This window comes from Bacteroides sp. D2 (assembly GCF_025147085.1).
Lineage (GTDB): Bacteria > Bacteroidota > Bacteroidia > Bacteroidales > Bacteroidaceae > Bacteroides.
On sequence record NZ_CP102261.1, the window covers coordinates 2,018,504 to 2,076,174 of the forward strand.

At 50.0% G+C, this 57,671-nt stretch carries 42 protein-coding genes and 1 pseudogene (1 of these 43 cut by a window edge); 17 read left to right on the forward strand and 26 right to left on the reverse strand.

Going from position 1 to position 57,671, the window contains the following annotated elements:
• Positions 1 to 3: 3 nt before the first annotated feature.
• From NQ505_RS06785 to NQ505_RS06830, 10 genes and pseudogenes are all read left to right on the forward strand, one after another.
• Positions 4 to 3,330, forward strand: a complete 3,327-nt coding sequence (locus tag NQ505_RS06785) for a SusC/RagA family TonB-linked outer membrane protein (RefSeq protein WP_009001036.1) — start codon at positions 4 to 6, stop codon at positions 3,328 to 3,330.
• A gap of 11 nt (positions 3,331 to 3,341) precedes the next feature.
• Positions 3,342 to 4,958 (forward strand): RagB/SusD family nutrient uptake outer membrane protein, encoded by a 1,617-nt coding sequence (locus tag NQ505_RS06790; protein WP_032854006.1) that lies wholly within the window; start codon positions 3,342 to 3,344, stop codon positions 4,956 to 4,958.
• Positions 4,959 to 4,982: 24 nt separating this feature from the next.
• The gene (locus tag NQ505_RS06795; RefSeq protein ID WP_157179104.1) at positions 4,983 to 6,782 is read left to right on the forward strand and encodes a fasciclin domain-containing protein; all 1,800 of its coding nucleotides are present in this window, start codon (positions 4,983 to 4,985) and stop codon (positions 6,780 to 6,782) included.
• 44 nt (positions 6,783 to 6,826) lie between these two features.
• Positions 6,827 to 8,509 (forward strand): fasciclin domain-containing protein, encoded by a 1,683-nt coding sequence (locus tag NQ505_RS06800; RefSeq protein WP_009001033.1) that lies wholly within the window; start codon positions 6,827 to 6,829, stop codon positions 8,507 to 8,509.
• A 46-nt stretch (positions 8,510 to 8,555) separates the two neighbouring features.
• Positions 8,556 to 11,720 (forward strand): SusC/RagA family TonB-linked outer membrane protein, encoded by a 3,165-nt coding sequence (locus NQ505_RS06805; RefSeq protein WP_157179103.1) that lies wholly within the window; start codon positions 8,556 to 8,558, stop codon positions 11,718 to 11,720.
• A gap of 15 nt (positions 11,721 to 11,735) precedes the next feature.
• The gene (locus tag NQ505_RS06810; protein ID WP_009001031.1) at positions 11,736 to 13,466 is read left to right on the forward strand and encodes a RagB/SusD family nutrient uptake outer membrane protein; all 1,731 of its coding nucleotides are present in this window, start codon (positions 11,736 to 11,738) and stop codon (positions 13,464 to 13,466) included.
• Between the two features lie 14 nt (positions 13,467 to 13,480).
• The gene (locus NQ505_RS06815) at positions 13,481 to 15,187 is read left to right on the forward strand and encodes a sialate O-acetylesterase (protein ID WP_009001030.1); all 1,707 of its coding nucleotides are present in this window, start codon (positions 13,481 to 13,483) and stop codon (positions 15,185 to 15,187) included.
• 217 nt (positions 15,188 to 15,404) lie between these two features.
• On the forward strand, positions 15,405 to 19,712 hold the full coding sequence (locus NQ505_RS06820; RefSeq protein WP_369749092.1) for a two-component regulator propeller domain-containing protein: 4,308 nt from the start codon (positions 15,405 to 15,407) through the stop codon (positions 19,710 to 19,712).
• Positions 19,713 to 19,760: 48 nt separating this feature from the next.
• The gene (gene argS / locus NQ505_RS06825) at positions 19,761 to 21,578 is read left to right on the forward strand and encodes an arginine--tRNA ligase (protein ID WP_009001028.1); all 1,818 of its coding nucleotides are present in this window, start codon (positions 19,761 to 19,763) and stop codon (positions 21,576 to 21,578) included.
• 61 nt (positions 21,579 to 21,639) lie between these two features.
• Positions 21,640 to 22,509 (forward strand): annotated as a pseudogene (locus NQ505_RS06830) (low temperature requirement protein A); the annotation flags it as partial.
• Between the two features lie 213 nt (positions 22,510 to 22,722).
• Here the strand turns inward: NQ505_RS06830 and NQ505_RS06835 are convergent.
• From NQ505_RS06835 to NQ505_RS06920, 18 genes are all read right to left on the reverse strand, one after another.
• The gene (locus NQ505_RS06835) at positions 22,723 to 23,577 is read right to left on the reverse strand and encodes a DNA adenine methylase (protein WP_004326018.1); all 855 of its coding nucleotides are present in this window, start codon (positions 23,575 to 23,577) and stop codon (positions 22,723 to 22,725) included.
• Positions 23,578 to 23,672: 95 nt separating this feature from the next.
• Positions 23,673 to 24,317, reverse strand: a complete 645-nt coding sequence (locus tag NQ505_RS06840) for a thymidylate synthase (RefSeq protein ID WP_004326020.1) — start codon at positions 24,315 to 24,317, stop codon at positions 23,673 to 23,675.
• Between the two features lie 72 nt (positions 24,318 to 24,389).
• The gene (locus tag NQ505_RS06845; protein WP_004326021.1) at positions 24,390 to 24,632 is read right to left on the reverse strand and encodes a hypothetical protein; all 243 of its coding nucleotides are present in this window, start codon (positions 24,630 to 24,632) and stop codon (positions 24,390 to 24,392) included.
• Between the two features lie 179 nt (positions 24,633 to 24,811).
• A complete protein-coding gene (locus NQ505_RS06850; protein ID WP_004326022.1) occupies positions 24,812 to 25,297 on the reverse strand; it encodes a hypothetical protein in 486 nt (161 codons plus the stop codon).
• A complete protein-coding gene (locus tag NQ505_RS06855) occupies positions 25,294 to 26,598 on the reverse strand; it encodes a reverse transcriptase domain-containing protein (protein WP_004326023.1) in 1,305 nt (434 codons plus the stop codon). Before NQ505_RS06855 ends, NQ505_RS06850 begins: the two co-directional genes overlap by 4 nt.
• 516 nt (positions 26,599 to 27,114) lie before the next feature.
• Positions 27,115 to 33,852 (reverse strand): hypothetical protein, encoded by a 6,738-nt coding sequence (locus tag NQ505_RS06860; RefSeq protein WP_009001026.1) that lies wholly within the window; start codon positions 33,850 to 33,852, stop codon positions 27,115 to 27,117.
• 26 nt (positions 33,853 to 33,878) lie between these two features.
• Complete coding sequence (locus tag NQ505_RS06865; RefSeq protein WP_005932379.1) at positions 33,879 to 37,895, reverse strand: hypothetical protein; 4,017 nt, start codon at positions 37,893 to 37,895, stop codon at positions 33,879 to 33,881.
• A 46-nt stretch (positions 37,896 to 37,941) separates the two neighbouring features.
• Entirely contained in the window at positions 37,942 to 38,406 is a 465-nt protein-coding gene (locus NQ505_RS06870; protein WP_004326780.1) for a hypothetical protein, read from the reverse strand.
• A gap of 1 nt (position 38,407) precedes the next feature.
• Positions 38,408 to 42,799: a tape measure protein gene (locus tag NQ505_RS06875; protein WP_008781442.1), complete on the reverse strand. Its 4,392-nt coding sequence runs from the start codon at positions 42,797 to 42,799 to the stop codon at positions 38,408 to 38,410.
• Positions 42,800 to 43,000, reverse strand: a complete 201-nt coding sequence (locus NQ505_RS06880; RefSeq protein WP_005846360.1) for a hypothetical protein — start codon at positions 42,998 to 43,000, stop codon at positions 42,800 to 42,802.
• A 38-nt stretch (positions 43,001 to 43,038) separates the two neighbouring features.
• Entirely contained in the window at positions 43,039 to 43,530 is a 492-nt protein-coding gene (locus NQ505_RS06885; RefSeq protein WP_004327425.1) for a hypothetical protein, read from the reverse strand.
• 3 nt (positions 43,531 to 43,533) lie between these two features.
• Positions 43,534 to 44,094, reverse strand: coding sequence for a hypothetical protein (locus tag NQ505_RS06890; RefSeq protein ID WP_004327424.1), 561 nt, complete (start codon positions 44,092 to 44,094; stop codon positions 43,534 to 43,536).
• A gap of 11 nt (positions 44,095 to 44,105) precedes the next feature.
• A complete protein-coding gene (locus NQ505_RS06895; RefSeq protein WP_007750686.1) occupies positions 44,106 to 44,342 on the reverse strand; it encodes a hypothetical protein in 237 nt (78 codons plus the stop codon).
• 52 nt (positions 44,343 to 44,394) lie between these two features.
• Positions 44,395 to 44,874, reverse strand: a complete 480-nt coding sequence (locus NQ505_RS06900; protein WP_004327423.1) for a hypothetical protein — start codon at positions 44,872 to 44,874, stop codon at positions 44,395 to 44,397.
• Between the two features lie 27 nt (positions 44,875 to 44,901).
• A complete protein-coding gene (locus tag NQ505_RS06905; RefSeq protein WP_004327422.1) occupies positions 44,902 to 45,288 on the reverse strand; it encodes a hypothetical protein in 387 nt (128 codons plus the stop codon).
• Positions 45,289 to 45,300: 12 nt separating this feature from the next.
• Complete coding sequence (locus NQ505_RS06910; RefSeq protein WP_004327421.1) at positions 45,301 to 45,765, reverse strand: N-acetylmuramoyl-L-alanine amidase; 465 nt, start codon at positions 45,763 to 45,765, stop codon at positions 45,301 to 45,303.
• Positions 45,765 to 46,988 carry a BACON domain-containing protein gene (locus tag NQ505_RS06915; RefSeq protein ID WP_004327420.1) on the reverse strand — a complete coding sequence of 408 codons (1,224 nt, stop codon included), beginning with the start codon at positions 46,986 to 46,988 and terminating at the stop codon, positions 45,765 to 45,767. The genes NQ505_RS06910 and NQ505_RS06915 overlap by 1 nt, the downstream gene beginning before the upstream one ends.
• Positions 46,989 to 46,999: 11 nt before the next feature.
• On the reverse strand, positions 47,000 to 48,037 hold the full coding sequence (locus NQ505_RS06920) for a head maturation protease, ClpP-related (RefSeq protein WP_005846345.1): 1,038 nt from the start codon (positions 48,035 to 48,037) through the stop codon (positions 47,000 to 47,002).
• Positions 48,038 to 48,233: 196 nt separating this feature from the next.
• On the opposite strand from NQ505_RS06920, the gene NQ505_RS06925 reads away from it, so the two are divergent.
• The 5 genes from NQ505_RS06925 to NQ505_RS06945 are packed head-to-tail and all read left to right on the forward strand — an operon-like array spanning position 48,234 to position 53,517.
• The gene (locus tag NQ505_RS06925) at positions 48,234 to 48,680 is read left to right on the forward strand and encodes a hypothetical protein (RefSeq protein ID WP_004327418.1); all 447 of its coding nucleotides are present in this window, start codon (positions 48,234 to 48,236) and stop codon (positions 48,678 to 48,680) included.
• Between the two features lies 1 nt (position 48,681).
• On the forward strand, positions 48,682 to 50,250 hold the full coding sequence (locus tag NQ505_RS06930) for a hypothetical protein (protein ID WP_005932391.1): 1,569 nt from the start codon (positions 48,682 to 48,684) through the stop codon (positions 50,248 to 50,250).
• Positions 50,251 to 50,268: 18 nt separating this feature from the next.
• Positions 50,269 to 50,694, forward strand: coding sequence for a phage protein Gp36 family protein (locus tag NQ505_RS06935; RefSeq protein ID WP_004327405.1), 426 nt, complete (start codon positions 50,269 to 50,271; stop codon positions 50,692 to 50,694).
• A gap of 1 nt (position 50,695) precedes the next feature.
• Positions 50,696 to 52,084 carry a DUF935 family protein gene (locus tag NQ505_RS06940; RefSeq protein ID WP_004327406.1) on the forward strand — a complete coding sequence of 463 codons (1,389 nt, stop codon included), beginning with the start codon at positions 50,696 to 50,698 and terminating at the stop codon, positions 52,082 to 52,084.
• Between the two features lie 17 nt (positions 52,085 to 52,101).
• Positions 52,102 to 53,517: a toxin glutamine deamidase domain-containing protein gene (locus tag NQ505_RS06945; protein ID WP_004327407.1), complete on the forward strand. Its 1,416-nt coding sequence runs from the start codon at positions 52,102 to 52,104 to the stop codon at positions 53,515 to 53,517.
• Here the strand turns inward: NQ505_RS06945 and NQ505_RS06950 are convergent.
• Positions 53,500 to 53,733 carry a hypothetical protein gene (locus NQ505_RS06950; RefSeq protein WP_005846335.1) on the reverse strand — a complete coding sequence of 78 codons (234 nt, stop codon included), beginning with the start codon at positions 53,731 to 53,733 and terminating at the stop codon, positions 53,500 to 53,502. The two genes, NQ505_RS06945 and NQ505_RS06950, sit on opposite strands and share 18 nt — an antisense overlap.
• 68 nt (positions 53,734 to 53,801) lie before the next feature.
• Between NQ505_RS06950 and NQ505_RS06955 the strand changes: the two genes are divergently transcribed.
• Both NQ505_RS06955 and NQ505_RS06960 read left to right on the forward strand, forming a co-directional pair.
• A complete protein-coding gene (locus tag NQ505_RS06955) occupies positions 53,802 to 54,434 on the forward strand; it encodes a hypothetical protein (protein ID WP_004327409.1) in 633 nt (210 codons plus the stop codon).
• Between the two features lie 4 nt (positions 54,435 to 54,438).
• Entirely contained in the window at positions 54,439 to 54,885 is a 447-nt protein-coding gene (locus NQ505_RS06960; RefSeq protein ID WP_004327410.1) for a hypothetical protein, read from the forward strand.
• A gap of 9 nt (positions 54,886 to 54,894) precedes the next feature.
• Here the strand turns inward: NQ505_RS06960 and NQ505_RS06965 are convergent, their stop codons facing one another.
• The 7 genes from NQ505_RS06965 to NQ505_RS06995 form a co-directional block, all read right to left on the reverse strand.
• A complete protein-coding gene (locus NQ505_RS06965; RefSeq protein WP_008652653.1) occupies positions 54,895 to 55,164 on the reverse strand; it encodes a hypothetical protein in 270 nt (89 codons plus the stop codon).
• 107 nt (positions 55,165 to 55,271) lie between these two features.
• Positions 55,272 to 55,487 carry a hypothetical protein gene (locus NQ505_RS06970; protein WP_008652655.1) on the reverse strand — a complete coding sequence of 72 codons (216 nt, stop codon included), beginning with the start codon at positions 55,485 to 55,487 and terminating at the stop codon, positions 55,272 to 55,274.
• Between the two features lie 2 nt (positions 55,488 to 55,489).
• Complete coding sequence (locus NQ505_RS06975; RefSeq protein WP_004327411.1) at positions 55,490 to 56,140, reverse strand: DUF3164 family protein; 651 nt, start codon at positions 56,138 to 56,140, stop codon at positions 55,490 to 55,492.
• Positions 56,141 to 56,161: 21 nt separating this feature from the next.
• The gene (locus NQ505_RS06980) at positions 56,162 to 56,605 is read right to left on the reverse strand and encodes a hypothetical protein (RefSeq protein WP_005932407.1); all 444 of its coding nucleotides are present in this window, start codon (positions 56,603 to 56,605) and stop codon (positions 56,162 to 56,164) included.
• A 183-nt stretch (positions 56,606 to 56,788) separates the two neighbouring features.
• Positions 56,789 to 56,998 (reverse strand): hypothetical protein, encoded by a 210-nt coding sequence (locus NQ505_RS06985; protein ID WP_008652657.1) that lies wholly within the window; start codon positions 56,996 to 56,998, stop codon positions 56,789 to 56,791.
• Positions 56,999 to 57,018: 20 nt separating this feature from the next.
• Positions 57,019 to 57,531 (reverse strand): hypothetical protein, encoded by a 513-nt coding sequence (locus tag NQ505_RS06990; RefSeq protein WP_004327414.1) that lies wholly within the window; start codon positions 57,529 to 57,531, stop codon positions 57,019 to 57,021.
• Between the two features lie 20 nt (positions 57,532 to 57,551).
• Positions 57,552 to 57,671: the end of a hypothetical protein gene (locus NQ505_RS06995; protein WP_004327415.1), read on the reverse strand. It continues 186 nt past the right edge of the window; only the last 120 of its 306 coding nucleotides appear in the window; its start codon lies off the right edge, out of view; the stop codon is at positions 57,552 to 57,554.

Genomic DNA, 57,671 nt, shown 5'->3' on the forward strand with positions numbered 1-57,671 from the left:
ATAATGAGAAGATATGTATATCAGTTCATCCTTCTGACAGTACTGTGTTGTATGCCTGCACTTTCATCCGCCCAACAAACAAAGGTGGTGATTCGGGGTGTAGTGACAGCAGCTATTGACAAGCTGCCTCTCCCGGGAGCGAATGTATTGCTGGTTAACAAGGATGGACGTGTGGTAGGAAATGCAGTTACCGATATGGACGGTAATTATAGTATGCGTGTGGAGACGCGTGCCGGAGATAATCTGGTGGCTACGTATATAGGTATGAAGAAGGCAACTATCCCTGTAAAAGGAAAAATGACGATTAATATTGTTATGCAGGATGAGACGGTGATGCTCGAAGGTGCCACTATCGTTGGAAATAAACGAGTGAACAACGGTATGATGGATGTTAGCGAACGTGATTTGACAACAGCCATGAGCCGCATCTCTATGAGCGATCTGGAAGACGGAATGACTGCGCCCAGTGTGGAAGATGCCTTGCAGGGACGTATTGCCGGTATGGATATTGCCGCTAGTTCGGGTGATCCGGGAGCGGGGATGTCGATCCGAATCCGTGGTACGACTTCCATGACAGGTTCTTCACAACCATTGATTGTAGTAGACGGATTTCCCTATGATGTATCTGTGGATGACGATTTTGATTTTGCAACGGCAGACGAGGAAGAATATTCCCAGTTGTTGAATGTGGCTCCGGACGATATTAAGGAAATCACTGTGTTGAAAGATGCGGCAGCCACCGCCCTTTATGGTGCGAAAGCCGCTAACGGTGTATTGATGATTACGACCAAGCGGGGAACAGTGAGCAAACCACGTATCTCCTATACATTTAAAGGTACGGTAATCAGCCGGCCTCACGGTATCGAGACTCTTTCGGGAGATGAATATACGACATTGATACAGGAAGCATTGATGAACAGTGGAAAGATTTATGACCCGACAGCCGATCCTGAATTTGCTTACGATGTCAACCAGCCTTATTATTTTTATAATTATGGAGCCAATACCAATTGGTATGACGAAGTAACCCGTACGGGATTCAGCCAGGATCACACGGCTTCTATCAGTGGTGGTGGAGACAAGGCGCAGTATCGTGCTTCTATCGGTTACTATAATGCCAACAGTGTGGTCATAGGAACCGGATTAGACCGTATCAACGCCCGTCTGAATGTGGATTACAATATATCGAAGCAGCTTAAATTCTCCGCCAGTATGGCTTATACACGTACTGATGACCGGAAAAACTATATCTCTTATTTTTCTACCGGGCAGAATGCCACGAGTATGGCTTTCACGCGTATGCCGAACATGAGTGTGTACGAATATAACGAGATAGGGCTATGGACTGGTAATTTCTTTACCCCGGAGGAATCTCCGCAGGGAAAATGGAATCCGAGCAGTTCTTCGGGAGGTGTTTACAATCCTGTGGCAATGGCGAAAGATGGTTATTTCCAGACGTTATCCAATAATGTGGTATCCAATCTTTCATTGATTTGGCGTCCGCTGGCGTGGATGCGCTATCAGTCGGACTTCAGCCTGAACGTATCCAATAATAAGAAGAATGCTTTCTTGCCGCAAACGGCTACGGGACGTCCCTGGAATGAAGCAACGGTGAACCGTGCCGACGACCGCGATGGCGAGGCCTTCACAATTTATACGATGAATAAGGTGATATTTACACCTGATCTCGGCAAGAAACATAGTTTTCAGGGGTTACTTGCACTGACTACTTCTGACAAGCGTTCGACCAACTTCCGCCTGACGGGAGGTAACCTGGCAAGTCCCTACCTGAAAGATCCTTCTATTCCTTCACGTGTGACCGGTGCCAGCTATCTGACTTCTTCCACTACTCTTCAGCAGGAACGTTCTGTCGGTATGATGGGGAGTATTCAATATAGTCTGCTCGACCGTTATATTGTCAATACGACCGTCCGTTATGATGGTAACTCCCGGTTTGGAAAAGAAAATCGCTGGGGTTTGTTCCCGAGTGTTTCCTTGCGGTGGAGGCTTTCCGGTGAACCGTTTATGAAACCGTGGAAGAAATGGTTGAATGAACTTAGTCTTCGTGCCAGTTATGGTCTGAACGGCTCGTCACCGAAAACAAATAATAACTATACGCATATCAGTCTTTATGACTCTTATGAATACTCCTATTTGGGTGAAACGGGTGTTTATCCCGCCAATCTTGAATTGAGTAATCTGAAATGGCAGACAACAACACAGGTGAACTTCGGTATGAACTTTGCGGCTTTCAAGAATCGTTTGAATATCGATGTGGAAGTGTATCAAAAACGTTCGAAAGATCAATACTTCCAAAACCTGTCCTTGCCTTCTACCACCGGCTTCACCAAGGCGGATGTCAACTCCGGTTCCATGGAGAACAAGGGATTCGAGCTTTCGGTCAATACGGTTCCATATCGTTCGAAGGCATGGAATATTTCTTTCAACATCAACCTGGCACGTAATATCAACTCTATTCTTGATGTGCCCGACCAATATCCGATGCAGAAAGGGGTGTTGACAACCAACGGTCAGTATGTCCGCCGATTCGAGTTGGGACAGCCGATAGGTGCGATTTATGGATTCCGTTACAAGGGAGTTTATCTGAATGATGACCAAACGATTGCCCGTGACGCAAATGGTAACAAGATTTACTCGTACGATGCGAGCGGTAAACGGACGCCGGTACAGATGCGTTTTGCTTATCCTACCATCGACTATCAGTTCAAAGCGGGAGATGCGATCTATGAAGACATTAATCACGATGGCAATATCGACTATCAGGACGTTGTTTACTTAGGGAATGCCAACCCAATACTGACGGGTGGTTTTGGGCCTAACATCCGCTATAAAAGTGTCAGCGTAAGTGCGTTTTTTAATTTCCGTTATGGAAATAAAGTCATTAACAAAATGGGAATGAGCTTGCAAAATATGGCATCCTACAATAATCAGAGTAAGGCTGTACTTCGTCGCTGGAGACATCCGTATGAGGACGAAGCGACGGCACCGACTGATTTGTTGCCGAGAGCGGTGTATGGTTCGAAGAATGCCTACAACTATTTGGGCTCCGACCGCTTTGTGGAAGATGGTTCTTTCCTGCGCTTCAAAACGTTGACAGTGAAGTACACCTTCGATAAGAAACAGTTGAAGAATACTTTCCTGCAGAGTTGTCAGATATGGACAACATTGAGCAACCTGTATGTCTGGACGAATTATTCCGGAATGGACCCGGAAATAGCATTGACCGGAGGGGCGTTTAAAATGGGTGAGGATAACTCCCGTATCCCTCGTTCTTTTACTGCTACATTAGGTATGAGTGTTACTTTTTAAAACTGAAGATCATGAAGAAAATAACGAAATATATAATGATTGGCTTGCTGGCCTTGCAAGGGATGACAACGACTTCCTGTTCGGACTGGTTGAATCTGATGCCTAACGACGGTGTGCCGTTGGATGAATTCTGGAAAACGAAAGAAGATGTCCGTTCGGTAGTGAATGGAGCCTATCTGTCTATGACAGCCAATGAACTGGTACAACGCCTTTTTCTCTATGGTGAATGGCGTGCGGATATGATTACTACCGGAAGAAGGACGAATTCCAGCATAGTAAGTGTCTTTAATGGTGAAATTTCCATAGATAACACGTATTTGGATTGGGCTTCTTTTTATCAGACTATTAATATCTGCAACACTATATTGAAGTTTGCTCCTACCGCCCAGGCCAATGACCCTACTTTTTCAGAAGCGCAACTGAAAGAATATGAAGGACAGGCTATTGCCATCCGCAGTCTGATGTACTTTTATTTGGTAAGAACGTTCGGTGACGTACCGTTTATACGGGAAGCCTATGTGAACGGTTCCCAGCAAATGAGTGTAGCCAAGAGTAGCGAGAAAGAGATTCTGGCAGGCTTGGTCGCTGACCTGGAAATGGTAGAAACAGGTAATTATTTACCGGGACAATACAGTTCTACGGATATTGCACAGAACAAAGGGCGCATGACAATGTGGGCTGTAAAAGCATTGTTGGCTGATATTTATCTGTGGCAGGAAGAATATGAAAAATGCAACCGCAAATGCGATGAGATTATCGGTTCGGGACAATTATTGTTGGTTCCTGTAGAAAGCCGGAAGATAGAGGTGGAAAATACGGAAGAAGGTACGACGGATATATATTATGCTCCTGACCAGTCTTCTTATTATTCCCTGTTCCAGCAGATTTATTATCAAGGAAACTCTATGGAAAGTATCTTTGAATTGCAATTCGCTACTGATAACCTGAATCCTTTTTATAGCTTAATGAGTTCGGGTAGAGGGGTTATCGGAGTAAAAACCGAACGTGTGAATTCGGATATTTTTCCACCGTTGGCGGATGAGGCTTATAGTGGCGAATGTTTTGATATCCGTAGTGTGATTTCTCAAAGTAAGTCCTGCCTTTGGAAATATATCGGTGTGGAACCGAACGGTTCGGAACGTGCGCAGGAAGAATATACCAATAACTTCATTATCTACCGTCTTGCTGAAATCTACTTGATGAAAGCGGAAGCGCTGACCCAAATGGCTATTCTGGACAGTGATAATCAGGAATTGCTGAAAGAAGCGTATGCGGCGGTGAAAGTGATAAGAGATCGCTCTACCGCAGTGGCTACCACGGACATCGGGCAAACGGAAGGTTCGTATAGTGGAAAGGCTATGGAAGAATTTGTGTTGGCAGAACGCGGACGGGAATTGATCTTTGAAGGAAAACGTTGGTTTGATGTGTTGCGTCAGGCAAAACGTAACAATTATGACGGTGAAAATCTCAATTACCTGATGACATTGGCAGAATATAGCGCTCCGGCCAGCAAAGTTAACAGCTTGAAGGCCAAGTATCGCAATTATCACAGTCATTATTTACCTATTTACAGTGAAGAAATAGATGCTAATCCTTTGCTGGAACAAAATGAATTTTATGCTAACTAATCAATGGGAGGAATCTATATGAATATGAAAAACAAAATAGGATTGAACCTGATTGTGAGTTTGTTAATGCTCTGTTTTCTGAATGCCTGCGATGATCCCCTTGATGGAACCGTATATCAGACCACCGAGCAGCAGATGCTCGATGAATATATGGCGGACCATTTGGGCGAGTTCCTCAAGATTGTCGATAAGTCCGACTATCGCGGGATGTTGCATGCCTATGGTGCTTATACTTGTCTGGTGCCGACGGATAATGCCGTGCGGAAATACCTGGAAGAAAACAGAATAGATATAGAACAGCTTTCCAAAGAAGAAGCGAACGAGTGCGTAGGTTATCATGTAATCAATGATACGATTACCTCGTCGCGTTTTCAGGACGGAAAGATGCCGACAGCCAATATACGCGACTACTATCTCACTACGCAAACCAAAAGTGATGAAAACGGAACCATATATGTGGAAGTAGACCGTAATGCACGTCTGTTGACGAAAGATGTGGTTTTAGGTAACGGTATTCTGCACATTGTAGATGCTGTATTGGAAAAGCCGGAACTGACATTGCGTGAACAGGTGGCTGCCTTGCCGATGGAACGTTACTCTCTTTTTATAGATTTGTTTGCCGAGTATGAAAACTATCTCAATTCGGTGATGACAACTGATACTTGTTATACGGTGTATGTACAGAGTAATGAAACATTCAATAATGAAGGAATTCATAATAAGAACGAGTTGATAACACGTCTGAAGCTGAATACTCCGGGTATCAATGATAGTGAGGCATTGATTCAAAACTTCCTTGCTTATCATATTGGAACTGGTCGCCAGTATATCGTGGACCTGATGAGTAGTTCGGCCGTAATGACGAAGGTAGAGAATCAGGTGATTGCCTGTATCATGGACGGACAAAAGATTGTATTGAACAGATTCAACAGTATAGCCGGATACGAACCGGGAATAGAATTGATACGGGATGGCGAATATGCAGACCGGACTTGTGCGGATGGTGTATTGCAGGAAGTGGATGGTATGTTGGAAATCAAAGAGAGGGCACCTTACCGGGTGAATTTCGATGTGTGTACTTTACCGGAAATCAAGGCGTCTGCTTCTTATCTCAAAGAGACAAAGAAATTTGAGAAAGGCCAGTTGACCCAGGATATTAAGATAGAATACGGGCGCGGAAGCAGTACTGCTGCCATGACCTATACGGTTGGCCAGGTACTGGATAGAAACAAACCTACATTAAACCAGCAGATGCAGTGTGTCAATGGTGATTACCTGACTTTCCGTATGAGAAAGAGCGATATGATTACAGCAGTTGAGTTTACACTCCCCTTATTGATTGAAGGAACGTATAAAGTGTGGTTATGCTATCGTCATACAGATTCCGGTAAAAACGGTCCGACCCTTAAAACCACTTTCAAACAGGAAGGGCAGGAAGACCAAATCCTGGATAAGATTGTAACGGTAAAACGAGTTTCTGCCATTTCTTATGTGAAGGGTGCAGACGGCAAGGAAAAGACGGACGAACGCGGAGTCAGGATGGTAGACCATGCTGCGATGGAGACGAATTACGGATGGAAACAGTACACCTATTATCCGCATGTCTATATGAACAGTAATTTATTGGGAGTTATAAAAGTATTCTCGAGTGGACGCCATGTGTTGCGGTTTGATTTGGAGAAAGACGCTTCTCTCGATATCATGCTGGATATGATTCAGTTTATTCCTACAACCGAAGATCAGGTTTGGCCTATGCTCGATTTGACAGGAATGGAGATCGGTGAATATTCTCCGGGCAAAGAGGAAGTATGGCCGTATGAATGAGAACAGAAGGACGTGGAATATAAATAATCGATAAACGAAAAGTAATGAAACGAAAATTCAATAAGATACGATGGGCATTGGTATTAGTAGCTGCAACACTGGTTGCAGCCTGCAATAACCAGTGGGACAATCATGTGGCGGTAGATATGCCTACTCTTAAGGGAAGTGTATTGGAGGCTGTCAAGGCGAATGGAGAACTTTCAGGCTTTTATACTTTGTTGCAGGAAACTGGTTATGACAAGGTATTGCAGGGAGCCTATGAATATACGATTCTTGCACCTGTGGATGAGGCTCTTGCCGGGTATGTGAAAGGTCTGGCGGAAGGTGAATGGAATGAAGAGGCTAAACTGATGATGGTAAGAAACCATATTGCTTTCGGCACTTTCAACCTGACGGCAATCTCACAACCGGACAGTCATTTGAAGATGATTAACGGGAAAAACAGGATAATGAGTGAGTTAACCTTTGAACCGGAACATTCGGATGTACTTTGCAATAACGGAATGCTCCATGTGGTAGATAAGGTCATGGAACCATTGATGAATATTGATGAGTACTTGCAGTATTTACATGCATTGTATCCCGAAGAGTATGAACAACTGGATAGCCTGTATGCCAAAACCACGAAGATAATGGATAAAGACAGGAGCATACAAAAAGGAGTGAATGAGAAGGGGCAGCCGGTATATGATACGATTTGGACGACGCGCAATTACTTCTTTGAAGAGATGCCGGTTAACGATGAGGATTCTACCTATACTTTTGTTTTGTTGAGGCAGGCGAATTTCCAGAGTCTAAAAGAAAAATATGCCAAATACATGAATCAGAGCACTGAAGAGCTCACTGACTCACTGGTGACGGACGAACTGATCCGGGATTTGGTTTTCAAACCGGGAGTGACAACAGCTTTGAGTGGCGTAGAAGTTGATTTTTCCAAAGCGGTATCTTTTGAACTGGCTGGAGTCAGGGAATATCAGGCTTCCAACGGAACGATACGTTTCTTGAACGGGGTGGATATTAAGATAAAGGAAAATAAGGTAAAGACAGTAGTTGTGGAAGCAGAAGATTATCTGGGCACTTATGCTGCTTCCAAAACCTATACCCGTCTCCGCACATGGGCAAGCGGCGGGAAGGATGTGATGGTTTCTTCAAGAAGTTATCAGACGGACCCTGTTACCGGGGCGGAGTATTCTTTCACTTTTAATACGAATAATATGAATACTGATGCCAACTTCTATCTTCAATATGCGGTCAACCTGAATTCAGTAATTTATGATGTATATCTGGGGTCGTATGATGATATGGAGAACCATATCAGGCCAAATGAAGAAGCGGATAAGGCCACTACGCTTGCGGTTTGTCAGAAATTACTAGCTTCCATGCCGGGTGATCCGGCGTTACGCCGTCCGGCGGGGACTACTTCTTCCATAGATAATAATTACTGGGGAAAGGAATGTGGTTTTGTAGGATATTCGATAGCCGGTGATGAAACATATAAAAACACGCCGGTACATCTCCGTAAGTATAATCTGGGCTCTTATATGATTCCTACTACACCGGTAGAGGAGGCAGATGCTTATGACTTTGAAGTGCCGCGGATGGGAGAGGTGCAGGTGATGGTTTGTAATACTGCCGGTTGCCATGAATATTCCAAAGCGAGTCAACGGGGTGGAATGATGTTTCTTGATTACATCAAGTTTGTTCCCCGTATAGCGGATGGAGAGTGACGAGAAGTGAAACGACTAAAGGAAAGATAATGCTATGAATAATAAAATGAAATATATATTTCTTCTGATAGCTTGTGTGTTTGCTTTATCCGGGAATGCACAGAAGTTCAACAAGAAAGTGCGTACATTGAAAGTGAAGAAGCGGATAGAGTATAAGGAAAGGGCATCGGGTACAATTGTGGATGCGACTACGGGTAGTCCGTTGAATGGTGTACGTGTCGCGGTGCCGGGCCTTAGTACGGCTATGACGGACGAGTCCGGTAAGTTTTCAATCCGGATTCCTTCTTATGAGGTGGAACTACTGGTTTCAAGTCCCGGATACCAGCAGAAACGGATTCCGTTGCGTGGTGAGAAAGAGGTAACAGTGCGTTTGTATGATGAAACGCATAAGAGTCTGTTTGAAGATGTATTGACCCCACTGGGTGATATGGCGGGTAGTCAGACGACAACGGCTCTGACACAGTTAAACGGGGATAATTCCTTGAGTCCGGCCACCAGTCCGGAAGCGCTGCTTCAGGGAACAGTGCCGGGACTGAATACTTTATTCCGTTCAGGTATGGAAAATGCCGGTGCAAATATGTTTATGGGTGGATTCAACTCCATCTATACCAATAACCAGCCATTGCTGATTATTGACGGAATGGTAGTGGAAAATCTTTCGGCAGGGATATCCTTGATAGACGGCTATCTGTCTACTCCGATGAGTACGATTGATGTGAAGGATATTGAACGGATCACTGTCCTGAAGGATGCGGCTACGCTGTATGGGGTAAAAGGAAGTAATGGCGCCATTGTCATTGAGACGAAGCGTGCCAAAGATGCCGAAACACGGATTACCGCACAGATAACGACTGGTATGAACTTAAAACCGAGCAGTATTCCGATGTTGGATGCCGTGCAGTCGAAACGTTATCTGATGGATGTATATCAGAGCCGGGGATATTCTGCCGGTGACATACAGAAACTTCCGTTTATCAATGATACGAAGCCCGAACAACATTCTTGGGGATACGAGGGAAATGCCGATTACTACCGTTATAATAAGAATACCGACTGGCAGGATCAGTTGTTTGTACAAGGATTCAAGCAGAATTACTCCATTGGTGTGATGGGCGGTGATGACGTTGCACTCTATGCCTTGTCATTGGGATATTTGCAAAACGAAGGACTGGTGAAAGGTACTGACTTTTCCCGTTTCTCGGCCCGTATCAATACGGATATAAACTTCTCACCGAAGTTTACGGTACAGACCAACATGAATTTTGTATATGGCAAGAAGAACCTGATGCAGGAAGGAAATGCCAGTCCGCAGAATCCGATTTATGCCTCATTGGTCAAATCGCCCTTTATGGCAGGCTTTACTTATAACGAACAAGACCAGCTATCTCCGAATTATGAAGAAGTGGATCTTTTCGGTATGTCGAATCCGACTGCCATTGTAGATAATATGCTGCAAGAGAATATCAGTTATGGATTCTTCGCCAATATACATCTTAAATATAAAATCTGGAAGGAACTGACATTGAGTACCCGTTTCGGACTCCGCCTGAATAAGGAGAAAGAGCGTGTTTTCCGTCCGGAAGAGGGAATTCCTTATGAGGATGTTGCTACATCCGAGGTGACCAATCAGATGCAATATCGTACGGAGCGCATATTTTCCTTGTTTGATGAAACCCGTGCCAACTATCTGTTTAAGTTGGGTGTAGAACACCAGTTGGATGCTACCTTAGGGATGCGTTATTTCAATAACCGGAGCGAGGATGACTGGGGCAAATCGTATAATTCGACCAGTGACAGATTCCGCTCGTTGCAGTATGGCTTGAACGACCTTCGTCAGATGGGTGGTTCCATTGGAACGTGGAACTGGCTTTCGTTCTATGGAAATGTGGCCTATTCATTGAAAAACAGATATTTTGTGAATGCAACCCTTTCGGCCGATGCTTCTTCCCGTTATGGAGAAGATATAGGACAGTTCCAGATCTTTCCGGCATTGTCGTCAGCCTGGGTGGTATCGTCGGAGAACTTTATGCGTCAATTATCCTGGGTGGATTTACTGAAGATCCGTGCCGGATATTCTATGTCCGGTAATGATGATATTGGCAATTATGCAGCCCGCCGTTATTATTCCTCACAGAATTTATTGGGTAATTACGGACTGGTACGGGGAAATCTGGTAAACAAGAATCTGAAACCGGAACGAATGGCTCGTCTGAATGTCGGTATGGATGTGGCCGTACTAAATGAACGTCTGTCATTGAGTGTGGACGTCTACCGTTCTACCATTAAGGATATGATTGCTTATTCACCTATAACTTCTTATTCCGGTTTTTCTACTTATATAGATAACAGCGGGGAGATGAGAAATACAGGCGTTGATGTGGCAATTAATGCCCGTGTACTCAACCTGCCTTCGTTAAAATGGGATTTGGGAGCAACCGTATCGCATTATAAAAACAAAATAACCGAACTGAAAGGAAACAGCTATCTGACGGATATTGCCGACGGAACTATCCTTACGGAAGTAGGAAGACCTATGGGAGTATTCTATGGCTATAAAACGAATGGCATATACGCCACTACGGAAGATGCAAAGGCGGACGGACTGCAGGTACGTTCCGGTTTGGCAGACGTACCGTTCGGAGCCGGTGATGTACGGTTTGTGAATATGAATGGCGATAAATATATCAATGAAGAAGATATGACAGTAATTGGTGATCCTAACCCGGATATTTACGGAGGATTGAATACGCGTATCTTGTGGAAGAATTTCACATTCTCGGCCCGGTTTACTTATTCTCTGGGAAATGATGTTTATAATTATACCCGCCGGACTTTGGAATCTATGTCAGGATTGGAAAATCAGACGCAGGCAGTTCTGAACCGTTGGAGAGCGGAAGGCCAGGTGACCAGTATGCCTAAAGTGACTTATGGTGATCCGATGGGAAATGCCCGTTTTTCCGACCGTTGGATTGAAGATGGTTCCTATCTGAAATTCAAGAATCTGACAGTGGCGTATGATGTGCCTATAAAGAAGGGCATCATTACAGGTATACAGGTTTATGCAGTAGCGGAGAATATTTGCACCTGGACGAAGTATAAAGGGTACGATCCTGAATTTAGTGCCAGCACTAACCCGTTGGGTTATGGCATCGATGCTTTTATGACGCCACAGGCGCGTACATTTTATGTGGGATTAAAACTAGGATTATAAAAAGGAGTACGGACTATGAAATCAATCAGAAATATAATCATGCTTTGTGGAGTGCTGATAAGCACATTTACAGCTTGTGTGGATACGGAACTTGAATCTGTCGTTGAATATAAGAACCACTATAACACAATCCCTGATGCGGATAATGCCATCTTGGGTTTATATGGGTTGTTTATGAACCTGGCGGAACAGACTGTCGTACTGGGAGAATTGCGTGCCGACCTGATGGACGTCACGAATAATGCGTCCATTGAATTGCAGGAAATTAGTGCCAATACTCCTTCTGCCAACAATAAATATGCCGACCTGACGAATTATTATGCTGTCATTCAGAACTGTAATGATATGCTCGCCGGTTTCGACGAGATGTTGGCCAACAACCGGATGACGCAGGATGAATATGCGGAGCGCTATTCGGACGTTGCCGCTATCCGTTGCTGGACTTATTTGCAAGTGGGTATGTATTTCGGTAAGCTTGTGTATGTGACCACTCCTACCGTATCGGTAGAGGATGCGCAGAAACTGGAACATCAGGCCAAAATAGGACTGGATGAACTGCTGCCGTTGCTGATAGAATGTATGGAGAATCTTCCTACACTGGATGATTACAAGAACAGTGCGTTGGTACAGTATAAGCTTGACACGTATGACTTGAAGCGTTTCTTCATTAATAAGCGTATCCTGTTGGGTGATTTGTATCTGTGGAACAATAATTATAGGGAAGCAGCTGTGCAGTACCGTAAATTCCTGGCAACCGATGAGGATAAATCGGCAACGGCTAATAGCGTAAGATACCGCTGTGGGACTTACTCTACAGGAGGCGATACGTATTTTCAGGTCTTCTATGAACGCTATATGGAAGGGGATATAAACAGTTATAAGAATACATGGTTGAATATGTTTTCTTTTCAGGCAGACAAGTCGGCCTTATGGAGTGAATTGATCTGGACTATCAGTTATGATGAAAAGTTCGAACCTTATTTTCCGATGATTGAACTGTTTGCCAATCAGGGAAAGGGAAAATATCAATTGAAACCCTCGGATTATGCAGTCGAAAGCCTGTGGGCTTCCCAGACACAAACCAATGGAGCACCGTTTGACGGACGTGGAGAAGATTCTTCCTTCAAATGGGTGGACGGTCAGTGTGTAGTGCAGAAATATTTGTATGACTATGATCCGGCTAAACCTTATATGAAGCGTGGACGTTGGTTCCTGAATCGTGCAGCATTGGTTCTGTTACGTTACGCAGAGGCAGCCAATCGTTGTGGATATACGGATTTAGCCTATTCCATTCTGAATGAAGGTTTCAAGAATACATATACGTGGGGAGATGAGTACGGCGATCAGAACCGGCAGACTGGTTACGGTCCCGGTGAACCTTATCCCGCACCCTTCTATTTTGATGCTCGTTCGATGGATGCACCTTATCACCGTGCTCCCTGGCGTGATTTTAACGGGATACGGGGACGTGTCTCATTGAAAGCGAAGCCACTAGAACCACAACAAGACGAGACGGACGTACAGTGTATGGAAAAGATGTTGATCGAAGAGGCTGCATTGGAATGTGCGTTCGAAGGTCATCGCTGGGGAGATCTTGTCCGTGTGGCAAGACGCATGAATAAAGAAAAGGCAGGCTCCGGCAGTGAATACCTGAAAAAGGTGATCGGCAAGAAATATGAACGCTCGGGATTGGCAATGCCGGATTTCTCGTCGGAGGATAAATGGTATCTAAATGTATCAAAGTAGTAATAGGAAGAAGGATGAAAACTGTTTTAAAGGACTTGTATGTATGCAAAGTGATGAGGCATTGTTTTTGTCTGTTGATATTGGGAATTTTATGTCCGTCAACACGTGCACAGGAACCCGCTCATGTCATTATTGTAGCCGGACAGTCGAATACTGACGGACGGGTGCCTGTTGCGGATTTGCCGGAATATATCAAGAGTATGGGAATAGATAGTACCGGTTTTGCAAAAGGAGCTTATAAATATTGTAAAATTTCACAGAATCGTGTGGATGGGAAGTTTGTTCCCTTTTGGCCTCGTCGTAACCGTTGGGGCTATGATGCTGTCACTTATTACCTGTTGGAACAGTTATATCAGAAAGAGTTCTATGTAATAAAATGGGCGGTAGGTGGCACATCAATAACACCGGAGAATACAGATTCCCGTGGTGGGTATTGGTCTGCGACACCGGAATGGTTGGCACAAAATACTCCTACAGCGAAAAAGGGAAAATCGTTACTTCTCTCATTCACTCAACAAATAAGTAATAGCATTTCAAAAACACTGTCACATTTGCCGGAAGGTTATCATATAGACGCTTTTCTGTGGCATCAGGGAGAAAGTGATTCGGCCTATGGACCGGATTATTATGAAAATCTGAAAAATGTAGTGAGCTATGTACGTGACCATCTCACCCGTAAAACAGGTGAAGACTATTCAGAATTGCCTTTCATTTTCGGTTCTGTCGCCAAGTCGAACAAACGCTATAATGCAGAAGTGGAAGCAGCGATGAAGCGACTGGCTTCGGAAGATAAGAATGCTTATTTAATAGATATGTCGAAAGCTACTTTGTTGAAAGATCGTCTTCATTTCGATAAGACATCTGCCGAGTATTTGGGTAAGCAGATGTATGATACAATGATACAAGCCTCTTCTGTAAATGTAACCTCTATGCAATCACCATTTGATATTGATTTATGGGAGAAGGGATTGCCTAATTCGAATGGCAAGGAACCGGAAGGATACGACGATAAAAAGCATAACTATAAACCATCTGTCAGGGTGTTTCTTCCTGCCTCTGAGAAACCGGCTAAAGCAATTCTGATTTGTCCCGGAGGCGGGTATGACCATTTAGCTATGAAAGATGAAGGATATGACTGGGCTTTATATTTCAATAAAAGGAGTATAGCGGCAGTCGTACTGAAATACCGGATGCCAAACGGTAATCCCGAAGTTCCGGTTTCGGATGCTTATGAGGCAATGCGCTACATAAAAGAACATGCGAAGGAGTGGAATATTCTTCCGGACAGTATCGGGATAATGGGATCATCGGCTGGTGGACATTTGGCTTCTACTGTTGCTACTCATGCCCCTGCTAAATTACGTCCGGCTTTTCAGATTCTTTTTTATCCGGTGATTACAATGGGTGGTCGGAATGTTCATCAAGGTTCGAAAAAGCATCTGTTGGGAGAGAATCCTGATGCAAAGCTAGTGAAGAAATATAGCAATGAATGGCAGGTAAATAGAAAAACGCCCCGTGCTTTTATTGCGCTGTCCGGTGATGACCAAAGTGTGAAGCCTGTTCATTCAGAGAGTTATCACAAGGCACTGAAAGCACAGAAAATTCCTTCGGAAATACATATCTATGCCAATGGAAAGCATGGGTGGGGATATAATAAAAGACCATTTGCGCAACGTGCTGAAATGATGAAAGATTTGGAAAGTTGGTTGAGAACCTTATAAAGGAATTGTAAAGAATATGCCCGACTTGAACATGCCGATATGGCTTGAATATGCCGGAATAGGTAAATATAGAGGTTTTTAGGTTGTTTGATAATTGTGTGAAGTCTGGACTGGATAAAGCGTAGTTTCGTTTTATTTCCGGTTCGGACTAATTTTATTATTCCAAAATTCTTCGCTATTTTTGTTAGACAATTTATTATTAATCTTGAAATCTATGATAAAACAAAGATTCCTGTTTGCTTTTATTTTGTTCATAGTCTCCGCTCTTGATACATATGCGAGTATCGAATTGCGATCCCACCAAATGAAAACAAGTGATGGCCTGCCCAGTAACTCTGTCCGGTACATGTATCAGGATAGTAAAGGCTTTTTGTGGCTGGGAACATTGAACGGGTTAAGCCGTTATGATGGTAATTCGTTTTTAACTTTTCAGCCGGGAAATGATGGAAAGCCGTCACTGGCAGATAACCGGATTTTTAATATCACTGAAGACAAGCATGGTTTCCTTTGGATGGGGACTACTGTCCGGCTGTATAGCTGTTATGACTTGCAGAAAGCCTGTTTCGTAAACTATATGGAACCGGAAGAACAGGACCGGAATTACTCAAAACTCTTTTTGGCTTCTTGCGGTGATGTCTGGCTTTGGCATCCGGACAATGGTTCCCGGCGGGTAGTTCATCAGGAAAATGGCACTCTGACTTCTACCGTATTCAAAACGGAAGCCGGCAATTTGCCGGATAACCGGGTGAACTTTGTACGTGAAGATGAGAGCGGACGTATTTGGATAGGAACCAAACGTGGACTGGCATTAGTGATAAATGGCGAAGTAAAGATAGTAAACCGTTCACTGCATTTTGTCTCTTTGCTGGCTAATGGAAATACAGTCTATTTCCTCACGGAGAACGGGGATATTTATTCTTATCAGGAAGAAGCGCAGGAATTGGTAAAACAGGCTGCAATTTCTTCTGTTGCAGGGAAAACTTCTCCTACTGATGACTTTCGCATAAAAGATAAATGGGTAATACTAACTACCATAGGAGTTTATAATTATGACCTCGTAACTTATACGCTGACTCCCGACTCACGTCTGAATATAAAGAAAGGTGAAGTCATTCGTGACAACCACGGGGATTACTGGATTTATAATCATACTGGACGTGTGCATTATATGCTTGCCGCCACGGGCGAAACCAAATCCTTTCAACTGATTCCTGAAGGAATGCTCGACCATATTGACTTTGAACGTTATCATATCGTCCATGATTCACGGGGAATCATCTGGATCTCGACTTACGGAAACGGTCTATTTGCTTATAACACTGCAGAGGACAAGTTGGAACATTTTGCCGCCGGCATTACGGAAAACAGCTATATCAATTCCGATTTTCTTTTATTTGTCATGGAAGACAGGGCAGGAGGTATTTGGGTAAGTTCGGAATACTCGGGAGTAGCCCGTATTTCAGTACTGAACGAGGGTACTTCCCGCATTTACCCGGAAAATCCGGAATTGTTCGACCGCTCCAATGCCATACGTACAATAGGGGAGATGCCGAATGGAGACATTGGTATCGCCACCCGCAAAGGGGGACTGTTTACGTATGATACGCATTTCAATCAGAAGATGAACAAGACCTATTATCAGTCGAATATCTATGCTGTCGAGAAAGATGCCGATGGGAAACTGTGGATGGGTACTCGCGGTGAAGGACTGAAAATAGGGAATGACTGGTACAGGCATGATAAATTGGACCTTACCACGTTATCCAATAATAATATCTTTGCTATTTGCCGTGACGCCAAAGATCGTATGTGGATTGGGACGTTTGGCGGCGGGCTCGATTTGGCTGAACCTACTTCCGATGGCAAATATAAGTTTCAGCATTTCTTCCAGGGAAGGTATGGCGTACAGATGGTTCGTGTGTTCCAGGAAGACAGGAATGGAATGATTTGGATGGGAACCAGTGAGGGAATCTGTATTTTCCATCCTGATTCTTTAATAGCCGATCCTGAAAATTATCATTGGTTCAGCCATACGAACGGCAAGTTTTGCAGCAATGAAATTAAATGTATCTTTCAGGATAGCAAAGGACGGATTTGGACAGGTACTTCAGGTATGGGACTTAATCTTTGTCAGCCGGAAGATAATTATAATGTCCTGAAGTATGAACATTACGGAGTCAATGAAGGACTGGTTAACAATGTCGTACAATCCATTTTGGAAGACAAGGAGGGAAAACTTTGGATTGCGACCGAATACGGAATTTCCAAATTTGATCCTGATATCCGTTCGTTCGACAATTACTTCTTTTCTTCTTATACATTGAGCAATGTATACAGTGAAAACTGTGCTTATGTAGGAGCAGACGGGAAATTGTTGTTCGGCACGAACTACGGATTGACCGTCATTGATCCCAAACAAATAAAGAGCAATGAATCTTTCTCTCCGGTAGTATTTACTGATTTATATGTGAATGGTATTCAGGTGATTCCCGGTGGAACGGATTCTCCGTTGACTTATTCGTTGGCTTACTCCAGCGAAATGGAACTGAAGTATTTTCAGAATTCTTTCCTGATAGATTTCTCTACCTTTGATTATTCCGATAGCGGACAGGCCAAGTATATGTATTGGCTTGAAAACTATGACAAGGAATGGAGTGCTCCTTCCTCACTTAATTTTGCTTCTTACAAATATCTGAATCCCGGCACTTATATCCTGCATGTGAAATCCTGCAATGAGGCGGGCATTTGGAATGATAAAGAGACGACTCTGACTATCGTTATTAAGCCGCCTTTCTGGAAAACGGGATGGGCTTTTCTTTGTTATGCTTTGTTGGCTATGGTAGCTCTTTATTTTACGTATCGTGTAGTTCGCAATTTCAACCGTTTACGCAATCGAATCAGTGTAGAGAAGCAGTTGACCGAATATAAACTGGTTTTCTTTACCAATATCTCTCATGAGTTCCGCACCCCGCTAACATTGATTCAAGGTGCACTGGAACGGATACAGCGTATCGGTGATATTCCGAAAGAACTGGTTCATCCGCTGAAAACGATGGATAAGAGTACACAGCGTATGTTGAGGTTGATTAATCAGTTATTGGAATTTCGCAAAATGCAGAATAATAAACTCGCCTTGTCGTTGGAGGAAACAGATGTGATCTCATTTCTCTATGAAATATTCCTTAGCTTCGGCGATATAGCCGAACAGAAGAAGATGGATTTTCAATTTAATCCTTCTGTTCCTTCCTATAAAATGTTTATTGATAAAGGCAACTTGGATAAGGTAACCTACAATCTGTTATCGAATGCGTTTAAATATACCCCTTCCAACGGACATATTGTATTGTCAGTAACGGTGGATGAGGCGAAACAACAGTTGCAGATACAGGTTTCAGATTCGGGAGTGGGTATACCGAAAGAGAAGCAGGCGGAATTATTCAAGCGTTTCATGCAAAGTAATTTCTCTGGAGATAGTATCGGAGTGGGGCTGCATCTGACGCATGAGTTGATACAGGTTCATAAAGGAACTATCAAGTATGCGGAAAATGAGGGTGGCGGTTCTATATTTACCGTGTCTATTCCAACCGACAAGTCCGCTTATAACGAAAAAGACTTTTTAGTTCCCAATAATGCATTGCTGAAAGATGCCAATATTCATACCGGGCACTTGGCAGAACCCACTGATTTTCTTGGAGACGAACAGGAGGATCTGCCGGAATACGAAAAAGTGGATAATCCGTTGAATAAGCGGAAGATATTGATTATCGAAGATGATAATGATATCCGTCAATTCCTGAAAGAAGAAATCGGTGCTTATTTCGAAGTGGAAGTTGCGGCGGACGGAACTTCAGGTTTTGAAAAGGCACGTTCCTATGATGCCGATCTCATTATCTGTGATGTATTGATGCCGGGAATGACCGGATTTGAAGTGACGAAGAAACTGAAATCGGACTTTGATACGAGTCATATCCCTATTATTTTGTTGACTGCACTGAACTCACCGGAAAAGTACCTCGAAGGTATAGAATCGGGAGCAGATGCTTATATCCCCAAACCGTTCAGCATCAAACTGTTGTTGGCGCGTGTGTTCCAGTTGATAGAGCAGCGCGACAAGCTCCGTGAGAAATATCTGAATGAACCGGGTATCATGCGTCCGGTGGTATGCTCCACGGATAGGGATAAAGAATTTGCCGACCGTCTGACTGTTGTTCTGGAGAAACATCTTGCCCGTCCTGACCTTACGATTGATGAATTTGCTTCCATAATGAAGATGGGACGTACTGCTTTTTACAAAAAAATACGTGGTGTAACCGGATATGCTCCTAATGAATACTTGCGCATCATCCGTATGAAAAAAGCGGCGGAACTATTACTTTCTGATGAAAATCTGACAGTCGCCGAAGTTTCTTACCGCGTAGGTATTGATGATCCGTTCTATTTTAGCAGGCGTTTTAAGATGCAATTTGGAGTCTCACCTTCTATATATCAGCGTGGTGCGAAGAATAATTCTGCTTCAGAAGAGTAACCTTTATAAATTATCCTGTATCTTTGTGCACAGAAAATAATTGTAAATATGAAGATAGAAGATAAACTTGTAGCGTCCGTTCTTAACGGACTCAAAGCACTTTACGGTCAGGAAGTCCCTGAAAAGATGGTGCAGTTGCAAAAAACGAAGAAAGAATTTGAAGGACATTTGACGTTGGTGGTATTTCCTTTCCTGAAGATGTCAAAAAAAGGACCAGAGCAAACGGCACAGGAAATCGGTGAATATCTGAAGGCAAACGATCCGGCTGTAGCAGCGTTTAATGTGATAAAAGGCTTCTTGAACCTGACTATTGCATCGGCTACATGGATTGAACTGCTGAACGAGATTCAGGCAGATGAACAGTACGGCTTGGTGCAGGTCACTGACGCTTCTCCATTAGTGATGATTGAGTATTCTTCTCCGAATACAAACAAACCGCTTCACTTGGGACACGTGCGGAATAACCTTTTAGGCAACGCATTGGCTAACATTGTAGCGGCAAACGGCAATAAGGTAGTCAAAACAAATATTGTAAACGACCGTGGTATCCATATCTGTAAGTCCATGCTGGCATGGAAGAAATACGGAAACGGTGAAACTCCTGAAACTTCGGGTAAGAAGGGTGACCACCTGGTAGGCGATTATTATGTATCTTTCGATAAGCATTATAAAGCGGAAGTAAAGGAGCTGATGGCTAAATTTACAGCGCAGGGAATGAGTGACGATGAAGCGAAAGCAAAGGCTGAATCTGAATCTCCATTGATGCAGGAAGCCCGTGAAATGCTGGTGAAGTGGGAAGCCGGTGATCCGGAAGTACGCGGATTGTGGGAAATGATGAACAACTGGGTATATGCCGGATTCGACGAAACCTACAAGAAGATGGGTGTCAGCTTCGACAAGATCTATTATGAATCCAATACTTACCTCGAAGGAAAAGAAAAGGTAATGGAAGGTCTGGAAAAAGGTTTCTTCTACAAGAAAGAGGATGGTTCCGTATGGGCCGACCTGACTGCCGAAGGACTGGATCATAAACTCCTTCTCCGTGGTGACGGTACTTCTGTCTACATGACTCAGGATATCGGTACGGCTAAACTTCGTTTTGCCGATTACCCGATTAATAAGATGATTTATGTAGTAGGTAACGAACAGAACTATCACTTCCAGGTGCTTTCTATCTTGCTCGATAAACTTGGTTTCGAATGGGGTAAGAGTCTGGTACACTTCTCTTACGGAATGGTGGAACTGCCGGAAGGTAAGATGAAATCCCGTGAGGGTACGGTAGTTGATGCTGACGACTTAATGGAGGAAATGATTGCCACTGCTAAAGAAACTTCACAAGAACTTGGCAAACTGGATGGTTTGACACAGGAAGAAGCTGATGATATTGCCCGTATTGTGGGTCTGGGAGCATTGAAATATTTCATTCTGAAAGTCGATGCCCGTAAGAATATGACATTCAATCCGAAAGAATCTATCGACTTCAATGGTAATACAGGTCCGTTTATTCAATATACTTATGCACGTATCCAGTCTGTACTTCGGAAAGCTGCCGAATCAGGTATCGTAATTCCTGAACAGATTCCGACTGGTATTGAATTGAGTGAAAAGGAAGAAGGATTGATTCAAATGGTTGCTGACTTTGCTGCTGTTGTAAAACAAGCCGGTGAAGATTACAGCCCGTCTATTATTGCCAATTATACTTATGACTTAGTGAAAGAATACAATCAGTTCTATCATGACTATAGTATTCTGCGCGAAGAGAATGAGGCGGTGAAAGTATTCCGTATCGCTCTGTCTGCTAATGTGGCTAAAGTTGTTCGCTTGGGAATGAATTTGCTGGGTATCGAAGTTCCTTCCAGAATGTAAGACTTTCTTTGAACAAAATAGACTTCTGCGGGGTTTCTTTTATATATAAAAGGAACCCCGTATGTTTTACTCCCCCCATCCATTGCTTCGGAAGAGAGAAACGGAAACTGCTACTGTCTCTTATTCCGAACTGCTGTTTGACCTGATTTATGTTTTCTCGGTCACGCAACTTTCACATTATTTGCTTCATAATCTCACTTGGGAAGGATTATTGAAAGAGACAATCCTGTGGTTTGCAGTCTGGATGTTGTGGCAACATACCATCTGGGTGACTAACTGGTTCAACCCGGATACCCGGCCGATACGTATTCTTCTTTTTATCAGTATGCTGGTAGGGCTGGTGATGGCAGCTGCCATTCCTTACGCCTTTACTTACCGGGGATTGATATTTGCTATCTGCTATGTCCTGATACAGGCAGGGAGAACACTTTATATTATCGGGGTGTTAGGCGATCATCATCTGGCTGCTAATTTTAAGCGAATTATGGGCTGGTTCTGTATATCTGCCGTCTTTTGGGTTACGGGTGCCATATTGCAGGGAGAATGGCAAATTCTATTGTGGATTATAGCCGCTATCTGTGACTATACAGCCCCAATGCACGGATTTGCTTTACCTCGTCTGGGGCGTTCGGACAGTAGTAAGGAATGGACTATTGAAGGGCATCATTTGGTGGAACGTTGTCAGTTGTTTGTGATTATTGCTTTTGGAGAAACTCTATTGATGACGGGAGCTTCTTTGAGCGAAGTAGAAGAATGGACGCCTCTTGTGATTATCTCTGCTGTCATATCTTTCATTGGTAGCTTGGCTATGTGGTGGGTTTACTTTGATGTGAGCAGTGAAGCCGGTAGCCGGAAAATACAGGAAGTGAAAAATCCCGGAAAGCTGGGGCTGATTTATAATGCAATTCATATCGTACTGGTGGGAGCATTGTAAATCCGGAAAAACCAGACGTGCCGCTTAACAAAAACGATGCGTTTCAAAAAGTACAAAAACGACGCGTACAAGAAAAACGGTGAGCGCGGTCCTATTCAGCATGATCAAAGCCCACCGTTTTTCTTTCACTTGAACCCTCTTTAAATGGCTTTAAAATATCATTTAAAAGCCATTGCAGATTCAAAATAATTTCCTATCTTTATGCAATTGTTAGGCTGCTATACCTGACACCTCATCCGGCTTCGTGTACAGCATCATGTCTGTATATTTAGCTTGATAGTTTACGCTTGCACTAAACTCCACTTTCCTGCATTCCTTGAATGGGCTGCCGACAAATGGGTTTCGGTCCATCCAGTCGCACAGTTCTAAAATGGAGGACTTGTTCGAGGTGAAGTACACGAACGAATGCCCTTTCAGAACGGTTAGTACATCCAGATAGTCAGCCAGACGCCAGAACATCTTGTAAGTACCCACCTCGGTGGAGAGGTACGGCGGATCAACCAGGAACACCACACCCGGAACATCTTTGTAACGTTTGAATACTTCCTTGTAGTCTTCGCTGGTTATAGTCAGTCCTTCCAGATAATCCTTTGCTTCGGGATAGTCTGTCTGCCGAATCCTATTGTAGATGGCTTCTTTCTTCATTCCTTCCAAACTGGTCACATATTTCATGGCGAACAACAAGGATGCGGAAACCGTGATATAATCCACGTAACCGTGCTCTTTTTCTTCCCTCTCAATACGAGCAAACATTTTATCGCGAACCTCCCCGGTTATACGTTTGTTTCTGGGTTCCCCTTCAGCTATCCGACGCAAATCGGATAACAGCACATTGGTGGCCGGGATATTTACAAGTCGGCAGCGGTAGTTGTCGAAGTCATTATACACAACGGTGGCATCAGGCCTGACACATTTGGTAATATGTGACAGCAGGCCCGAGCCGCCAAACAAGTCCACAAACACGGTGCTGTCCGGGAACTGTCCCAGCACCTTGATAAATTCCCTCGCAAACATGCGTTTCTGCCCCACGAAAGGAAGCGGGGCGGACAAATACATCTTTCTCATTTCATTCTGCTTTAAAACGGCCGCAAAGGTCCACAGAATAAACGAAAAACAGCGGGAAACATGAACTGTTCCCGCTGCAAGACATATACAGCAAACTACACGTTCAACCCGAAGCGGACCGTCTCGTCACCGGCGATCAGCGCACGGGTGCCCGGGATATTATTCTCGTAGATATGTACATTGCCCAGATAGAGAGTGATCGACTTCAAGGGAAGTTCTATCTGCCGCGCCATCAGGTACAGGTGGTAAATATCGGAAGGTAGCCCGAGGTTTGCGTCACTGCTGCGCTGGTAGGCGGACAGAACCAGTTCACCGCCATCTAACTGGAACTGTACCAGACTCAAACAGGGTGCCTGGTTGCTCTCGGCACCGGTTTCGCCCAGAAAAAGCACGTAGTTCTTGCTGTTGCGCCTCTCCCGGTTAATTTTCGCTATCAACGGAGGCAGCTTCTCGAAATAGGTCGGGTAACTGTTCACCAGGATGGAGCCGCAATAGTCCCACCAGTTGATGCCGGCCTCCCGGTACTTCTCCACGTTGCGCTCACCCTGCATAAATAACTGCAACTCGCTGCGGAGCTTCTTGCGGGCGATATTATGCCCCTCGAATATGTCAAGCAGGTCCGCCGGTGTCAGTGACAGCTGCTCGTTCAGAAGGTATTGTATATTTCCCTTCTTGTTGGTCTGTGTTTTTCCCGTGGCAAGAATCTTGTCCAGGATACGGTAATACTTGTTCATAGCCATTTCCTCCTTCTAAATTTGAAACACCCTAAAGATAAGGGGAAACGGCACTCCCTACGACATAAAACAACCCGTTCACACTGCAAGCGTCTTGCAGTCGCTCTGGAATCGTTTCACCAAGGCATAAACCTTACGTTCGCTCACCGAATACTTTTCGGACAATACGGCCACAGCATACGAGACTTTTTCACCTTGATCGAGTAGGCGGGTATAGTCCGCGTACAGGTCGATATACCGGGCATCTTCCAGACGGATGCCGGCCGCCTGAAGCCTTTTCAACAGCTCCCGGTTAAAGTTTAATATCTCAATCACTTTCATACAACAAAAAAATTATATCTTTGCATCGCCAATCATTTTTTAGACAACAAAAAAAACGTCAAACCGTGACAGAGGGTATTTGCCCCCGGTCGCGCGGTTTGGCGTTTCATGTTTATAAAAGTGATTGGCGTTACTTTTTAACAGGCCGGGGGCTTTTTTCTTATCCTCCCCCGAAGGATTTATTCCACCCGGTACTTCTCCGGATCAAAAGCGTCTTTCTTCCTCCAGCCGTCAGACAGCGTGTCCTGAACATGCTTCATGGCTTTCGTGTAGAAATCGGTCAGTTCCTCCAGTGTGACGAACTCCCGATATTGGGGAACCTCATCCGTACCGAACTTGAATGTCACGGGAAGCGTAGCACCACCAGTCTGTACGGCCAGATCATACGCTGCCTTATAATTGAACTGGTTTTCACTTGACAGCCATACCGGCATACCTTCATAGAGAAAACCGGAAAGTATCTCACGGTCAATTTGCTCATTACACCAGTCTGTAATGACGGACTTTATAGTATCCATGTGAGGTCTGCCGACAAAGCCTTCCTCCATGTAGGAGGCGGATCCGTCCTCACGTTCCTGTACATCCCAGCGGATGCGCCATCTGTTGCGTGCCGGGCTCACGCACTCGATCAGTTTTATCCCGGATGTTCCTTCTACCCGTTTCATGTAAATATGTATTTAGTTCGACCCTTGCCGAAGGTTTCCGTCTTGATGGTGGTCTCGAACGGGAAGCCGTCGGGCATATCCTTCACTTGCAAGAGGATGTTCTTCATCTCCTCGCTGTTGGTAAAGAACTTTTTCGGTTCACCGTTCATCTCAATGGCCACGATACAGCGGTCCTCGCCCTGTTCGGTCTTGATGCCCGTCTCGAAGTCCTTCACCACAATCGGTAAGTTCACCAGCTCCCGGATGCTTACCACCACCCCGGGAAAACGTTTCTTGCCGTCCTCCGGCTTGTAGGAAACGTTCAAGTCTTTAAATGATCTCATGTCTTTGCCTGTTAATTTTTTAAACAACGTATGACAGTCGGCGTGCTTGGCCATCCCGTAGAACGACGCTATCAGCTCACGCCTCCTCCTTCTCGATTTTACCTCGTGCATTTTTCGGGCGAACTTCTGCTTGATGCGCTTGCGAAGGCGGACATGGTCCGCACCGAAAGTCACATACCCCAGAAAGTCGATGCCCTCGCCCGGCGGGAACACGCGCTCGTTCCCCTTCACCAGGAGACCGGCACACTCCATGCGCCCGTGGACGGCATCACGAATCTTCCACAGTTCCGCTTTCGTTTTACCCAGTACGACGCCGTCATCACAATAGCGGTAGAAATGACGCACGGCATACCTGTCCTTCAGATAATGGTCCAGATACACAGACAAAAGCAAATTGCCCAGCCCCTGCGAGCTGCGCAGGCCGATACTCAGACCTTCAGGCATCAGGCGGATAAAGCTCTCCAGCATGGTCACGAGCTTTGCGTCCTTGAACACCCGGCTGACGCAATACATCACAAAATCCTGCTTCACGCTCTCGTAGAATTTGGTGATGTCAAACTTGTAACAGTAACGTGTACCATCAGGGTCTTCGGCCATGTCACGGCGGACATACGCCAGGAGGTCGTGCATCCCCCGTCTCTTGATACTGGCGGAGGTGGTACGGATGAAACGTTTCCGCAGATGGCGGTCCACCACCGCCATGATGGCATGCACGGCGATGCGGTCCTTCATCGGGATCACCTGAATGCGGCGTAGCTTGCCGCCCTCGATGATCTCGCGTTCACGGTAGTCCTTCACGCGGAAAGTACCGGATGCGATCTGCGCGACCAGCTCCTCCAACACCTCGGGCTTATGCGCGAGCAGATAGCACCCCTGGCGGCTGCGTTTACGCTTGCTGCCGCGAAGGACCTGCCGGAAGGAAGCCTCCATGTTGGAAGGCTCCACGATCTCCTCGATGATATACCCAACCCTGCGCATAAATTACTGTTTATTGCTTTTAATACGGGGCCTTCAATCCCCCGGGCCCGGCTTCTTCGAACCGTTTCCGGCCTACCAAACCCTACCCGACACTTTATTTTTCAGTTTTCCGGCCCTTACGGACCGCTGTTACTGCGGCTTGCCCCCCTCGGCACCACGGTGGGGACAAGTCCCCGGTGTTGTACGCCGATTAAAATTTCCTTTCGATTGTTGTTCAGACGAGAACCGATGTTCGTGTTCGTATTCGAGGAATCGTTGTTCGCATTCGACATCGAAACACCGCCATTCGGGTTCGCGTTGTTGTTGCCACGATAGACCACACGGCCTATGGGGAGGCGCCACCTTTCAAATGCAAAAGTACTATTTTCAAATTATTATTTAACAAACAGATACAAAACCTGACGTCAAAAAAATATTTTTCGACGGGCTGACGCCCGTAATGAACGGCGTTCCCCTGCTCGGGGAACACCGGATGTTTTGTCGCTTCGCTCCCGCTTTGACGCTTTACGCGGCCGATCATGCAACCTCGCTTATCGCTTTAAACGCCACGGCGCTCGACGCCTTAACGAGCCGGCCGCGGAAGGCCAGACGAGAACCGATGTACGTGTTCGTACTCGAGGAATCGCTGCTCGCATACGACATCGAAACACCGCCATTCGGGTTCGCGCTGTAGCCGCCACGATAGACCACACGGCTGGAGGCAGTGGATATGTAGTAGATGTCGCAGTAATTTGTCGAGGAGGAACCCGAAACGGAACCCACCGGAATCACGTCCATATATTTGCCATGCGCCACGGCGGTAATCCAGATACCGGAGCTCACGGAACCCTTAACCAGGCGGGTACTGCCGTCAGGCATCCAGATGCGCCACTTCCCGGAATTGCCCGTGTCATTAGGAAGATCCACGCCGTCCATCATGTCATATTTATGACCATAGATGTCCTCGTAGCCAAGGCAGCAAATATTATTCACCTGCGTAACCGTGGCCCCGCCGTAGTCATCCTTCTCACGGTACCACGCATACTGGTGGACGGAGTTTTCTATCAGGCTGTTCGTCACATTAGGGTTGATTGAGGAGGCTTCCTCGTAGCCGATCGTGTCCGTCATACCGCGGCTGGCAGTACCACCCGTAGTACGGTTGTTCGTGTGAGAGCCCGCGCCGCATTGTTCCTGGCTGTCACGACGACCGTACTTCGCGTAGAAAAGATTCGCGATGCGCGAGTGCATAAGGGCATCAATCTGCTGCATACCGCGCTGGACACTGTAATAGTGGAAATCAGCCCAGGTCATGCTCGCCGTAGTGCTCCCGCCGGTAATGCAGGCGCGAAGTTTGGAACCGACAACACTGCTGCCCACAACGGCACACAAGTGCTCGTCATTAGGCACCCATTCGGGTTCCATATCCTCGATCCTGTCACTGTTAGAAAGGACAACCTTATCGAACTCTGCCGTGTTCAGAATGGAGAAGTGAAGAGCAGTGGCACCCTCCGGAACATCGGCAATCAGGTACATACCGGCCTCGAACTTGTTGCTCAAGGTAGGGACGACGATTGAACTGATGACCGTGCCGGAATCGTCTGTGAAAATGCTTCCGACAAGGCTTGTACCGGGAACGCTCGGGAAACGCACACGCTTGTAACCGTCCACGTTCACCTTGCATACCGAATACGTACTGTCAGTACTGTAGCTGTTCGAAAGCGTATCCTTTCCGCTCATGATCTTACGACCGGAAAGATAACCGCCACTCGTGCCCTTAATGTCGTCAAGCGTAAGGACGTCAGCATCCGGAACGGAAGGCATGTTATCCGAACCGTTACTGCTGTAACAGGAGTAATGCTTGCCGTTCAGGTAATCATTGATACCCTTGCTCCAGAAGAAGGGCTCGTACATCATCCAGTCACCTTCAGTGCCGTCCAGTCTGGCAGCCGTGCCGTCGGCGTACTTGTTGCTGTCCGTGTCGTCCAGCGGGTAGTAGGTCATCTCACCGTCCAGGTTGTTCACCGTGGTATCAACGTTCGCCATGTTCACACCCCGCGTCGTCGCTTTTTTAGTCACTTTAGCAAGTACACGGTGACGCTGCTTCAGGATGGCGGAAATATGACCGCTCACCTCATACGCGTTGTCATACTTGTAGCCGGTACCGTTGTCAAGGTTGCTCACGTTCGCGTCATCCGATACCTCGTCGTCGAACTCGATCATCGTGTATTCCGGCTGCCGGATATTCAGTTCCGGGAAGTGCGCCTTCAGAGCGCTGTACGTATCGTCATCAATGTAGCGCGTGAGCTGTACCGTACCCACCAAGGCGCACGTGTCCGTAGTGTTGCCATCGGAATCCACACCGCCCATCCCGACAAACTTATCCAGCCACGTACCGTCATCCTCGCGGTCAATACCGGTTACTCTGATACGTTCCACACCCGTGCAACGGCCCAGCAGGGTTTCCCAGTCAATACCTGGACAACTGTCAAAGATGAAGGTCTTCACCTTGCTGTAGCTTTCCAATGTCAGCCCGCCGGTGGTCAGTCTGCCCAGATATTCCAGACGGAGGCTGGTCAGTGTACCGGGAAGGTGGAGCAGCGTCACGGGAGAACCCTTGGCTAGCACCACGCTCTGCACCTGCGTACCGCGGGCCTCAAGTTCTTCCAGCTTGGTCTGCGCACTCAAATCCAGCTCGGTACTGGTACTTCCCCCGGTTTTCGCCTGTGCCTGGTTACGAAGGTTGAGTTTACGTAGCTGCTTGCAGTTGCCGATGTTCAACCACCAGCCGGTACTGCCGTTGCCGGAACTTTGAAGGTTCAGTTCGCGCAGCACGGTACATTTGCCCAGGTCGAAAGCGTTTTTCAGGTGGTCGGCGGCCCCGCTCATATCCAGCACCTTCATACGGCTCGCGCCATAAACCCTCAAGGGATCGTTCACCGTATAGGCACCGGTGATGGAAAGGCTCGCAGCCGCATCTTTCTTGATGATGCCGGTATTCCCTATATTCGGGCTGTTGTTCGTACCGTAGCCGAAAGCATAAACCTCGTTGGCCGTAATCTTCAGCACGTCGGGGGTGTCAGCAGCCGTACGTGCCAGATAGAGGTCGATGTTGTCACTGGTGAAATTGCTCGTGCCGTACTTAGCATCCAGAAGGGCGAAACGATTACGCACGAAATATTCACGGTGCGCACGGTTACTGCCCTGAAGGGCGTAGATGAACGGCCACACCTTGCCGTACATCTCCTGCGTGGCGGGCAGGATGTACTTCAGCTCGCCGCTCTTGTTATAGGCACGGTCGCACCAGTTGCCCGCCTGCTCCACGTTCAGCATGTCCAGGACACGGCTGGTGGTAAGTACACCGCGAAGAGCCTGCGCCTGTGTCTTCAGGTCAGCGTCCAGGTTGGCCAGAACGAGGTTCCAAAGCCAGCTGTCACGGCCTTCAAAGGCATATTTCCCGGCCTCGGCGTCATAAGTGTCGCGGTCGGTGGTGTAGTCATACACCAGGAAACAGTCGTTACGTTTTCCCATCTGGGTATCACCGTCGTAGTAGGTGATGTACCATATCAGGCCGTCCCACGTGCGCAGCATCATGTTCTTCGCACGCTGGTCAACGGCAAGGAAATAGTCCGTCCAGAGGTAATACGTCAGCAGGAAAGCCTTGTCGAAATAGTCACTTATCTCGTCCCTGAACTTCTCGCTCTTAAAAGTGGAGAGGTCGGCGCTCGTCGCACCGTCCGGAACACACGAGCGTATCCATGCGTACAGCCGTTTCACGGCCGTACGCTGCGACTCGTCAAGGCCCGCCCATTTCACATCATCCGGAACGTTGGTCTCGGCACCGGCATCAAACACCTCCTCCAGATGAGCGTCACTTGTGGTCTTGAAAAGGCACATGGCCTCGGTATTGTTCAGCATTTCCAGAGTGAGGGGACAGGCAGGATCGTAACCCTCCACGCCACTAAGGCCGAACAGGTCGCCGCTCTTGCTTTTCTCGTTGTTGAAGTTGTATTGCCCCACATAGTTGTTCTCGCCGTCCTCCGCAGCCGCCACAAACATGTCGATAGGCACACCGTCGATAGCGGTACGCACGGTGACCGCGTTCAAATCGCTGCCGCCCGTCTCGTACTGGTAACGCTGCGGAGGGGTGAGAAGCCCCATCTCCTTCAGCACGTCGTTGAACAGTTTGGCACCGCCTGTGTTCAGCGACATGGACGAGTCGGAATAATCACTCTTCAGACAGATCAGGTTCATGGCGATGCCACCGGGACGGACGGGATATTTCTTTTCCGCCTGCTCCTTGCCGCCAACGGTGAAGCTAAGGTTCGTGCCGCCCTTGCTGATATAGATACGGATGTTCTTGCTCGGATATTTCGTGGAACTGGTACCCTGAATACGGATATAACAGTCACGAAGCACGAAGTCGTATTCGGATCCGAAAGGGGAGTAATAGAAGATATCCGCCGAAAAGTCCGTCTTCTTGTTGTTCTCGGCATACACGTCATCGAGCTTGTTCTGGCGCACGATACGCAGCACCCCCTTGCCCTTGGCACGCAGCTTGTCCATATCCACAGTGTCGGTATCACCCAGGATATCGTTCTCCTCATACAGCGCGATCATCTCCTCACCGTCCGCACTGTCCACCATCCGGTTCTCCAGTTCCTCGTCGTCACTCAACCGGCGGGTATAGATACGCACGCTCTTTACCTCCACGTCCGCCCCGGCGCTGTCAATGGTGATATATTTCGGATTGTCCTGGCGGAAGCTGAAGGCGTTGTCGTAGATGTCGGCACCGGTACGGTTGCCGTCCACATAAAGCTCCATCAGACGGCTCTCATTGCGGGTACCCACCATGAGGGCCACCTTGATCCACCGGTCTTCCACATAATTCGTGCCCAGCTTGATCTCACGCTCCACCAGCTCGTCGTCCTCGTTGGTATAGGACACTTTCTCACCGGTCTTGAAACTCGTTTCCGAAGGGGTGATATAAAGCCCCTTGCCACTGTCGAGACAGTCCACAACTGCGGTATCGCTGTCAGTGGGATTGCTTACCCGGAGGGTCAGTTCAATGGTCAGCCCCGTACTTTTCACATCGGTGGCAAAGGGCCGGTAGCCGATGACGGCTTTCGCACCGTTGGTCAGCTTCAGCGCCTCACCCGTCCAGCCGTTGCTGCTCCAGTCAAAACCCTCGAACGTGGTCTCCACGCCGTTCGACTCCCATGTTCCGGGGTTACTCTCCCCGTTGCTGCGGCCCGCCGCGTCAAGCTTGACCGCCAGGCCGTAGGTGGCCTCGCTGATATCGATACCGCTCTCACCCACGTCGATGCGCAAAGTGTACCCGGTCGGACCGGCTTTCAGGACAAGCGTCTGCGTGCCTTCCTCGGTAAACCGGTTACTGTAGGTCATCATGCTGCGGGGAGCGCTCACGGTACTGCTCTTGACGCCGTTTTTCCAGAACTCCACTTCAGCGGGCACACGGTCGGGATCATAGGCCACCCAGTCGAAAGTGAGCTTCTCGTAGCGGCCGGCTTCAAGGACCGGCTCCAGATGCTCGTCCCGTCCGAGGACATGCCCGTCGGCATGAATGAGCTTCAAACCGATGAAGGGCGCGCCGGTTCCGGCCTTCAGCAGGTCGATATGGATGCTCTCGCTTTTCAGCGTGAGGTCGTCAGTTTCCATCTCGGCCACCAGCTGGGCGGTATGCCGCCCCACGGACAGGCCGGTCATGGAAACCTCGAAACTGCCGTTCGTCGTGCCGCTGCGGGTGACCGTATGCGCGTTCTGCTGTACACCGTCCACGTACAGGCTGACGGTTTTCGTGCCGGTACCGCTCACGGCGTAGGGTATACTCGCGGAATCATAGGTACCGTAACCGCCGTTCTGGATGGTGGCCGCCAGGTTGTAACCGCAGGAAAGGGACAGGGTGACGCTCTTCACGCTCACGTACGCCTGCTTCTTCTGCGCCTTGCCCGTGGTGGGATCGGTAGTCTCGGCAATGACGTAGATATCGCTCGTGCCCACCAGCAGGTATTTGGTCAGGTCAAGGGTATAGGTACCCTTGCTCACTTCCTTCAGCGAGGAGGAATAAGTGGTGGTCGTCCCGCGCTTCACCTGGATGGTGACGGTCGCTTTCTGTCCGGTACTGCTACCCTTGTCATCACCGCCGGCAACCTGGTGGTCATAGGTATAGGTAAGTTTCACCGCTCCGCCTTCCTTCACGGTTTTCTTGTCGGTCTCGGCAAGCAGCACGATCTTGGTGGTGGAGGACTCACCGCCGCCACCGCTGCCGGCCGGGATGTCAACGCTCGCGATCTCCGCCCCGCTCTTGTTGGTCAGCGCAAGGCGGACACTGCTCTCGTCGTCGCTCACTTCCGCGCTCATGCCGAACACGGTACCGGCTTCCACCTCCTGGAATTTGGCGGCGACGGTCTTGTTCTGGACGGGATTGGTACTGTCGGCATCCAGGCTCTCGTCCACTTCCAGCTTGTCGATGGTCAGATCCACGTTGCCCTCGCTGTCGGGAACTTTCTTCTCGCCGTTCACCGTCAGGCTCTTCATCGTTCCGGCACCGCCGAAGTCCTCCCAGCTCGCCTCCTGCTCCCAGCTCGACAGACTTGTCCCCACGAACTGTTTGGTCTCCCATTTGCCCTGCGAGACTTCATAGGTGATGCAACGGCCCTTGTAACGGTATTTCTCATCCACGGCACCGATCGCGGAGGAAAGGACATAATAACCGCTCTCCAAAGGGACTTCCGCCGTCACATTATACGTGTTACCGCCACCGCCCGTACCACCGGGAATATCAACGGAGGCAATCTCCGTCCCGGTCTTCCCCAGCAGGGTGAGTTTCACCGTGTCGTTCTCCTCATCAGGGACGGCCGTCATGCCACCGACCAAACCGTCGTTCACACCGGCGGCGGCATCCTCCGCCTGTTTCGCAGCCGCGGATGCCGCTGCCGCGGCGGAATTTGCAGTTTCAGCAGCCTGATTGGCGGTACCGGCCGCATCAGACGCCATACCCGCAGCTTTATTCGCCAAAGCCGCAGCATTATCCGCTTTCGTGGCAGACGCATTCGCCGTGGCAGCGGCATCATCGGCCGGTTTACGCAAAAGGGTGAGCGGAGCACTCACCAGCTCACTGCCGCGAAGGGCGGGGAGACTTTTGATATTGTCAAGGGAGCTGACCTCCACAAGTTCATCAACGCTCTGGCTCTCGGCCTTGATAGCGTTCAGGATGTCGTTCTTAAGTTCCGTTTTCTCCGATTCTGTAAGTGCCATAAGTTATTCCTCCTTTTTTATTGTTGTCAGTCATTGTAATAATGGTATGAAAGCGCGCTGAAGCCAAGGATGCACCAGCCGCACTTGTTCAGGCTGTTAATGATGGCGGGCTCCTCCCAATCCTCGCCCGTGTAGAGCAGGAGGAAGCGGTTCACGGAGGTGACGTACAGCCAGTTCCTCTCCGGGTTCTCCGGAGCGGAAGAAAGCTCTCCCTTCCACGTGATGCGGAGATCATCGGAAGCGCCGCCGTAAACGGGGAACTCCACCCACGCGCCGTACCAGTAAAGGTAGTTGCGGTTCCTTTTCGTGTCGTAGTAAAGCCATCCGCTCGAGGGGGAAGCGGGGGGACCGGCCGACGCTCCCCGCCACGAAACCAGGTCCGCAAGGATTCTCCCGTTCAGCTCGGGGGTACCGACCAGCTCGATGATCCCGCTGATCCAGTCGATCCTGTAGGGGTCGGAATAGGAAAGCAGCGAATCACTGCTAAGGTTCACGTTGGAACCGCGGAGCAGCGTGCCGTCGTCCACACGGACGGAGCTGTAGCGGATAGAGCCCACCGTACGCGTATAGGGAGGGTGGCAGCCGTTGTAAAGGGTTACGCGCGAGCCGATATAACGCACGTCGTTCGGAAGGATGATGTCCGCACCGTTCGACGAACCGGCCATGTCCACCTTCAGGCTCAGCTCACGGCCGATCAGGTAGCCGGCCTCGCCGCGGCCCGAGCAGGAGGTCAGGACGGCGTCGCTCGACTCCACAAGGTGGAAGTTCGTGCGGATATGCCCGGAGAACGTGCCCGCGTTCGCCTCGATGCTCCCGTCCTCCAGGATCTTGAAATTATCGTTGGCCGTCACGAGGCCCTCCAGCTTGACGCGGTCACCGGTCAGCTTCACCACGCTGATCTTGTTGCCGTCAGCGTCCGTCCCGTCCACACTCACGCCGATAAGCGCCAGTTTCCCGTCCGCGTCCTGGGCGTAGATGCCCGCGCCTTCAGGCTTCACCACAAGCCCCGTCTCTTCCAGCATATTCTCGTCACGGTCAAAGACGGCGGCCGTTATCTTCACCAGACGCTCCGACTGCTCGAAAAGCGTCCGGTAGCGGTGTGCAAGGCTCTCCACCTTGTCAGTGGACAGCACGAGCATATACAGGTAGATGTCACCGGTAAAGGACAGTTTGAAATCACCGGTACCGTTCCAGAGGCCGCTACAGGTGTACTGCACGTAACCATCAGTTGCAGACAGTTCCTCCTCCACCTCCAGGCTGTTGAAGTTCGCGAAACCCGTCTTGTCAACGTCCAGGAACTGGACTCTTAGAGTCCCTTTGGTTGCGCAGCGGTAGAAGAAGGAAAGGTACACCGGCACGGCCTCCTTCTCCCCGTCACCGTTCACAGGCATGGAGGGGATGCTTTTCAAATTCGCCCGTTTCTGGAGGATGTACTTGTTACGGATGTGCACCACCGTCCGCCCGTCATCCACCGTCACGCTCGCCCCGTCGCCCTTTCTGGTCAGTACGTTGTTGTTCGCCCAGATCCATTTGTTACCTGCCAGGAAGAACACCGTCTCGTTCTCCGTGTTCCATTTCTCCAGCCCGTCATCGAAGGCGGGGTTGTTCAGGTAGCCCTTCTCCGTGGCGAAGTCGTTCCTTAGGGCGGTCACCGCGCTGGTGATGCGCCCCTCCACGATCTCGAACTTGGTCTTGATGTCCTCACCGGTCACCAGAAGGAAAGTCCCGCGCAGGTAGGCGTTGTCGCTGTAAAGGCCGTTGCCGTGCGGCTGGTTGTCAGCCGGGAACCAGTCATCGCTGATGCCGTCCAGGTTGCCCAGGCGCGCACGAAGGCAGCCGGTGAAGTTCTTCGCCTTCACCCCGTCCATCACGTCCACGCGGGGCTGACCGTCCTCGGTGGCGGAGATCAGGATCAGGTTCTGACGCAGCGGGTTCTCCGTGTTGCCCATCAGCACGCACTCGTCACCGGCCTCCGGAAGGGAACCTGAAAATTCATCCTCACTTACGAGAATGGAGTCACCCTCCACGCCGGCCACCTCCACCCAGTACCCTTTCAGGTTCCCGCCGCTGAACGTGGCGCAGCGCATCAGGTCATGGGCCTGGAAACTGTTGTCCTGCTCGAAAGTGATCCTCCAGTAACCGTCCTCAAGTACGGCGGTCTTTATTTTCCCGTTGGCGGCGCTGACGCACAGCTGGCCGCCAACGCTGCGTACCTTCTCGATAAGCAGCTCCAATACTACCATGACCTGGCGTACCGTCAGCTTGTCGATGGTAAGATGGGACAAAGCGTCCTCCATCCACAGCCGCCACCCCTCACCGAAAAGACCGTCCACGAATTTCGGGCTGCGAAGGAACTCACGCACGACAAGGGTCAGCAACTCGGCATTGCCCTTGTCATCAATACCCGCATTATCCTCCTGTCCGAAAGAGGCTCCCGCTTCGAAGGTGATCTTCCCCTTTGCACGGTCATTCTTTTTTTTGCTGATGTGTTCCGCCTGACTTCTCCGCGCGGAAAAAAGATTGTTGTCCGTAGGCAGTGTCTTGTCCCAGCTACGGATAATGTCAGGAAGCGCGGCACCCTCCGCCTTTGACTTCGTATAGTTTTTCAGTTCCCCGATACTGTCATTCACCCGTTCAAACGCACCACTATGCAGGGCATCGCTGATCTCGATGTCCATCTCCCCGGGTTGGTTCACCTTCCGGGTAATTTTCGTGATGCGGCTGCTGCGATAACCGGTTTCGGGGAAATACTCCTCGCTTTCAAGTCTCACACGGCGGCCTACGGACAGGGAAACACCGTTCTCCTCAATCCACACATGGTCGGTCGGGGCCTTGTAAACGGCAAGATCCTGCCAGCATTCGGTATTGAACTGTTCCACCGCCGTAAGAAACTCCTCCTCGGCAAGCGGGTAATATTCGTCCGGCATACGGATATTCCAGAGAATATAACGGTCACCGGATTTCGGAATAAGTTTGCCGCCGGGGAGTTGCGTGTCATCATCATAGGGCCATATCGTAATAATCTCGAACTCACGGGTGGCACTGTTGAAATTCACCTCGAAATAGTGGTCCTCACCCTGCCCCAGTCCGGAAAGGTCACCGTCCTGGAACGATACACGTTTGGTCTCGTCGGGCAGCTCGTAATCGTTCGGATCGAAATTCAGGCTGTCGTCCCTGAAATAATAGACCGTGAAAGGGTTGCCGTCGTCATCTTTCACATCTTCGCTGCGCACACTGCTGACAGCCCCGATCCTGCGGGGATAAATGCCGCTGAAGGCGTCTTGCTCGTAACGGTCATAGATGCCGTACTCCTCCGTATGTATCTCGACATATTGCCTGCCCCCCGGAAGCATCAGGCGGCTATGCCCGTATTTTGACGGATCTATGTTCCGCGTGCTGCCTACCGGGAACAACCGGGTATAAAAATTGTCGGTACCCGTCGTGTCGCGTTCGATTCCGGTCAGTCCCTTCCCGTAGCCCAGCGTTATTTCCTCGCCATGCTCACACCGGCACACGTTCACGGTCTGGCCTTCCACCCACCATTCAGCCTGCCCGCCGACCGCTTCGGCTATCTCTTTCAGGGCTTCGTTGCAGTACTTCCCCTCGTAATCGATGACGATAAGGTCCGTACCGTCCACCCGCCCCACTTTCCAGTCGGTGGTGTGGTTCATTCCGTCATTGATACACTTCACGATCATGGCCACGTGTTCACGCGGAGTCGCTGTCAGCGTGAACACAGGCTCGGTGTTCCCGTCGGTGGTCTCCAGCACAAGAAAACGTCTCACCAGGCTCTCGATACCGTAAAACTTCAAATCATATACCCACTCCTGGCCGCTCTTCTGCTTCGGGATGTACCGTTCGGTCAGCCAGTAGCGCTCACCCTCAAAGTCCACCCGGTCATTCACGTCCAGGGCGATATATTCGTAATGCGTGAAAGAGAGTGTCAGGACATTGTCACCCTGCACCTCCTTCACCTGGGTGGAGCTGTCGCCCGCCTCGATATCGGTCCGTCTGTTGCCGTTGCTGTCATAGATGGTCAGCATGTCTGTATCTTGTTTAAACGTCGTTTGAATAGGGTTTGAATCACATTTATATGACCGGGACAGGTTCCCGGAACTTCACCTTGAACTTGCCGGCGTGCACGCCTTCCTTCCAGAGATAGGTCAGAGGCTGGAACTTGCTGCAATCCGTATATTTCACACGGAGAGTCAGGGCAAGTTGGGGAAAGGAAATCTCAAGCCACCCGTCACGGCCTTTCTTCAGGAAATTGATGAACTCGAAATACTTCTTCAGCCAGCCGGCCTGCGTTTTGCCAAACAGGGCGAAATGAAGCGTCACGTCACGGGCCTCGTTCCTGGGCGTCAGCACGGAGGAATATTTCTCCCCGTCCTCCTCCCGGATATTCACAGCCGTGTCCGTTTTCGTCTTGCTCGGGGTCAGGATGGCGGTCAGGTTATCCATCCCGCCGCGCTTGTCCTCAACGAGGAACACCCCGTATGTACTCCAGATGTCGGTACCGTTGACAAGTACCAGACCGCCTAATATCTTTTCCATATCATTTGCATTTTACTCCGTCACGATTGATTTTACGAATCTCTTCCTCTATTTTGCCAAGGTGCGACGCGCTCGTGCCGGTGTTCTCCTCGATACGGGCAAGATGCCCCTCGGCGGTGTTCATCTTGTCGATGACGCTCTCCATCTTCTCATCGATGCTCGACCAGTGTTGCAACCCGCTGGTGAACATGCCGTCCAGTTTTGTACCCTGGTCCTGTGTCATGGCTGAAAAACCGCCGGTTTTGGCGCTCTGGCTCGTACCGCCCGAGTTATCGTACCCGGTGGCCGCGGCAAGATTGTCACGAAGAGCGATGGCTTCCTCGACATACTTCATGTACTCGTCCTGGAGGGCCTTACGCTCGGCTTCTGTAAGGTCATTGTCTTCCATCGCCTTGCCGAATTTCTCCCACCAGCCTTTCAGCTTGTCGGAATACAGCTCACCGATCTTGTTTGACAGCATCGCACGCATGAAATACTCGGATATGTCCTCCGCCGCGGCTGCGGCATCATACTTCATATCCATCAGGTTATCCACGAAACTGCTGTACATGCTGTCGAAGGAAATACCGGTGAGACCTTCATACAGCTGGTCGGTAAGTTCCTCCAGCTTGCCCGCCTGGTCGATATAGTCATCCAGCTTCTCGGTCAGACGACCTCCATATCCGCCCTTGCCGGTATCCTGGATCTGCGTCCACATGTCCACGTTACTGCGCAACTTCTTCATCTCCTCCGGACTTAGGTTCCAGATGTCACCGTTCCAGCTACGCCCGATCTGACCGCTCAAACGGTCAATCTGTTCCTGTGAGAAACCGCCCCAGTAATAATTCCAGCTGTGATGCGAACCGTGATAGCCGGCCTGCGACATGGCCATGTCCAGATAGTTCGAGTTCGTCTCCTGCTGGAGCCTGTAGGCATCCCGGTAGGCGGCCACGGACTTTGTACCCTTGCTCGCCTTGATCTCCTCCGTCAGGTCCTCGATAGCCGTCTGCAAGGTCTCGTTGCGCTCGGTCAGCCGGTCGATGGTTTCCTGGACCTCTTTGGCATTGCTTGAAGTCGTCCAGGAGGAAAATCCGCCCCAGGTCAATGCGTCGAATATCTTGCCCACACCGGAAAGCAGCGATTTTCCGATAGTCACAAAAAGATCACCGGAAAGCACATCGTCAAGAATACCGCTCACGGCATTGAACACCGCGTCGAGCAGGCCACCGATGACCACACTCAAACCATCTTTGAAAAGGTCTATAATACTTACAATCCAGCCGACAACAGGCACATCCTCAAGTGTTTCGGAAACCTTTCCGAAAGCCTCGCCCAGTTTGCCGTCCACTTCCTTGGCACCTTTGCCGAGTGTGATCAGGCCATTATACGCCCCGCTGATACTGCCGGAGGCAATCTGCTGCAATCCGTCCCTCACATTCTCCATACTGGTCTTCAGACCGGAGGCAGTATTCGAGAGGGACTGCCGGGCACTGTCAGCCGTTTCCTGCAAGGCGTTTATATTCTCACTCGCGGCATCGGCATTAGCCTGCGCCGTTTCCAGGGCTTGCCGGGCGGACTCCTTCTCCTGTTCGGTTCCGGACTGTTGCGCCTCAATGTATGATTTCTGGGCGGCAATGAGTGCCGTATAGGTGTCCGCATACACCGCCTGTGCCTCCTTCAGGTCTGAAAGGGCTTTCTGGTAGGCAGTAACCTCGGCACCCAGTTTCTTGAAACTGACCTTGCCGGAACCGCCCAAAGCCCTCTCCATCTGCTGGACGGCAGAGACAAGCGCGTCCTGGCTGGCATGGTCGGCATTTCGGAACTCGTCAGTGAGCATGTATTTTCTGGCATCCGCCAATACAGGCTTTATCATATCGGAAAACATCCCGCCGAATTCACCGAAGACAGTACCCCAGTCAATACGGGCTTTCAGTTCCTGCACTTCGATGCCGGCAAGTTTGCTGTCACGTTCAACACCGAGAGAGAGCTTCTCGCTGCCGGACGTCGTCTTTTGTATCTTTTCCGCATATTCGGTCGCGATGGCGAGTTTCTGCTGCTGGAAGGTGCCGTAGGCCTGCAAATATTCCTGCATCACTCCGAACTCTTCCCGATAAGCTTCCGCTATTTTCTTCTGTCGGCCGGACTCGTTCAGCTCACGGGCCTTGTCTATTTCGGACTGCTGATCTTCCGACAGCGAACCGGACTGCCCCGCTTTCGCGTTGTCACGTTTCCAACCGGCTTCCTGCCTGGCTATTTCATCCTTGCGTGCCTGGTATTCATTGTCTATCTGGCGCAGCTTCTTCTCCAGCCCCTCGGTCATCATCTCAATCTCCGCCTCGTCATTCTTCCTTTGCAGCCCGGCGAGTTCCTGGCCCAGCTTTTCAGAAACCTGTTTGCGGCGTTGGGCTTCTTTCTCCGCCTTGTCCGCCTTCTTCCGTTCGGCCTCGGAATCCTTATCCTCACCGGGCTTGACCTTGTCGTACTCCTTTTTGGCGGTATCGACGGCATCCTTCAGTTCTTTCGCCTTCTTCTCAAACTCCTCACGGGAAAGGCTGTTGGACGTTTCCTGAAGAAAGGCGTTATAAGCCTTGAGCGCATCCTGGTATTTCTCTTTTGCCGCAGCCACCCAGTCAGTGCTTGAATCCGTGGGCAGGTTACGCCGGTTTTGTTCCGAAACCAGTTTGTTCAGCTGATACTTCAGTTCGTCACGGGAATAAGTTCCGGTAAGATTTTCGTCACCCTGCGTAATCTTTCCGTATTCCTTCTCCTGGACAGACATCCGGGCAAGCAGGGTTCTACGCTGCTTTATCTGCTGTGCAAGGGTCTCGTTACTCACACCGGTCAGGTTTTCGAAATAGGCATTTACCTCGTCCTTGCGGATTTGTCCGTTCAGGCTCTTGCGTTTTCCGTACAGATTCTGAAGCTCTGCCTCCTCATCCCTTGAACGTGCGGATTTCCGGACATATCGGGCTCTTTGCCGCCCGTAGCTGTCCTGGTAATATTCGGTTGCCAACCGGGTCTTGCCTTCAAGTTCTTTTATCCTGTCATCCACACGTTTCAATTCATTGGCGGGATTGGATATGGACTCACCGGCTTCCAATCGGGCTATCTCTTCCTTGATTTTCTTGATATTCTTCAGTTTCTCATACTCGGTGTCGTATTTGGAGAATATATCCGGATATTTCTGTTCCAGCTTGTTTAGCGCCTCACGCCGGGCATCCGTGGACACGGCTTCATCCCCGGCAATGGAACACAGTTCCTCTATTTTGCGCCTGTGCTCTTCCTCGGCCTCTATGGTTTTCTGCTTCTGCTGCTGATACCTTTCCTCGGATTCCTGCAAACGTTCGGTTTCCGTCTTCATGGAGATCAGTGCCACGGCAACACCGGCAAGCAGGGTCGCAACCAGCACATAGGGATTGGAAAGCATGGTCCGGTTGAGCATTTTCTGCGCTTTCTCAACCAGCAGGAGCCAGTTGTAATGCAACGCCTCCGCAGCCACCGCCCAGCCTTTCACGGCCGTGACTGTCATGACGGCGGTCCGGTACACACCATACGTACCGACAAGCCCGAGCAGGATACGGCCGAAACGTTCGTAATGCTCCACCATGTAGGAAACACCGGAAAGCGTGGTGTTGATGACACCTTCCGACTGTTGCCCGATTTCATTGAACATCATTGAAACGGCATCCTCTATATTGGAGATCTGTCCGGTTATCGTTTTGGATTGTGCCTCCATCAGACCACTGAATTTTCCGTCCTCGTCCGTCAGGCTCTCTATGACCTTCTGCACTTCGGGAAAACCGACCTTGCCTTCCTCCACAAGCTCCTTCACCTTGCTTTCAGCCACGCCGAACTGCTTGGCCAGTTCGGCGATCATAGGGATGCCCCGGCCGGTGAACTGGTTCAGGTCCTGTGTATAAAGCCGTCCCTGGGACATGGTGGTGCCGTAAAGATAGACCAGATCGTTCAAAGGGATGGAAAGTCCGGCAGCGATGTCACCCAAGCGGATCAGCGTCTCGTTCACTTTCTCCGCTCCAAACCCGTAGGCAAGAAGCTGCTTGGCACCCTGCGCGACATCCTCCAGGCCGAAAGGAGTGGTCGCGGCCGTATGTACCAACTGCTGCATCAGGGTGTCGGCCTTCTCCGCACTGCCGAGCATGGTCTGAAACGACACCTCCAGCTGCTGGAACTCGCCGCGTACCTTGGTGATGTTCGACACCAGCTCCTTGATAGTAAAGGCGGCCGCCAGCTTGCCGACGGTGTTGTTCAACAGGGAACCGCTCCTGTCAAGTTCCCGGATCTGTCTGTTGGCGGACGATGCCTGCTGGGACATCCGCTCGATCTTGCCCACGGCCTTGTCAAGACGGGCGCTCAAATGGTCCACCATAAGGAATTCTATTTGTACCGGTTTCATCTATTTTAGCTTGCTTTGAAAAAATCCTACTATTCCATCCGCTTCATCCTCGGCGCTCCGCTCATCCGCAGGACCGGAAGATCCGGACTTGTCACGGACATACCGGGGAGCGTCACTAAGCATCATGATCAGGGTCTGGTAATTCACCTTGTTCAGTATATAGTCCACGCTCCAGCCGGTGGCACTGGCAATCTGCCACACAAAACCGAAAGGGCTATGGGAGCCTTCATAACGGCTCTTTAACTCCCCTTCTTTCTTTGGCTCAGTCTCAAGCTCATCGGATTCGTCCGCTCGGCTGATCTGATAATAGGTATAAAAGGGTCGGTACCCATCAGGCTGACAAAACGCTTGATCGCACCCACCAGATAACGCTGTTCCATGAAGTTCCTTATGAGCCATGCCACCGGGCGCAAAAGCACGCGGCGGCTGAAAGGGCCACGACAAAGGGTATAGGCCACCATACGGCTCACCGCCTTGCCGTGAGAGGCCAGAAACTGCATTTCCTCCTCCTTGCTGAACCCCCACATCTCCTCACTGGTGATCCCCATCGACAAATATGTCCGGGCAAAAAGAATCTGACCGGACATATAAGGCCGCCTCATGGTCACGCGCAGCTCCAGCGGGGATTTCCTGAAAGGGATATGAAACGCTTTCAGCGGGACGCTCACACCGATATCCAGCAGCGCGTCCGCACCCTCACGCTGGATCTGCTTGATGACAGCTTCGTCCATACGCTACTCCTCGGCCAGGTTAGTGGAAGCAGCAGCGGCAGATTCAGCAGGAGGCAGTTTATACTGTTTCCACTCTTCCGGGATAGAATCCGTATTGAATACGCCATGGGGCTGGGAGCCGTCTTCCGGCATGGCCACTTCCAGCGTGCATTCGATTTTCGCCGTTTCTGTCAGGGTCAGCTTGCCGCCGAGATTGGAAAGTAGCGTGCCATTGGGAATCAGGATGCTCTGCCCCGAAACAAGGGCTATTTCCCACGGACCGGTCAGCAACACGGCTGCCGTCGGGGCCGTCCAACCAATCGGGGTTTTCTTTTCCGAGTCCTCTTCCTTGTAGTGCATGGTACCACCCAGCAAGCTATGCAGGTTTTCGTAGTTCAGCTGGATAACGTTGAACGTGGGGGCGATGCTGCCATTCGACTGGGGAATGATAAGCACCGGGGTTCCCGGCACCTGCTCCGCCTCGATTTTGGCGGATTCGGGTTTCTGCCCGCCCATGTCAAACGAATTCTTCTCTATGTAACCCACCACAAAGTCCTTGTATTTCACGGCACCGACGCCGTACATGAAATTCTTATTCATTGTTTCTTGATTTTGAAAGTTAATACTATGCCGGCAACACATCCGGTTATAAAAGCGGCCAGCGCTATTTTAACGGGACTAAAGCGACGTTCAAATTCCGTTTCAACTGTGAATGAGTCCTCATGTGTCTCATTACGGATACGGGTCAGTTCCTCCTCATAACACAGTACCAGCCGCTGGAGGCTGTCGCAGGATGCCTCCGCTATGATATTGCCGGCCGCATCGCTCTTCACCGTCAGGCCCGCCTGCCCGTTCCTGGAATGGTAGGACGAACCGGAGGGAAGTTTACGGAGGCTGTCCGGAGGGATCGTCAGGCTCACCGCCGATTTCGGAATCCCCGCCATCAACAACCCCCGCCTCACGTTTGACACGTTGTCGGCGCTTGACGACAGGCTGCTGTTCCGGTTCACCTCCGTCCTGCTCTTTCGAGTACTCGCGCATCCCGTAAAGAACAGGACAATCATCATGATGCCTGCAACTGTTGGCAGTATCAATGGCTTTCCGGAGGCGTGCCATTTCACGCCGGGTCGCCTGCAAAGCTTTCCTGTTTTCATTCAGTTCCTCTTTTAAGGGTTCTACAATATTCTCGATCAGGATACGGGTGGCATGTTCGGTATTGTCAATCCGTACCGTCTCGGCTTCGGCGGTAGCCTTCTCCGCTTTCGCCCTCGCTTCCCTGACCGTTGATTTCAGGGTGATGATGGCTATTATCGTGGCTACCAGACCACCGCCCAGCACCAGATTCATGACAGCACTGAAGTCCATACGCACACTGGTCTTTCAGGTCAAAGCCTATTTACCGGCATCCTTACCCGCAAACAGTCCGATGAGCCACTGGACAAATCCCGTATCGGCAACACCATTGGACACAAGGGACGCACCGAACCCGTAACACAACGCGATATACCACGTGGCATCAGCGACAAAGCCCGCATCCAGCCACCATAAAAGCATGGCGGCCACAATGCCCACACACCAGCTGACAATCTGTGTCGCCAAGCCCTGCATTTTTGGAAACAGAGCCTTGATCCCTTCCGTGAGCAACACCACGCCACCGACAAAACCGGCAAAGGTGGTGATCATCGCGCTATAATCGACTTCCGGTACTGTACCGGTCTGGGCAAAAGTTGCTGACACGAATCCGAGTATCAGCACAAAGAATAAAAGAAATCTTTTCATGTTGTTGTTGATTTATTGAGTTATACCTATTTGTTTAAGCCATCTCTGTACATCAAAACTGGGGCAGGCTTTGGCCGCCAGTTCATTGTGACCGACGATTCTCACATCGGGAAAACGACGATGGAAATCCTTCACGTACTTCTCAAGCGCCTTTTTCTGCCAGGAGGTACGGGTGTCCGCAGGCGTTTTACCATCCTTTGCACACCCGCCGGCATAGACGATATGGCGGCTCACGGAATTGTAACCGGCCACGCCGTTGGTCACTTCCCACGGGTCCACATTCGCGTCCTCGTTATTGTTCACCAGGCGTTCCACTCCGCCGTTCAGATGGAACAGGTCGGTATATCCGACCTGCTTCCAGCCGCGGCCGCCCTTTGAGACGGGGTTCGTATGCCAGGCGCGAATCTCCGCACCGCTTACCTCACGCCCTTCAGGAGTGGCCGTGCAATGGATGACAAGATACTTCAGCTTTCCCATCACTCACCGCCTTCCTCTTCATCAACGGCCGCCTGGGACAGTGCTATCTCCACCTTCTTCTCCGGATCGGCGTCCAGGCCCAGTACAAGTGTGCCGGATACCGCCTTGCCGCTACTGTTCACACCGGCGGTGACCGTCAGAGAGCCATCGGTACCGACTGCCGTGAAACCGGCAGGAATGGAAACCACGCTGTAATCACCGGAGGCAGTGACCTTCACCTCCTTGCTCTCACCGGCGGCCTTGAAAGAAAGAGCGGCCGGATCGGCAGAAATGCTGCGTTCCACTACCTTGAACACCGGAGTCTCACGGGTGTCAAGCACCACGAACTCCTCGCCGAAGGCGATTTCCGTGTCGGCCTTCATAAGCAGCTTGAAGAAGTACAGCTCGCTGGAGTTCATCCACTTGTCAATCTGGATCACCTCCTCATCGTCCTGGAGGTTCACACCGGCAAAAAGGTTGCCGTCAGCGCTCATCGAGCAGAGCGTGGCTACGATAAGGCCATCAGGCCAGGAATTCAGCGTCTCGATGGTGATACCCTTGTAACGCTTCTTGTTGATGTCCGTCTCGCTCGTGTTCTTGTACTCGCGTTCGGTCAGCTCGTCATCGTACTTGTCGAAGTCGTCAATACTCATCAGGATACGCAGGTTCGGATTCTCACGCAGGGCTTTTGGAATAGCCTTGCGGACAGCCTTCAACTTGCCGATCATGGAAGTATCGGAAGGAGCCGGAACCACGATCACATCCGGATCTTTAGCCGCCTGGGTCAGGATACCGTTGAAAAGGTGGTCGTCGTCCGAACCGAACTCGCCGTTCAGGTAATGCCAGCCCAGCTCGAACTTCACACTCTTGCTAAGTTCATCCAGAAGCGTGTTCTGCGCTTCGGGGGGAAGTTCGGCAAACACGAGGTTGCCCTTCGGCTGCCACTTGCGCCAAACATGCTCGAAGGCACGGGGATTGAAAGTCGTGAACGCCATGAAGTCCTCCGGATCCAGTGATTTCTCCGAGTAATTGAAATTGCCTTTCGAGTCTTCCAAAGTCGGGTTCTCCTTACGCTTCTGGAGCATCTTGCCCGTCTTGATACGCGGCAGGCTGATTTTTTTCTCCACACCGGGGATCACCATGATCAGACCTTTTTCTACAAGGTCATTCCCGGTGGTGGCCAGGACCAGTATTTTCTCCAGTACCTCGCCGTTGTAATTCGTGTTTCTTACTACTATTGCCATGGCAAATGTTTTTATTTATGGTTCAACTTGTCCTTAATCTCGCTCATGCGCTTGTTCCAGGGGCTTTCACCCGTCGGATTCACACGAAGGTCGGTCATGACACTACGTTTGGGGGAAAGCTTCTCCAATGCCTTTTCCCCGTTCTCCCGGTCTTTTGCCAGAAGGTTCTCATAGATGGGGCGGGTGGCGGCATCGATACGGCCGTCCTGTTCCGCATCATCAAGCAGTTTCTTACGCGCGGCAGCGTCATCCGCATCCGCCTTGTCCTGGAACACCTTCAGTTCGCCCTTCAGGCGGGTGACCTCGGCATCAAGGGCCGGGACTTTGCCAGCCTCCGTTTCCAGCAGTCCGATTTCACGCAGGAAATCGTCATCCGTCGCACAGTTCTTGAACCGCGGACGTCTCTTGAGTTCGTCTAAATTCATGCTATTCTCGTTTTGTGGCTTGTGCAGCCGGTTATTGAATATTTGAAATACTTGTTCGGGGGTACTGTCCTCCGGTACCGGGTCAGCGTCATAAATACCGTCGATAAGCCCCAGCGCCAGCGCCTCGTCGGCACGCAGCCAGTGATCCTTGCCGTCAAAATACATCGCGCGGATTTCCTCCTTGTCCTTGCCCATACGGGTGGCATACATCTCGCAAAGGGTATCCTCAAGCGCCTCGATCTCACGGATGCAGTCCTTCATCTCATCCTTGTTGCCGTAACAGCCGCCCTGGACACTGTGAAGCATCAGACGGGCATAACGGCTCATCTGCACGGGCTTGCCGCAAAGGGCGATGACGGAGGCCATGCTGGCGGCGATGCCGTCCACGTAGATGGTAATGTCGGCCTTGCTGTTCTTCAAGGCATTGAAAATGGCGATGCCCGAATAAACCTCGCCGCCGTTGCTGTTGATACGCACGTCCACCTTCCCGGTCAGGGCTTCCGCTTCCAGAAGTTCACGGGCAATATCACCGCTGCGCACGTTATCATCGTACTCACCGATGTCACCGTAAAGAAGGATGCAACAGGCATCGGTTCCGGGTATCATATTGAAAAATCTACTCATGTCACTATCGTTTTGGCAGGTCCTTCCCTGCAAAGTTTACGGTGCGAAATTAGGGGGATTAAAAGCCTTTTTCAAACCGCGTTTTCATCATGGAGACTTTAAAGGATTGCCATGACGCTTTAAAATGTCATCATGCGGAGCGCGTTTTTTTTCGCTCCTTTTCCTTATCAATTTTGCACGTAAAAAAGGAGGTAATATGGCCGAACTTACAAACGAGCAGAAAAAGGCATGGGCGAAAACGCTCTACACCCGCGAAACGCTCACGCAGGCGGAAATAGCCGAGCGTGTGGGGGTTTCACGGGTGACTGTGAACAACTGGATAGGCAAAGGAAACTGGGAGCAGCTGAAGGCTTCCATAACCATCACACGGGAGGAGCAGCTGAAGAACCTGTACCGGCAGCTGGCGGAACTCAACAACGCCATCATGGGAAAGCCGGAAGGGGAACGGTTCCCGAACGCCGCGGAAGCGGACACCATTTCCAAACTGTCGAACGCCATCAAGAAACTGGAAACAGAAGTGGGGCTGGCGGACATCATCTCCGTGTTCTCCGACCTGCTCAAATGGGTGCGGACCTACGATTCCACGCAGGCGAAGGAGATCACCCCGCTTCTGGACGCGTTTGTCAAATCAAAATTATCCTGACATGGCAAAGAAAAGACTCACACCCCAGGACAGGATCGCACTGGACAACTGGAACGAGCTGGTGGCATCCGTGCGCGAACATTCGGACATCAACCCCACGGACACGGAAACGGAAATCAGGCAGAGGCGGGAAAGACTGGAGAAGAACGACGAGGAGTGGTTCAAATACTACTTCGCCATGTATTGCACCTGCGAGTCCGCCGCCTTCCACAAAAAAGCCACCGGGCGGCTGATGAGGAACAACCGCTGGTACGAGGTAAGGGCCTGGTCACGCGAGCTGGCGAAATCCGCACGCTCCATGATGGAGATATCCAAACTGGCACTGACAAAAAAGATACGCAACGTGCTGCTGATCTCCAACTCGGCAGACAATGCGGAAAGGCTACTGCTGCCGTTCATGGCGAACTTCGAGGAGAACCAGCGGATCATACAGGACTACGGACAGCAGAAAAAACCGGGAGCGTGGGAAACCGGGGAGTTCACCTGCATGTCCGGATGCTCCTTCCGCGCCATCGGAGCCGGGCAGTCACCGCGCGGTACGCGTAACAAGAACTTCCGGCCGGACTTCATTCTGGTGGACGATATAGACACCGACGAGGAGTGCCGGAATCCGGAACGGATCAAAACCAAATGGAAATGGCTGGAGGAGGCGCTGATACCGACCATGTCCGTATCGGGAAACTACCGCATCCTGTTCAACGGGAACATCATCGCGCCGGACTGCTGCATCAAAAGGGCCATCGAAAAGGCAACCGAACTGAAGGCGAAAGGAATCGGGCACGTGGATATCATCAACATCCGGGGAAAGGACGGGCTGTCCGTATGGCCCGAAAAGAACTCCGAGGAGGATATAGACCTCTTCCTCTCACTGGTCAGCGCGGCGGCGGCACAGAAAGAGTTCTTCAACAACCCGGTGGTGGACGGCGGCGTGTTCGCGGAAATCACCTACGGGAAAGTGCCGGCACTTTCCAAGTTCAAGTTCCTGGTGATATACGGGGACCCCGCACCGGGAGAGAACAAGACGAAAAAAAGTTCCACCAAAACGGTGTGCCTGCTCGGGAAACTCGCGGGAAGGCTTTATCTGATAAAAACGTTCCTGGACAGGGGGCTGAACGCGGAATTTGTAGAGTGGTACATCAAGCTGCTGGAGTTCGTGGGCGGGAAAACCACCGTATACTGTTACATGGAGAACAACAAATTACAGGATCCTTTTTTCCAGCAGGTATTCCAGCCCATCGTGCGGCGGATACGCAGGGAAAGGAAAATATCACTGTACATCACCGGGGACGAGGAGAAGAAGACCGACAAGGCCACACGTATCGAGGCGAACCTGGAACCGCTCAACCGGGAGGGGAACCTGGTACTCAACGAGGCCGAAAAGGACAACCCGCACATGAAACGGATGGCGGAACAGTTCAAGCTGTTCAACCTGCAACTGACCTATCCGGCAGACGGACCCGACTGCGTGGAGGGGGGAAACAGAATTATAGACCGCAAGGCCAGACAGTCGGAAAAGCCCGTCATTGTCACAAGGAAAAGCACGCGGTCACAAAACAAGTACAGAGTGTAAACTTCAATACCTATCATTATGAGCAAATTTATCGAACTTTCAGACTACGACGCGAGCATACACCGCGAGATTCTGGACGCACTGACAAGGGAGGACGACGCCGTCGTGGAGATATGCGAGGACCGCGCCGTCGCCGAGATGCGCTGCTACCTTTCCAGACGTTACGACTGTGACAAAATATTCACGGCAACCGGTGACAAACGCAACCAGCTTGTCCTGATGATGGCCATCGACATAGCCGTGTACCACATCTTCTGCATACATAACCCGAGGAACCTGTCACCGCTGCGGAAGGAACGCCACGAAAGGGCGGTCGAATGGCTGAAAGCCGTGGCGGCCGAGGAGATATCGGTGGACGGCCTGCCCCTGCTGTCCGAAGAGACGAGGGCGGCAAAATCAAATTTCCTTATCAAAAGCAACCGTAAACGTGTAAACCATTGGTAATATGAACAAAAGAAAGAAAGGGGCCGGAAAGATAACCCAAAGCGGGAACCTGCCGAGGCCCGGGCAGAAAGGACCCGCAACCATCATACTGACACAGCCCAGAAGGTTCGGTATAGACATAGCGGACTACATGCTCGCGGTAAGGGCTTTCGAGAATGTGGACTACTCCAGACGCTTCAGGCTGTACGACCTGTTCAGCGACATACTCATGGACACGCACCTGACAAGTGTCATAGAGAAACGGAAGAATGCCGCACTGGCATCTTCCATAGAATTCCGCAGGAACGGGAAGCCGGACGAGAAGGTGAACAAGCAGATCAGGTCCCCATGGTTCCGGAAGTTCATAGGGGACATCCTGGACGCCAAATTCTGGGGGTTCTCACTCGTGCAGTTCTACCGCAAGGGGGAATGGGTGAACTACGACCTGATACCGCGCAAACACGTCGATCCCGTGCGCAGGCTCATACTGCGGCACCAGACGGACACCACCGGGACGTCCTGGGACGAGTACCCCGACCTGTTGTTCATCGGTTCACCCGACGATCCCGGACTGCTGGTGAAAGCAGCCATCTGGGTGATATACAAACGTAACGACGTGGCGGACTGGGCACAGTTCGCGGAAGTGTTCGGAGCGCCCATCAGGGAGTACACGTATCCCACGGATGACGACGAGGCACGGCAGAGGGCGCTGGACGACGCGGACAGCACCGGAAGCCTGTCGGTTTTCGTGCACGCGGAGGATACGGTGCTCAAGCTCGTGGAAGCCGCGAACAAGACAGGGAGCGCGGACCTCTACGACAAGCTCTGCGAGCGCTGCAACAACGAAATCTCAAAGCTGTTCCTCGGAAACACGCTCACCACCGAAGCCTCCGACAAGGGCACACAGGCACTGGGAACCGTACACAAGGACGTGGAGGAGAAAGTGACGCTCTCCGACAGGCAGGACATCCTCGACGTGCTCAACTATGACATGGCCGACATATTCGCAATGCTCGGAATAGACACCACAGGCGGGGAGTTCTGCTATCCGGAAAAGAAGCTTATCGAACCGGAGAAAAAGATGTCCATCCTCACACAGCTGCGTACGAACTTCAACCTGCCGGTAGGTGACGACTACCTCTACGAGGAATTCGGGATCGAGAAACCGGCAAACTATGACGAGCTGAAGAAACGCCAGGAGGAGAAAGCGGCGGAAATCGAGGCAGCGAAGGCCCGAGAGACCGAAAAGGCGGAAGAGGATGAACCGGATCCGGAAGAAGAACCGGAACTGGAAAAGCACGGTAAAGGAACACCCAAAGAAAAGAAAAATGCCCTTAAAAACGCATACAACTGGCTGAAACGTTTTTTCGGGAAAGCCCCGGGGAGAGACGGGGCAGCTTTAGAATGGTGATAAACGACCTCTACAGAATGGAGGACAAACAGGTGGAAACTTTATTCTCGTTCGATGAAGAGGTACTGAAGAAAGCCCTGAAGAACATATACAGCAAAGATTTCCATCCCATGACCGACATCGAGGAGAACCTGTTCGAGGCCACGTGGAAAACGATGAACAAAGCCACCGACAAGGGGTTTGGGACACGGAAAACCGATGATCCGGATTATGACTTCTACCGTGAAATCCGAATGAACAACGCCGTGTTCGCAGCTTTCAAGGTACACAGGGCACAGAACGACATGGCAGCGCTGCTGCTGGACAAAAACGGAAGTTTAAAGCCGTTTGAACAGTGGGTGAAGGAAGCCATGCCCATAGCCGACCACCAGATGATCCATTGGCTGCGTACAGAATACGACACGGCCGTCATACGGGCACACCAGGCCGCGGACTGGAGACAGTTCGAAAGGGAAAAGGATGTATTGCCGAACCTCAAATGGATGCCGTCCACAAGTGTGACGCCGGGAGCCGACCACCAGATTTTCTGGGGGACCATACGTCCGATAGATGATCCGTTCTGGAACGAGCACAGGCCCGGAGACAGATGGAACTGCAAGTGCACGCTCTCATCAACGGATGAAGCGCCGACAGCGGTACCGGACGAAAACGGGCAGAACAAGGCACATGACGGTCTGGAAAACAATCCGGGAAAAGACGGCAAACTGTTTTCAGACAAACACCCCTACATTACTGAAGCGCATCCGGGAGCAAAAAAAGCCGTGGACGCACTGACCAGGCGCATCAACGAAATGATAGCCGAAATGCCGGACAACCTGACGCTGGAGGAAAAAACCGACATCGCCCGCAACAATCTCAAGATAGAAAAGGCACTCGGCGTTACCAAAGGCAAGCCGATGACATACGAACAGGCGAACAAGGGAAAGGAGAACCCGAAATTCGGAAAAGAGGAAGGATACCGCGTGAATTGCCAGACCTGCACCGTGACACACATGCTCAGAAGGTTGGGGTTTGACATCGAGGCAAAACCCAACATCAGACAAAGCGCATACAATGAAATGGCAAAACAAGGTATCACATGGGAAGAACGTTTCCTGAACCGGGACGGAACAAAGCCGGATTATGACTATACCTATAAATGGCAGGTCAGAAAGGGATATCAAGTAATGAATGCAAACCGGCTGAAGGAATACTTCAGGGAAAAATTCAGAGAGGATGGAATATACGAGATATATTGTGCCTGGAAAGGCGGCTCCGCACACGTGTTCTGCGCAGAGGTGACTGAAGGAAAGACAAGGTTCTTCGACCCGCAAACCGGAAAGGATGATGCAAGCAATTACATACAGAGCATGAAAGCGGGCCGTGTGGGAGTGATAAGAATAGACAACAAACTGGTAAATCCCAAAATCATGGGACTATTCATCACCAAATAAACGGGAAGAAAGTGCCAGCCCCTCCTCACCGTCCACCAGACGGCAGGACTGGCCGTCGAACAGAATAAAGGCGGGAAGACCGACAGGCAACTCAAAACCATCCCCGTCAACACAGCCCACGGAATAGATGCTTCCTTCAGGGGAACTGGCTGATAAGACAACGGAGTTGTAACCGCTACTGTTTGCTAATTCCGACACTTGTTTAGGTATTTCCATAACGCAAAAAGGCACATAAAAAACGCCTTGCTGCAAAAGTATAAAATTATTTTTTAATTCAGTCATTCATGGACATAAAAGAATATTCAAAACTGATAAAAGCCAAACGGAAAGAACTGGATGGGCTAATGAAACGGAAAATGCCGGTTATCGCTGGACGAATGGCAAAAGACCATTTCCAGGACAACTTCCGCCGGGAAGGTTTCGTAAACGGAGGATTACACCCGTGGCCGAAAGCGAAAAGGCTGTCCTCGGGACGGACCGATGCGGCAGGGAGCTACGGGACGCTGCTCTCCGGAAGGAACCATCTCTTCAGCTCCGTCAAATACATGCCGGGAGAATACCGAGTGAGGGTGGCAAACGAACTCGTCTATGCGCCGGTCAATAACTGGGGAGGAGAAGTTCATCCGACTGTTACGCCCCAAATGCGGCGTTTTGCATGGGCGAAGTATTACCAGGCTTCAGGCAAGGCTAAAAAAGCCGCCACGGGCAAAAGAAAAGGCAAAAAGAAGGGTTCTGCCGCAAACAATGAACCGCAGGAAAATCAGGAAGCGCTGAAATGGAAAAGGCTGGCGCTGACCAAAAAGAAAAAGCTCCGGATAAAAATACCGCAACGCCAGTTTATCGGGGAAAGCCGGGAACTGTCCGAAAAGATAGACCGTAAAATGGAGAATGAAATCAGAAATATTTTAAACTTATAACAACATGGAAGAAATTTTTATCGCGATCATGGAACGCATCGCCGAAAAGATGCCTGAACTGTCATACATCGACGAGGACTACGGACAGCTTGAAGCCGGGGCGGAGGAGGACCACTATCCGGTAACCTTCCCCTGCGTGCTTGTCGGGAACGCCGAATCGGACTGGAATGACCTCGGTTACGGGGTACAGAAAAGCGAGTCACTCATCACCATACGACTGGCCATTGACTGCTACGATGACACCCACTACACCTCCGGAACCTATGACAAGGTAAGGGAACGGCAGCTGAAGGCCAAAGAGCTGTACAAAGCCTTGCAGGAGTTCCAGTGCACGGAAGAGACCAGCCCGCTGGTCAGGGTAAAGAGCCGGGACTATTCGCTGCCGGGAAACATCAAGGTGTACGAGACGGTTTATTCTTTCACGCTGCATGACGAGTCGGCCATGCAGTAAGGGGAAGGTTCATTCCCCCGTGAACAGGGAAAGCTGGACGGCTGTCAGGCGGGGTTTCTTAACCTTTGGGACGGGCTTCACCTCCAAGTCCTTCAGCTCCCGGCACTTGCACCGGATAATGGACATGATCCGCTCCTCGGAAATGAAAAACTCCTGGCGGGACAACACTTTCAGGGCATCATCAAAACGCAGGCGCTGCACCTCCGTCCAGTAATAGTAACGGCGGCACAGGGCTTCATCACGGAGTTCTATCAGTTTTTTGTCTCGTCCTTTAGCCATAAGTTCAGGTATATGCTGCAAAATTAGGCATTTAACCGGGGATGTTAATAAAAAAACGCCGCATCGTGTATGAATGCGGCGTTTTTCTGTTTAGAGTGTGAACAAAATCACATGGTCATCAGTTCGGTGTCATCCTCACCCGGAACAAACGGCTCGATGCGGGTGATCACCTTGCTCTGTACCTTCACCCGCCCGCTGCCATTACAGACCGGACATTTTGCGGATAAAGGAGCTCCTCCCTGGTCCAGGTAAAAGATACGTCCCTTGCCTTCACAACGCTTGCAGGCCATGACGTGCGGCGCGATGTTCTTCGTCTTCTCCATGACTACAACCGGCAGAATGAGGGTTCGATACGGTGCCAGACACCGTTTTCGTCACGTTTGTGGAAATAGTAGTTCACCGCGGTCTTGTACACCACGTTGCTCTCACGGAAGAGGTCCATGATCTCCGTGTACTCGCTGTCGAAACGGTCCTCGAGCTCGTACAGCTTACTCACGGACTTGTAGTCCAGATCGCCCTGGCGGTTGCGCTCGATCATGGTCATGCCGAGCTGGTACATCGGGTCGTCGGTACCCAGCTCGCGCCCCATGGCGTAGCGCTTCAGGTAATCCACCAGGCGTTCGGCGGCAAGGTCGGCACGCTCGTCGAAACTCTTCACCTTGTTGCTCCTCACCTCCAGCTTCATGTCACCGTCCACGATGGTGAAGCTCGCCTGCTCGTCCTTACGCAGCTGGCCGTATTCACGCATCACCGCACGGAAGGCGGCGGCCTCTTTCTCCACCCAGTCGCGGAACGCCTTCACGTCATCCACAACCGGGAGCAGCCGGTTCTTCACTTCAAGCATGAACTGCGCACGGAGGCCCTCATAGGCATCGCGCCGGTTACGCTTGCTTTCCTTCTCTTCCTGCTGGAGCTGTTTCAAAAGCTCCTTCCTGTCCTGGGCGGACAGGCTTTTTAATTGTTCTTTCAAATCCATAGCTAAAAAATTAAATGGTTGCTATTGTTGTTTATTCTCACGTTTACGGCGGATGGCACGCAGCTTCACCTGCAACGTGTCCAACGCCTCACAGTCAAGTTCACGGAACTCCTTGCCGGCGATACGGCTGTCCCGGCAGAAGGCGTTCACCCAGTCCCAGTCGGCCGTATCGATACCCAGCAGCTGCATCTGGTGCAGTACCGCGGAACGCTTCTGACGGAGAATCTTCCGGAGCTGTTCCTGATAAGTGGGCGGTACCAGCTTCTGCATGGCGGACACGGCGGCACTGTATTCCTTCAGTGTCATGTCACGCAGACTCGTGGTACGTCCCTCCGTGTACTGGGAAACGATGCTTTCCTTCAGTGCGTCACGATCCGATGTCGGAAGGCGGTTCAAAAGGCTGTAAAACGCCGCATAATTCTCGGGTTTATTTAACTGCTTGCGGCTGTTGATGTCTATCTGCATGGCTATACTGTTTTTTTGTTTATTTTAAGGTCATTGATTTCCTTAATCACTCTCTTTACTCTGATAGTACACAAATAATCAAGAAGATGCTCTTTTTCATTTTTTGTACACTTATACTGGTCGAAAAATTCAAGTATGCCCATTCTATTCAGATTTTCATTAACTCAAACTATTCATACCACATCAGCACAACTCTATGATTTCACCCACGGCAGAGCGTAGAAGAGTACGCAAAACCGAAGGGTTTCCGCTATCATAGATGACTTCCACACAACACTCATGGCGTGCGTTACGTGACACAACCAGCTCGCAAGTCATATTCTCACAGAGCCATTTTTCCACTACTTTACGGACACCAACTGCGGTGACCACAATTACCATTTTTTTACTCATAATATTGACCGTGCTGTATGTTATTCAACTCTTATCCTCCCGGTGTACTGGTTTCCCCGAAACTTCATCCCCTTGGTGAAGCCGCCCGGATATCCCAGTTCCTTGCTTCTCGCGTTTGCCAGCAACAAATGTTCCCGGCTAAGGGAGGCTACAAAACCTTTGTCCTTTTCCAGTCCCATCTCTCGGGCCTTCCGGGTGACGCTGCGTTCGGAAACACCGAGCATTTCAGCCAGCTCCCGGTTGAGGGTATTGTGATAGTGGCGACGCATGATGGAAAGCATATTACCGTTCCAAAAGATACGGGTGGAATATCCCTTATGCTCGACGAGCCGTCCCAGTGTCCGGTGCATGAAAGTACCGTCAGCAACCTTCCGGTGCTTGCGGTACTGTTCACGCTTGTACACCAGCACACATTCATGACACCAGGAACTCCGTCCCCCATTCTTCAACGGATAGAACTCACGCATCCACAACTTTCGGCCGCAATGCGGACAGACACGTTTACGTTTCTGCTTGTTGTTATTTTCACTCATAGCTGTTTATGCTGCATTCATCAGTTCATATTCAAATTTTCACCGAACGGAATAGTATTAATGTCAGCCTTTCTCGTGTAGGCCTGCATAAGTCCCACGGAAAGCAGCATATAGACATTCTTATTCGCTTTGACAACCCC

Bases quoted from the DNA above. Each gene is read 5' to 3' on its own strand.
- NQ505_RS06785 (WP_009001036.1), top strand. From the start codon at position 4: ATGAGAAGATATGTATATCAGTTCATCCTTCTGACAGTACTGTGTTGT.
- NQ505_RS06790 (WP_032854006.1), top strand. From the start codon at position 3,342: ATGAAGAAAATAACGAAATATATAATGATTGGCTTGCTGGCCTTGCAA.
- NQ505_RS06795 (WP_157179104.1), top strand. From the start codon at position 4,983: ATGAAAAACAAAATAGGATTGAACCTGATTGTGAGTTTGTTAATGCTC.
- NQ505_RS06800 (WP_009001033.1), top strand. From the start codon at position 6,827: ATGAAACGAAAATTCAATAAGATACGATGGGCATTGGTATTAGTAGCT.
- NQ505_RS06805 (WP_157179103.1), top strand. From the start codon at position 8,556: ATGAAATATATATTTCTTCTGATAGCTTGTGTGTTTGCTTTATCCGGG.
- NQ505_RS06810 (WP_009001031.1), top strand. From the start codon at position 11,736: ATGAAATCAATCAGAAATATAATCATGCTTTGTGGAGTGCTGATAAGC.
- NQ505_RS06815 (WP_009001030.1), top strand. From the start codon at position 13,481: ATGAAAACTGTTTTAAAGGACTTGTATGTATGCAAAGTGATGAGGCAT.
- argS (WP_009001028.1), top strand. From the start codon at position 19,761: ATGAAGATAGAAGATAAACTTGTAGCGTCCGTTCTTAACGGACTCAAA.
- NQ505_RS06835 (WP_004326018.1), bottom strand. From the start codon at position 23,577: ATGAGAAAGATGTATTTGTCCGCCCCGCTTCCTTTCGTGGGGCAGAAA.
- NQ505_RS06840 (WP_004326020.1), bottom strand. From the start codon at position 24,317: ATGGCTATGAACAAGTATTACCGTATCCTGGACAAGATTCTTGCCACG.
- NQ505_RS06845 (WP_004326021.1), bottom strand. From the start codon at position 24,632: ATGAAAGTGATTGAGATATTAAACTTTAACCGGGAGCTGTTGAAAAGG.
- NQ505_RS06850 (WP_004326022.1), bottom strand. From the start codon at position 25,297: ATGAAACGGGTAGAAGGAACATCCGGGATAAAACTGATCGAGTGCGTG.
- NQ505_RS06855 (WP_004326023.1), bottom strand. From the start codon at position 26,598: ATGCGCAGGGTTGGGTATATCATCGAGGAGATCGTGGAGCCTTCCAAC.
- NQ505_RS06860 (WP_009001026.1), bottom strand. From the start codon at position 33,852: ATGGCACTTACAGAATCGGAGAAAACGGAACTTAAGAACGACATCCTG.
- NQ505_RS06865 (WP_005932379.1), bottom strand. From the start codon at position 37,895: ATGCTGACCATCTATGACAGCAACGGCAACAGACGGACCGATATCGAG.
- NQ505_RS06870 (WP_004326780.1), bottom strand. From the start codon at position 38,406: ATGGAAAAGATATTAGGCGGTCTGGTACTTGTCAACGGTACCGACATC.
- NQ505_RS06875 (WP_008781442.1), bottom strand. From the start codon at position 42,799: ATGAAACCGGTACAAATAGAATTCCTTATGGTGGACCATTTGAGCGCC.
- NQ505_RS06885 (WP_004327425.1), bottom strand. From the start codon at position 43,530: ATGGACGAAGCTGTCATCAAGCAGATCCAGCGTGAGGGTGCGGACGCG.
- NQ505_RS06890 (WP_004327424.1), bottom strand. From the start codon at position 44,094: ATGTACGGCGTCGGTGCCGTGAAATACAAGGACTTTGTGGTGGGTTAC.
- NQ505_RS06900 (WP_004327423.1), bottom strand. From the start codon at position 44,874: ATGGACTTCAGTGCTGTCATGAATCTGGTGCTGGGCGGTGGTCTGGTA.
- NQ505_RS06905 (WP_004327422.1), bottom strand. From the start codon at position 45,288: ATGAAAAGATTTCTTTTATTCTTTGTGCTGATACTCGGATTCGTGTCA.
- NQ505_RS06910 (WP_004327421.1), bottom strand. From the start codon at position 45,765: ATGGGAAAGCTGAAGTATCTTGTCATCCATTGCACGGCCACTCCTGAA.
- NQ505_RS06915 (WP_004327420.1), bottom strand. From the start codon at position 46,988: ATGGCAATAGTAGTAAGAAACACGAATTACAACGGCGAGGTACTGGAG.
- NQ505_RS06920 (WP_005846345.1), bottom strand. From the start codon at position 48,037: ATGAGTAGATTTTTCAATATGATACCCGGAACCGATGCCTGTTGCATC.
- NQ505_RS06925 (WP_004327418.1), top strand. From the start codon at position 48,234: ATGGCCGAACTTACAAACGAGCAGAAAAAGGCATGGGCGAAAACGCTC.
- NQ505_RS06930 (WP_005932391.1), top strand. From the start codon at position 48,682: ATGGCAAAGAAAAGACTCACACCCCAGGACAGGATCGCACTGGACAAC.
- NQ505_RS06935 (WP_004327405.1), top strand. From the start codon at position 50,269: ATGAGCAAATTTATCGAACTTTCAGACTACGACGCGAGCATACACCGC.
- NQ505_RS06940 (WP_004327406.1), top strand. From the start codon at position 50,696: ATGAACAAAAGAAAGAAAGGGGCCGGAAAGATAACCCAAAGCGGGAAC.
- NQ505_RS06945 (WP_004327407.1), top strand. From the start codon at position 52,102: ATGGAGGACAAACAGGTGGAAACTTTATTCTCGTTCGATGAAGAGGTA.
- NQ505_RS06950 (WP_005846335.1), bottom strand. From the start codon at position 53,733: ATGGAAATACCTAAACAAGTGTCGGAATTAGCAAACAGTAGCGGTTAC.
- NQ505_RS06955 (WP_004327409.1), top strand. From the start codon at position 53,802: ATGGACATAAAAGAATATTCAAAACTGATAAAAGCCAAACGGAAAGAA.
- NQ505_RS06960 (WP_004327410.1), top strand. From the start codon at position 54,439: ATGGAAGAAATTTTTATCGCGATCATGGAACGCATCGCCGAAAAGATG.
- NQ505_RS06965 (WP_008652653.1), bottom strand. From the start codon at position 55,164: ATGGCTAAAGGACGAGACAAAAAACTGATAGAACTCCGTGATGAAGCC.
- NQ505_RS06970 (WP_008652655.1), bottom strand. From the start codon at position 55,487: ATGGAGAAGACGAAGAACATCGCGCCGCACGTCATGGCCTGCAAGCGT.
- NQ505_RS06975 (WP_004327411.1), bottom strand. From the start codon at position 56,140: ATGGATTTGAAAGAACAATTAAAAAGCCTGTCCGCCCAGGACAGGAAG.
- NQ505_RS06980 (WP_005932407.1), bottom strand. From the start codon at position 56,605: ATGCAGATAGACATCAACAGCCGCAAGCAGTTAAATAAACCCGAGAAT.
- NQ505_RS06985 (WP_008652657.1), bottom strand. From the start codon at position 56,998: ATGAGTAAAAAAATGGTAATTGTGGTCACCGCAGTTGGTGTCCGTAAA.
- NQ505_RS06990 (WP_004327414.1), bottom strand. From the start codon at position 57,531: ATGAGTGAAAATAACAACAAGCAGAAACGTAAACGTGTCTGTCCGCAT.